Here is a 56,825-nt window from a genome sequence, read left to right on the forward strand (position 1 = left end):
GCAGGAGGCCGATGCGCGAGGGCAGCGACTTCAGGAACCAGATGTGGGCAACGGGCGCAGCGAGCTCGATATGGCCCATGCGCTCGCGCCGGACGCGCGAAAGCGTGACCTCGACCGAGCACTTCTCGCAGATGATGCCCTTGTACTTCATGCGCTTGTACTTGCCGCACAAGCACTCGTAGTCCTTGATCGGCCCGAAGATGCGGGCGCAGAACAGGCCGTCGCGCTCGGGCTTGAAGGTACGGTAGTTGATGGTCTCCGGCTTCTTGATCTCGCCGTAGGACCAGGACAGAATCTTCTCCGGTGACGCGATCGAGATCCGGATCTGGTCGAAGACCTGAGCCGGCGTCGTCGGGTTAAAGAGATTCATAATTTCTTGGTTCATCGTCTTCTCCTCGCGTACCGGTCGCCTCCGGCCGCAAATTCGAAAATCACTTAAGCGGGGCGCCCTGCCCTCAAGGCATCGGGAGGGGCGCCAATGCCCGGCCGCGAAGGCCGGGCATGAAAGGTCGTTACTCGGCCGCTTCCGACGTTGGCGCCGGACCCACCTTGGAATTGTGCAGGTCGACGTTGAGGCCGAGCGAGCGCATTTCCTTGACCAGCACGTTGAACGATTCCGGAATACCGGCCTCGAAGGTGTCGTCGCCACGCACGATCGCCTCGTACACCTTGGTACGGCCCGCGACGTCGTCCGACTTCACGGTCAGCATTTCCTGGAGCGTGTAGGCCGCGCCGTAAGCTTCGAGCGCCCACACCTCCATTTCGCCGAAACGCTGGCCGCCGAACTGCGCCTTGCCGCCCAGCGGCTGCTGGGTGACGAGCGAGTACGGTCCGATCGAACGCGCGTGGATCTTGTCGTCCACGAGATGGTGAAGCTTGAGCATATAGATGTAGCCCACCGTCACCTTGCGATCGAACGCATCGCCAGTGCGGCCGTCGTAGACGGTCGACTGACCCGACGCATCGAGACCCGCGAGCTTCAGCATCTCCTCGATGTCGGTCTCCTTGGCGCCATCGAACACCGGCGTTGCGATCGGCACGCCGCGGCTCAGATTGTGGCCGAGTTCAAGCAGCTCGTTGTCGTTGAGCGTCTTGATGGTCTCGTCCTCGCCGTAGACCTTCTTCAAGGTTTCCTTCAGCGGCTTGATGTCCTGCTTCGACAGGTACGCATCGACCGTCTGGCCGATACGCTTGCCGAGGCCGGCGCAAGCCCAGCCGAGATGCGTCTCGAGGATCTGTCCGACGTTCATGCGCGAGGGCACGCCCAGCGGATTGAGCACGATGTCGGCGTGCGTGCCGTCCTCGAGGAACGGCATGTCCTCGATCGGCACGATCTTCGACACCACGCCCTTGTTGCCGTGGCGGCCGGCCATCTTGTCGCCGGGCTGGATCTTGCGCTTCACCGCGACGAAGACCTTGACCATCTTCATCACGCCAGGCGGCAATTCGTCACCGCGCTGAAGCTTCTCGACCTTGTCGAGGAAGCGCTGCTCGAGCCCCTTCTTCGACTCGTCGTACTGCTTCCGCATGGCCTCGATCTCGGCCATCAGCTTGTCGTTCGGCGAAGCGAACAGCCACCACTGCGACTTCGGATACTCCTCGAGCACCGCACGGGTGATCTTGGTGTCCTTCTTGAAGCCCTTGGGACCGGCAATGCCCTGCCGCCCCTCGAGGAGCTCGGCAAGACGGTTGTAGACGTTGCGGTCCAGGATCGCCTGCTCGTCGTCGCGGTCCTTGGCCAGACGCTCGATCTCTTCCCGCTCGATCGCCAGCGCACGCTCGTCCTTGTCGACGCCGTGGCGGTTGAACACGCGGACTTCCACGATCGTGCCCTGCACGCCCGGAGGAACGCGCAGCGAGGTGTCGCGAACGTCGGAGGCCTTTTCACCGAAGATGGCGCGCAGCAACTTTTCTTCCGGCGTCATCGGGCTTTCGCCCTTCGGCGTGATCTTGCCGACCAGGATGTCGCCGGCGCGAACTTCCGCACCGATGTAGACGATACCGGCTTCATCGAGGTTCTTCAGCGCTTCTTCCGAAACGTTCGGAATGTCGCGGGTGATTTCCTCGGGTCCGAGCTTGGTGTCGCGGGCCATCACCTCGAATTCTTCGATATGAATTGAGGTAAACACGTCTTCCTTCACGATCCGCTCGGAGAGCAGGATCGAGTCTTCGAAGTTGTAGCCGTTCCACGGCATGAAGGCGACGAGCACGTTGCGCCCGAGAGCGAGCTCACCGAGATCGGTCGACGGACCGTCCGCGATGATGTCGCCCTTCTTGACGATGTCGCCGACCTTCACCAGCGGACGCTGATTGATGCAGGTCGACTGGTTCGAGCGCTGGTACTTCATCAGCCGGTAGATATCGACGCCCGACTTGGTCGGATCGAGATCTTCGGTGGCGCGGATGACGACGCGGGTCGCGTCGATCTGGTCGATCACGCCCGAACGGCGCGCCGCGATCGCAGCGCCCGAGTCACGCGCAACCACGCCTTCCATGCCGGTGCCGACGAACGGCGCCTCGGCGCGAACCAGCGGCACCGCCTGGCGCTGCATGTTCGAGCCCATCAGCGCGCGGTTGGCGTCGTCGTTCTCGAGGAACGGGATCAGGGCTGCGGCGACCGAAACGAGCTGCTTCGGCGACACGTCCATGTAGTCGACCTTGTCGGGCGTCATCGGCACGACGTCGCGGGTGCCGCTGGCGCGGCAGACCACGAGATCTTCGGTGAAGCGGCCCTTGGCATCGACCGGCACGTTGGCCTGCGCGACCGAGTAGCGGCCTTCTTCCATCGCCGAGAGGTACACGACCTCGTCGGTAACGCGGCCATCCTTGACCTTTCGATACGGGGTCTCGACGAAGCCGTACTTGTTCACGCGCGCGAAGGTGGCGAGCGAGTTGATCAGACCGATGTTCGGACCTTCCGGCGTCTCGATCGGGCAGATGCGGCCGTAATGCGTCGGATGCACGTCGCGCACCTCGAAGCCGGCGCGCTCGCGGGTCAGACCGCCCGGTCCAAGCGCCGACAGGCGGCGCTTGTGGGTGATCTCGCTGAGCGGATTGGTCTGGTCCATGAACTGCGACAGCTGCGAGGAGCCGAAGAACTCGCGCACGGCGGCAGCCGCCGGCTTGGCGTTGATCAGGTCCTGCGGCATGACCGTGTCGATATCGACCGAGGACATGCGCTCCTTGATCGCGCGCTCCATGCGGAGGAGGCCGATGCGGTACTGGTTCTCCATGAGCTCGCCGACCGAGCGTACACGACGGTTGCCGAGATGGTCGATGTCGTCGATCTCGCCCTTGCCGTCGCGCAGGTCCACCAGCGTCTTGATGACGCACAGGATGTCTTCCTTGCGCAGCGTGCGCTGGGTGTCGGGCGCATCGAGGTCGAGACGCATGTTCATCTTGACGCGGCCGACCGCAGAGAGGTCGTAACGCTCGGCGTCGAAGAACAGCGACTGGAACATCGCCTGCGCCGAATCCAGCGTCGGCGGCTCGCCCGGACGCATCACGCGGTAGATGTCGAACAGCGCGTCTTCACGCGTCATGTTCTTGTCGGCCGAGAGCGTGTTGCGGATATAGGCGCCGACATTGACGTGGTCGATGTCGAGCAGCGGAAGCTCCTTGTAGCCGTGCTCGTTGAGGACCTTCATCGACTTGTCGGTGATTTCCTCACCGGCTTCGGCGTGGATCTCGCCAGTCTTCGGGTTGACGAGGTCCTCGGCGAGGTAGTTGCCGACGAGCTCCTCGTCCGACAAGCGCAGCGCCTTGAGCCCCTTCTCCTGGAGCTGGCGGGCGGCACGAACGGTGAGCTTCTTGCCGGCCTCGAGCACGACCTTGCCGGTATCGGCGTCGATCAGGTCATTGATGGTCGAGTAACCGCGGAAACGGTTGGCGTCGAACGGAACGCGCCAGCCTTCCTTGGTCCGCTTGTAGAGGATCTTCTTGTAGAACGTGGACAGGATCGCCTCGCCGTCGAGGCCGAGGGCGAACATCAGCGACGTCACCGGAATCTTGCGGCGACGGTCGATACGCGCATAGACGATGTCCTTGGCGTCGAACTCGATGTCGAGCCAGGAGCCGCGATACGGGATCACGCGGGCAGCGAACAGCAGCTTGCCCGACGAATGGGTCTTGCCCTTGTCGTGGTCGAAGAACACGCCCGGCGAACGGTGCATCTGCGAAACGATGACGCGCTCGGTGCCGTTCACGATGAAGGTGCCGTTCATCGTCATGAGCGGAATGTCGCCCATGTAGACGTCCTGCTCCTTGATGTCCTTGACGGACTTCGCGCCGGTTTCTTCATCGATATCGAACACGATGAGGCGCAGCGTCACCTTGAGGGGGGCCGCGAAGGTCATGCCGCGCTGGCGGCACTCGTCGACGTCGTACTTGGGCTGCTCGAACTCGTAGCGGACGAACTCCAGCATCGAGGTGCCCGAGAAGTCGGAAATCGGGAACACGGAACGGAACACAGCCTGCAGGCCCTCGTCGAGGCGCCCGCCCGCGGGTTCATCGACCATCAGGAACTGGTCATAGGACGCCTTCTGAACCTCGATGAGGTTCGGCATCTCGGCGACTTCCTTGATGTGTCCGAAAAACTTGCGAACGCGTTTGCGACCGGTGAATGTCTGCTGCGCCATCGTGGCCTCTCATTTTCGTCGCCCGCTCTGGGCGAACCGTCCGGAACGCGGCTGCCGCCGCTCCCCGGGTTGAATTTTTCGAACCCGTTTTGGGGAACCGAAAATCCAGTTTCAGGCCGTCATGTCCTGAATCTGTTATTCAGACCTTCAAAACGCAAAACGACGCGCGGGGCGCATAGGCACGCCCGCCCGTCACAACCATCGTCTTCACGGACTGCAAAAGCCCGAAATAGCCTGCTCTCCCAACGGCTTACAGGGAAATCCGGAATCCCCGCCCACCGCGCTTTCGTGCTGCCGACCCGATATGGGGCGACAATAGTGCAGATTCGAGGGGTAAACCCTCAAATCCCCACACGTTTTCGTGTTTGGCCTGCGTCGGGACGATCCGTCGCACGCCTTTTGCATCAGGCCGCCCTCTTCCGGGGCGGACCAAGGTCCCGGGCCTCAACCCGGAACCCTGCCCGTAAGCGCTGCTTACTTGAGCTCGACCTTGGCGCCAGCCTTCTCGACCTGGGCCTTGATCTTCTCGGCTTCTTCCTTGTTCACGCCTTCCTTCAGCGGCTTCGGAGCACCCTCAACGAGGTCCTTTGCTTCCTTGAGGCCGAGACCGGTGATCGCGCGGACTTCCTTGATGACCTCGATCTTCTTCTCGCCGGCAGAGGCGAGAACGACCGTGAACTCGGTCTTCTCTTCCACCGGAGCGGCGGCAGCGCCACCACCAGCCGGGCCGGCCACGGCGACAGCCGCGGCAGCCGAAACGCCCCACTTCTCTTCGAGGAGCTTCGCGAGTTCGGCAGCTTCGAGCACGGTGAGGCTCGAGAGGTCGTCAACGATCTTCTGCAAGTCAGCCATTGTTCAGTTTCCTTGAGTGTAAGTCTGGTTCGGGTTTGAGTTTTGCGAAGGGCGTCAGGCCGCTTCGCCCTTTGAGGCATGAGCCTGGATGACGCGCGCGAGCTTACCCGCGGGCGCATTGGCGAGCTGAGCGAGCTTGGTCGCCGGGGCCACAAGCAGGCCGACGATCTTGGCGCGCAGTTCATCAAGCGACGGCAGCGAGGCAAGCGCCTTCACGCCGTCGACATTCAGGACGGTCTTTCCCATCGAGCCGCCGATGATGACGAACTTTTCGTTCGCCTTGGCGAATTCGATGGCGACCTTTGGCGCCGCTACCGGATCGTTCGAAGTGGCGATCACGGTCGGTCCCTTCAGCATGGGGCCGATGGCAACGACGTCAGTGCCTTCAAGAGCAATTTTGGCGAGACGGTTCTTCGAGACCTTCACCGAGGCGCCAGCCTGCTTCATCTGCATGCGCAGCTTCTGCATCTGGGCAACGGTCAGGCCGGAATATTGGGCAACGACCGCGACGCTCGTGGTCTTGAAGACCCCATTGAGCTGTTCGACCGCTTCCTTTTTTGCCGCTCGTTCCACAGCAAGCTCTTTCCGGTTGGCGGTCATCGCAAAAGCGGGACCGCCGGGTTGCACCCATCGCCCCACCCAAAACCTGAACCTCAGGGCCAAAACCCTTCGGACACGCGCCGGGCGAGACGACAATTCAAAGCCTGCCCTCCGGGAGCCCAAGGGCCCACGGCGTGTCGAGGTCCGAACCAGACCCGTTCCGCAACCACCTTAAGGTGGAAGGCGAAGTGAAATCCGGTCTTCACCCGTCTATGCAGGCCATGCGATTAAGCCGTTGAGAAATCGAAATTTCCCGCAGGCGCCTGCAGTCTTGGACAGGACAAGGTCAGCCGGCGAACCGCCTGACCTTTGCCCGCATCCCACCGGCCGATGGATTTTCCTTCCTTTTTCGGGCAAATCCTTGCGGACGTCCTGAAAAGGAATGATCTCCTGTCTGTCGGGTTTTCGGAATGCGTGCACGCACGCGCCAGCCAAGGCCGGCACGTCCAGAAGCGGTTCTTTAACCGCTCTCTGCCGGATTGCCAAGAGCAAAATTCACACCAGTTCCAATCCGTTGCTGGTCCTGGATGATCCGGGCCGACAAGGGCCGATTCAGGCCGATTTGACCTGATAAGGCAGCGGCTTGCCCTCGAAATACGCGGTGAGGTTCGCCAGCACGCAGTTCTGCATGGCGACGTGCGATTCGAGGGTATGGCCGCCGATATGCGGCGCAAACACGACGTTCGGTAGCGACGTCAGTGCGTCGGGGGCGTGCGGTTCCTTCTCGAAGACGTCGAGGCCGGCGCCGGCGATGGTCTTGTCGGTCAAGGCCGCGACCAGCGCGTTCTGGTCGATGACCGAGCCCCGCGAAATATTGACGACATAACCGTCCTTGCCGAGATGCCCCAAGATATCGGCGTTGACGACGTGCTGGGTGTCGGCCCCTGCCCGGACCGCGATCATCAGCACGCTGCACCAGTCGGCCAGGGCCTCCAAAGTCGGGAAATATTGATAGGGCAGATCGTACCTGGTGCGGCTGAAATAGCCGACCTCGCTCTCGAAAGCGGCACAGCGCGCGGCGATCTTGCGGCCGATCTCGCCCATGCCATAGACGCCGATGCGGCGGCCGGGCATGCCGGCTTGCGGGCGCATCATCGGCGACTGTTTCGAAGCGGCCCAATCGCCGCTGCGGACATATTGGTCGGCCACCAAAATCCGCCGCGTCGTCGCCAGCATCAGCGTCATCGCGATATCGGCGACCGAGGCTGCATTGGCCCCCGGGCTGTGGCCGACCGCGATGTTGCGCGCTGCTGCGGCTTTCAGGTCGACGCCGTCAAAGCCGGTGCCGTAGCAGACGATCGCACCGAGCTTTGGAAACAGGTCCATCGCCTCGGCACCCAATGGCGAGCCGCCGGCGGTGAGCAACGCGCGGATGCCGCCAAGCTGGTCCGCCGAAAACACCTCGCGCGTCGGCTTGCCGCCGGTGTCGAGCAACTCGAACCGCTCGGCGAAGCGGGCCATCATTGTCTTGGGAAAGCGCGAGTAGACCAGGACCTTGTCAGCCATTGTTCTTGTTTCCGGTGAATGCCGCCCACAAACGACGAGGGGCGGAATCGGTTGCCCGATCCGCCCCTCGCCTCATGCAATTTCCAGACTTAGCCGAGAATGGTGCCCGGCTCGACCTTCACGCCCGGCCCCATCGTCGAGGACACCGCAACGCGCTGGATGTAGGTACCCTTGGAGCCAGCCGGCTTCGCCTTCGCGACTGCGTCAGCGAGAGCCTTGATGTTCTCGACCAGCTTCTCCTCGGAGAACGAGGCCTTGCCGACGCCGGCCTGCAGAATGCCGGCCTTCTCGACGCGGAACTCGACCGAGCCGCCCTTGGCACCCTTCACCGCACCGGTGACGTCCATGGTCACGGTACCGATCTTCGGGTTCGGCATCAGGCCGCGCGGGCCGAGCACCTTACCGAGACGGCCGACCAGCGGCATCATGTCGGGAGTGGCGATGCAGCGGTCGAAATCGATCGCGCCGTTCTGCACCTTCTCGACCAGGTCTTCGGCGCCGACGACGTCGGCACCGGCGGCCTTGGCTTCGTCAGCCTTGGCGCCGCGGGCGAACACGCCGACGCGGAGCGTACGGCCGGTGCCGTTCGGCAGGGTCACGACGCCGCGGACCATCTGGTCGGCGTGACGCGGATCGACGCCGAGATTGATCGCGACCTCGATGGTCTCGTCGAACTTCGCCTTGGCGCGTTCCTTGACCATCTTGATGGCGTCCGCGAGCGGGTAAAGCTTTTCGCGGTCAACACCTTCGCGAGCTTTGTTCAAACGCTTTCCGATTGCCATGACCGCTTACCCCGCAACTTCCAGACCCATCGAACGGGCGGAGCCCTCGACCATCTTCATGGCCGATTCGATGGTGTCGCAATTGAGATCCTTCATCTTCTTCTCGGCGATCTCGCGCACCTGCGCTTTGGTCACCTTGCCGGCCTTGTCACGGCCCGGCGCCTTCGAGCCGGACTGGATCTTGGCGGCCTGCTTGAGGAAGTAGGACATCGGCGGCGTCTTCATCTCGAAGGTGAAGGAACGGTCCGCGTAAATGGTGATGATCACCGGGATCGGGGTGTTCTTCTCTTCCTTCTGGGTCTGGGCGTTGAACGCCTTGCAGAACTCCATGATGTTGAGACCGCGCTGACCAAGCGCGGGACCGATCGGGGGCGAGGGATTCGCCGCACCGGCCGGGACCTGAAGCTTCAGGTATCCGGTCACTTTCTTTGCCATGTATCACTCCTGTTGTGCCGGCTGACGCCGGCGGTTTCAGGTTCGTGGTCTGGGTCGGATGCGGCTGGCAACCGCCCTCTCCCTCCCACGGCCTCTCTTTGCGCGAGACCGAAGTCTCACACGTACCCGGTCAGACCTTCTCGACCTGACCGAATTCCAGTTCCACGGGCGTCGCGCGACCGAAGATCGACACCGCGACCTTCACGCGCGAGCGCGCCTCGTCGATTTCCTCGACCACACCCGAGAACGAGGCGAACGGGCCGTCGGCCACACGCACGTTCTCGCCGATCTCGAACGACACCGACGCCTTCGGCCGTTCCACACCCTCCTGCACCTGGTGCAGAATGCGCATGGCCTCGGATTCCGAGATCGGCATCGGCTTGTTTTCCGCGCCGAGGAAGCCCGTGACCTTCGGCGTGTTCTTGATCAGATGAAACGCCTCGTCGGTGAGCTTCATCTTCACCAGCACATAACCCGGGAAGAACTTGCGCTCGGCGTCGATCTTGCGGCCGCGGCGCACTTCCGTGACCTTTTCGGTCGGAACCAGCACCAGCTCGAACAGCTCCTCGAGCCCGCGCTGCTTGGCCTGCTCGCGGATCGATTCGGCGACCTTCTTCTCGAAGTTCGAATAAGCGTGGACGATATACCAGCGCTTGTCGGACGATTGGGTTGCGGCGGCTGTTGCCATCAGTGAATGCCCAAAAGGAAGGTGATGAGGTAGCGGATGATCTGGTCGGCGGCGAAGAAGAAGATCGAGGCCACGGCGACCATCACGAACACCATAATGGTGGTGATCGTGGTCTCACGACGGGTCGGCCAGGTGACCTTGGCGGTCTCCGAGCGCACTTCCTGCAAGAACTTGAACGGGCTGACTGCCATCGTTTGAGACGCCAATAAAGGATTTCAGGGATCCGAACAGCCGCCTGTGGCCCAGCCCTCTGTCTCGAAGGACGAGCCGGAAAACCGGGCTCTGATGTTCGGGGATTTCAAAGCCGCGCCGGAGATCCGCGTCTAACGGGCCGGCTGCGAGTGCGGGGTATCTACTGCGGATAAGGCCAAAGGTCAAGATCGAGGGAGCTTTCCCGGCCCAATCGACCTTGCCCGGACGACCGGGCAGAGCTCAAGCCAATCAAGGGCTTATCTCTCCCCTACACGACCGCCCCTCAGACGGCGCTGTCGACCATGGAAATGCCCGGCAGCGGCACCACGAACTTTCCGCCTTCGGCGAAATAGCGGGCGTGCTTGGCCCGGATCGGGTCCACATAGCGCCAGGCGAAGACGACGACGAAGGCCGGCTTGCGCTCGTACAGCGCGGCGGGGGGCAGAATCGGAATGTCGTAGCCCGGACCAGCCATCACGCTTCCCTTCTTGGGGTCGTCGTCCACCAGGAAGTCGATCTTGTTCTCGAGGCCGAACTGCGGCAGCAGCGTCGTGGTGCCGACCGAAACGCCGTAGCCGGCGACCAATTGACCTCGCGCATGGGCGGCATCGGCCATCGCAACCAGTTCGTCGCGGATGGCGGCGATTCTCTTGACGTAGGGCGCGTAATAGGCCGGCTGATCGACGCCGAGCCGGTCCTCCTCGGCGATGAAGCGCGCAACGTCCGCCGACGGTTTCTTGGCGCCACCGGCGCGCTGAACCGTCACGCGGATCGAGCCACCCTTGGTCCAGATGTGCTGGACGTCGATCAACTCCATCCCGAGGCGGGCGAAGAAGCGCGTCAGCGGCTTGATGTTAAAATACGACAGATGCTCGTGATAGACGGTGTCGAGCAGGTTCTTCTCGGTAACGTCGACGCCGTATTGCGTCTCGAACACGAACAGCCCGTCCGGTGCGAGCACGTCGCGAACCCCGATCACCAATGGATCGAGATTGTCGACATTGGCGATCATGTTGTTGGCAATCACGACGCTGGCCGCGCCATGGCTCTTCAGGATGCGCTGGCCAATGCTGTCTGTGAAGAAATCGCCGATGGTTTCGATGCCCGCTTCGCTCGCGCGCCGCGCGATGTCGACGGCTGGATCGACGCCCAGCACCCGCATGTCGCGTTCCTTGAAGAAGCCGAGCAGCGATCCGTCGTTGCTCCCGAGCTCGACAACGAGCGAGCCCGGCGGGATCGCAAAGCGCTCGATCACGTCATTGGCGTAGCCCGCGAAATGCTCGCGCAGTCCGAGCGAGAGCGAGGTCGTATAGACATAGTTGCGGTACTGAACCTCGGGATTTCCGACATGGAGAATCTGGAGGTGGCCGCAATCCCGGCAAAGATGCAACGCCATCGGAACCGCCGCGCGGAACACCGGATCGTCGACCCTGGCATTCGGGACCTGGAAGTTTGGCGTTCCGATCGGCATGCCCGCCATCGGGACCACCAGCTCTTGCTTGTCCGAATGACACAGGCGGCAGGTGTGACGGACGTAGAACAGGTTTTTCATCATGGAACCGGAAAACGAGACATACGGGCGATGACGCAATCTCACCCGGGAAGTCAAATCGACGGCAGCAAATCAGACGGTCAGGCCGCCGGGTATTCGACCCGCCCGATGATGAGGTCGATGGCCGCCATCATCCAGAACTGATGCGTGGTCTCGACAATGTTGTAACTGCGGCTGTCCACCCAGAAATTGACGTCGCCGAGTTCGCGCAGGGGATTGTCCGCACTCATGCCCGACAGCGTGATCACCTCGAGCCTCATCGTCCGCGCCTGCTCGACGGCACGCAGGATATTCTTCGATTGCCCCGAGGAACTGATCGCCACAAGGCAATCACCCGCGCGGGCGCTCAACCGCAAGGCGTGTGCGATCCAGTCCTCGAAGCCAAAGTCGTTGGCAAGGCAGGACATCATGCTGGCGTCGCTGAAGCACAAGGCCGGCACGGACGCGTTCTTCGTCAGATCAATCGCCAGGTGCGAAGCGATTCCCGCCGAGCCTCCATTGCCGACGAATATGACCCGGCCCCCCCGCTCTCGCGTACGGAGCCAAGTCGCGCGAGTGGCGGATATGCCGGCAACGACATCGTCGTCGACCGCTGTCGCGCGGTGAAGACGCCCGACGTAGTCGTCGATGAAGGCCTTGTCGTCGACGACGGTCTGATCGTCGAGGACGCCCCTATCGTCGCGCAAGGCCTTGTAACGGGTGTCTGTGGACTCGGCAGGCATGGCAGCGGCTCGACTACATCTTGGCGTCGTGATACCGACTATTGCAGTGGATTGCAAAAGCGTCGCGTTTGTAACAGTAGCGAGTGTAGGTTTGGCACTCACGAGTTGCGATCAACGTTGGCAACGCCCGCAGGGCATCGCACCACGGAAATCCCTATGAGAAGGCGAACCTGCTCTATTGGCAGCTCACCTGCCTGAGCTTCCACGGTCCGGAGACCTGGGCCTGGATCTACGACAAATGCGGCTACCGGGGCGACCATGGGTTCATCTTCTTCGAATGACGGCCTGCGCCGGCCGACCTCGCTCCGCGCACAAAATCCGGAAGTCTATTATTCCGACGATGCCATCGTCACGGCTGACGATGCCACCATCGCCGAGCTGAAGCGCATTGCGGCAGGCAACCCGCGTCTGCGCAGCCGGCTGTGCACCCATCCCGATCCCTCGTCCGGCCTGCACGAGATGCTGATCGTGCATCACCGCGAATCCTATGTCCGGCCCCACAAGCATTTTGGCAAACCGGAATCGTTCCACGTCATCGAAGGCACCGCGCAGGTGGTGATCTTCGAGGATGACGGGCACATTCGCGACGTGCTCGAAATGGCGCCTTACGGCCAGGGCAAGCGCTGTTACTACCGGATGCCCGAACAAGTGTTCCACTCGATCCTGATCACCTCCGAGTGGCTGGTGTTTCACGAAACCACCGCCGGCCCGTTCGAGCCATCCCGCACGGCGTTTCCAGATTGGGCTCCCGATGGCGGCGACGCCGACGCGGTTCAGGATTACGTCGCGAAGATTGGTGCCCTTGCGGCAGACAGGCTGGCGCAAGGATAGATGTCGGCCAAGGATTGGTTGCAAACATCTCATTGCCGGACCCGCCTGATTCGTCGAAAATCGCCTCGTCAGGCCTACCAAATGGCGAGAATAATCAGTGACCGACCATTGCCGCCTCTGCCACTCGACGAACCTGCGTCCGGTTATTGACCTCGGACAGATGCCGATTGCCCACCGGCTGCGGCGCACCAGGGACGAGCAGGACGAGCGTTATCCGTTCGAGGTGCTGGCCTGTGGCGATTGCGGCCTGCCCCAGATCGTCAAGCCGATCGACCCCGACATTCTGTACCGGCAGTTCAACTACAATTTCAGCAGCTGGAAGCCGGAGCCTCATCAGGCCGACGAACTCGATACCATCGCCAAATTCTCGAAGTATCAATCCGTGTTCGAGATTGGATGCAACGACGGCCTGTTCATGGACAGGCTGCGCGACCGCGGCGCGAAGGTTTTGGTCGGCGTGGAGCCCAACCCGGTCTCCGGCAAGATCGCCCGCGAGCGCGGCATCAAGGTCTATGCCGACATGATCAGCCCGGCACTGTGCCACGATGCGGTCGAACAAGCCGGCAAATTCGATCTCGTCGTCTCGCGACAGGTGCTCGAACACATCGTCGATTTCGAGAACTTCTTCGCTTGTGTGAAGATCGCGCTCAGCGACGACGGGTTGCTGTTCATCGACGTGCCTGATTTCGCGCCCGGCTCCACGGCCGGCGACCTTTCAGTCCTCTGGGAGGAGCACGTCAGCTACTTCACCGAGCCGACGCTGCTTGCGCTGCTGGCGCGCCATGGTTTCGAGGCGGTATCGGTCAAGAAATACAATTTCAGTGGCGGCAGTCTCGCCATCGCCGCCCGCCGTGCCGCGGGCGCCGTGACAGCGCCGCCAGCGCCGGCCGGTGTCGGCGAGAAATTCGGTCAGCGCGCGCGGGAGTACGGCGCGCGTCTCCGCCCGATCCTCGCCAAGGCCCGCGCCAACGGCGCCGAGATCGCAATCTACGGAGCCGGCTGCCGCGCCTGCACCTTCGCGAATGCCCACGAACTCGCAGAGTTGGTCGATCTGTCGGTCGACGACCAGAAGGAGCGCCAGGGATTGTTCCTGCCCGGCACCGGGATTCCGATCCGCTCGCCGGAGGACCTCGCCGGTAGATCCGCTCCGCTGGTTTGTCTTCTCGCCGTGAACCAGGAGAACGAAGACAAGGTCAGCAACCGGCTGCGCGAAAGTTTGAAACGTCCGCTCCAGATCGTCTCGATCTTCGCGCCGTCCGACATCTGGGGCGAGCTCGACCGACTCGATGCGAACTCGGGATCGCTGCATAGCTGAGGACAAGCTCTTCAATTATTACGAGCGCCAGAACGTTCTGCCGACGTTCGGCAATTTCAAATCCTCCGCCGAGCTCGAAGCCTATGCCAACCAACGGCGCGAGCTGTTTTCGGACAAGTTAATGCTACCGCCGCGCCTGTTTCGCGATGCCGATGTATTGGAGTTCGGCCCAGATTCTGGCGAGAACGCGCTGGTGTTTGCCGGCTGGGGCGCGAACATGACGCTCGCCGAGCCGAACCGGCATGCGCACGAGAAAATTCAGGCTTACTTCGCGCACTTCAACCAAACGTCACGTCTGCGAGCGCTCGTCTTGTCGGATGTCGAGGGATTCCAAAGTGATCGTCGCTTCGACGTCATCGATGCCGAAGGATTCATCTACACTGTGCAGCCGACTAAAAATTGGCTGGGAGTCTTTCACCGGCTGCTCAATCCGGACGGTTACGCCGTCGTGTCCTACTACGAGCGCTACGGTGGCTTCTTCGAGCTCGCGCTCAAGGCGATCTACTCGGCCGGCAAGGCGCTGACGAGCCGCCCAGCGCTCGAAACCGCGAAGACGCTGTTCGAAGCGAAGTGGGACAGCATTCCACACACTCGCGGCTTCGAATCCTGGGCGATGGACGTGCTCGACAACCCTTTCGTCCGTTACCGCTACTTCCTCGACGCGGCGGCCTTGTGCACGGCCGCGCAGGGTCAGGGATTTGACATCCATTCTGCGTGGCCATCTTACCGCGACAGTCTCGACGTCTACTGGCACAAAAAGGTCCTGACGAGCGACGAGAAGCTGCTCCGCGCGACGCGTCATCTCGATCGCAGCCGCCTGAGCTTCCTAAGTGGACGCAAGCTCTATTTGATTGGCAAGCCCGAAGCGGTGAGCGCGATCTCGACTTCGATCGAAGCGCTGGTTCACGATGTCGATAGAATGATCGACGATCCCTTCGGCGACAGCCTGCCGCGCGTGATCGCGAAGCTCGCGTCGCTATGCGCGACGATCCGAGGCACCGAGATTCTCGTCGACGACCAGCCAGACCTCGGGGCCTTGATTGCGACGCTCGAGAGCTTCCGTCGTATCTTCTGCGCAATCGAGCAGCGGAATATGACAGGGATCACCGCACTCACCCAATCGGACCAAGCGTTCATTAACACCTGGGGACAGCCTGCGCATTTCCTCGTCATCCGGAAGCACGCCGAGGAGATGTAGCACGTGAGGCCAGGCATAGGGATTATCGGGACGGGCATGGTCGGCCAGATGTGCCACCTTGCCAATTTTGCCGCCAATCCCGACTGTCGCGTCGTTGCGATCGCAGATCTCCGGCCTGAGCTCGCCGCCGCAGCGGCACGGAAATTCGGCGTCTCGCGAATATACGGCACACACCACGAGCTGCTCGCGGACCGCGAGGTCTCCGCCGTCGTCGTCGCGACGAAGCGTCGCGCGACCGGCCCGATCGTCCTGGATGCTCTCGACAGCGGCCGGCACGTGTTGTCAGAAAAGCCGATGGCTTACACGACGGTCCAGGCTACGTCCCTGGTCGAAGCCGCGCGGCGACAAGGTCTCATCTACGCGATTGGCTACATGAAGCGTCATGATGCCGGCGTGACGCGCGCGCTGGCTGAGCTCACGCGTCTTCAAACGGATCAGTCTCTCGGACGTATCACCGGCGCACGAGGCTGGTGCTTCGCCGGCAAAACCGGCGGATCGCACGACACTTTTGTGATGACCGGTGAGCCGCGCCCGGACGGGCTCGAGCTCTGGCAGGACGGTCCGGATTGGATGCCGGCAGCGCTACGGTCAGGCTATGACACCTTCCTGAACGTCTTCAGCCACATCATCAATCTGACGCGCTATCTCCTAGGACCCTCGCCGGAAGTCGCGGACGGTAAGGTCGATCCCTCGGGGAGCGCGCGCGTCACGCTCGACTACGGCGGCATCCCTTGCGTGCTGGAACTCGCGAACGGATCCGAGAGGACTTGGGACGAAGGCCTGACGATCGATTTCGAGCGCGGCGCCCTGACCATCGAACTGCCCGCTCCTTTTGCCGAGGAAGAGGCGCAGATCATCCTCGATCAGGATGGTCATCGCACGCAGCTGGCGCGCGGGAGCAGTTGGGCCTTTCGCCGTCAGGCCGATGCATTCGTCTCCGACCTCATCGCACGCCGGACACCTCTTGCCTCCGGCTCGGATTCGATCGCCGACATCGCACTCTCAGAGACGATCTGGAGGCGGAGCGTCTTCGGGTAGCCCCGGGCCATCGAGCGGAAGAATGCCAGCGATCATGGGAGGACGGTCCCCTGCGGCATCAGTGTGCCAGAATTGGGGTTGCCACACACCGCGGCTAGTAGCCTGGTTCAGTAGACTTTTTGCTAAGTCGTTGATTTCGCTGGCAGGAGTGGCAGGGCTCGAACCTGCGACCCCCGGTTTTGGAGACCGGTGCTCTACCAATTGAGCTACACTCCTACGAACCTGCGTCGCCGCGGCTCAGGGGCGCTTTCAAGCACAGGGGACGACCGGATTGCAAGGGAGAAGCGCATTGGGGCCGCTTGTTCACAGCGCAGCTTCTGGGCCACTGTCGCTCCGGAACGACAAGAAACACACCGGGAGCCCCCATGAACGCCCATGCCGCCACGACAGCCGCCTCCGCAGCCCGGACACCGGCCCTGCCGGACGCCCGCCCCGAAACAATCGGCCTGTCGCGGCCCCGCTTGCAGGCGATGTCGGATGCGTTCAAGCGCGAGATCGACAAGGGAACCATCCCCGGCGTGACCGTGCTGGTGGCCCGCCGCGGCCAAATCGGCTGGTTCGAGGCGCTCGGCAAGCAGAGCCCGACGGCGGCGGCGCCGATGGCGCTGGATTCGATCTTCCGGATCTTCTCGATGACCAAGCCGATCGTCTCGGTCGGCATCATGGCGCTGGTCGAGGACGGCCACCTCCTCCTCGGCGATCCCGTCGCCAAATTCATCCCGGAGTTCGACAATCAGAAGGTCGGCGTGGTCAGCGGCGGCGGACTGGAACTGGTTGCGCCGAAGCGTGCGATGACGGTGCAGGACCTGCTCCGCCACACCTCGGGTCTCACTTACGAGCACCAGGGCGACGGCCCGGTGCACAAGCTTTACCAGGAATCCCGCGTCCGCAGCCGCAAGATCACGAATGCCGAGCACGCAGCACTGGTGGCGAGCTTCCCGCTGGTCTGCCATCCCGGTGACGAGTTCAACTACAGCCGCTCCACCGACATCCTCGGCCGCATCATCGAGGTCGTGACAGGCAAATCGCTCGGTGCATTCCTCGCCGAGCGCATCCTCACGCCGCTTCAGATGAGCGAGACCGGCTTCTCGACCTCAGAGGCCAATGCTGGCAGGCTTGCCCAGCCTTTCGAAGCCGATCCCTGGACCGGCGACAAGGTCGCGCTGTTCAATATGCTCGAGCAGCCGGTGATGGAGTCCGGTGGCGGCGGTCTGGTCTCGACCACGATGGACTATGCCCGTTTCGCCCTGATGCTGCGCAATGGCGGCACACTCGATGGCGCCAGGATCATCGGTCGCAAGACGCTGGAGTTGATGGCCTCCGATCATCTCGGACCCGACGTCGTCACCAATGGCACGCTGCTGTCGCCCGGCCATGGCTTCGGTCTCGGCTTTGCGGTCCGCCGCGAGGCCGGCATCGTGCCCTTCCCCGGCAGCGTCGGCCAGTATTTCTGGAGCGGCATTGCCGGCACGTTCTTCTGGATCGATCCGAAGGAAGATCTGTTCACGGTGTTCATGAGCCAGGGCCCGGGGCAGCGCGATTTTACTAGGACGCTGGTGCGGGATCTGGTTTACGCGGCGGTGGATTGAGGCTCAGCTCTCGTGCCCCGGACGCGATGCAACGCTCTTCGCGTTGCTTCGCAGAGCCGGGGCCCGTGTCTCTACGATCTCGATCTTGGCTTTCTGAGTCCCGGCTCTGCGGAGCGGCACTGCGGGCCGCACCGCGTCCGGGACACGAGAGCAACCTCAGCTAATCGTCGCGCCGCCGTCGATCACCATGGTCTGGCCAGTCATGAAGTCACCGGCCTTGGAACCGAGGAATACCGCGGCGCCTGCGATCTCGTCAGGGATGCCGATGCGGAGCAGCGGCGAGCGCGAGGTCGAGGCCTTCAAATTCTCCGGATTGTCCCACAGCGCTTTGGCAAAATCGGTCTTGATCAGGCCGGGCGCGATGCAGTTCACGCGGATGTTGTGCTTGCCGTATTCGCAAGCGAGGTTGCGCGCGAGCTGCATGTCGGCGGCCTTGGAGATCGCGTAGGCGCCGAGGATAGTCGAGCCTTTCAATCCACCGATCGAGGAGACGATGATGACAGAGCCATCCTTGCGCTCGATCATCTGCGGCACGACCATCGAGATCAGCCAGTTGTTGGCGACGATGTTGTTGTCGAGAATCTTGCGGAACTGATCGTCGGAGATGCCGGCGAGCGGACCGTAATACGGGTTCGACGCGGCGTTGCACACCAGCACGTCGATCTTGCCGAAGGCGCGATTGCTCTCGTCGACGAGGTTTTGCAGATTTTCTTTTGATGAGATGTTCGCGGCGATCGCGACCGCGGTGCCCTTGCCGAACTTGTCGTTGATGTCCTTGGCGACCTCCTCACAGACGTCCGCCTTGCGCGAGGAGATCACGACCTTGGCGCCGTGCTCGGCCATACGCTCGGCGATCGCGAGCCCGATGCCGCGCGTCGAGCCGGTGATGACGGCAACTTTACCCTTCATGTCGAACAAGGTCATGTTTCTCTCCCAGATTGATCTTCGTATTCGATGTCATTCCGGGCCGGTCCGCAGGACCGGACCCGGAATCTCGAGATTCCGGGTTTGACGCTTTGCATCGCCCCGGAATGACAGCTTAACTCACGCCAGCTTCTTGACTTCCGGGCCCGCCGGCTGATGCATCTCGGCATGCGCATCGTCGGCGATCCATGGCTGCTGATTCACCATCGGCAGCCGCCAGACCGAGCGCTCAGGGCTTGCGAAATAATCCAGCCGCGTGATCGAGACATTGTCGATGTCGAACGACAGCGCCCGCTCCACCTGGCCATCGAGGGCAAGGCCGATTGCCGCCTTGATGGTGCCGCCATGCGCGACCGCGATCACGTCCTGCCCGGCCACCTCATTGTTGATCCGATCGATGGCCCGGCACGTCCTGACATAGAGATCCATAAAGCTTTCGCCGCCGGGCGCGGGCTCGTTGATGTCGGCGAACCAGTTCGAACCGACGGGACGGCTAGCAACGAACGCCGCGCGGTTCATGCCCTGCCAGCGCCCGAGATTCTGCTCGGCAAGGTCCGCTTCCCATTTCATCGACGCAGGCCGCGGGTAGCCGGCCTCCCAGATCGCTTCGGCCGTTTGATGCGTGCGCATCAGATTGCTCGAATACCAGACCGCCTGGCGGGGCAACACCTTGGCAACGGCATTGAAGACGTAGGTGTCACTGGTGTCGCAGGAAAGATCGCTCTGTCCGTAGATGTTGCCACCGTCGCTGCGCACCGGCGCATGCCGGACCCACCACCACCGCGTCGTGACCACAACAGGCTTGTCGTTGGCTGCCATCGAAACCCTTCCATCCCGTCTGATGTCGCTGTACGTGAGGTGTGAACGTGTCTCAAGACACTTTGCCGTTTGAAATCTTGTTTGAAATTCCGTCGCGCGGCAAGCGTCGCGCGCGAAGCAGAGGGAGAAACGCATGGGCCGCCTGCAAGGCAAATCCGTCATCATCACCGGCGCCGGCAGCGGCATCGGTCGCGCGGCTGCGCTGCTGTTCACCAGGGAAGGCGCCAAGTTGATCGCGGTCGATCGCACCGAGGCGGTGAAGGAAACCGTCGATGAGGTGAAGAAGGCCGGCGGCGTCGCCGAGGCGATGATCGCCGATGCCGGCTCCGAAAAGGACGTCATGGCGGTCATCGACAAGGCCGTGACGACGCATGGCCGGCTCGACGTGATCTGGGCCAATGCCGGCATCTCCGGCGGGCTCGTTCCGCTCGGCGAGCAGACCGTCGAACATTGGCAGGAGGTGCTGCGCGTCAATCTGATCGGACCGTTTCTCGCGGTGAAGCATGCGATGCCGCACATGGTGAAGCAGCAATCCGGCGCGATCGTGCTGACCGCATCGGTTGCCGGCCTCAAGGCCGGCGCCAGCGGACATCCCTACGCCGCGAGCAAGGCTGGCGTGATCAGCCTCGTGCAGACCACGGCGTATTCGCTCACCGGCACCGGCGTGCGCATCAACGCGGTCTGTCCCGGCCTGATCGAAACCGGAATGACCAAGCCGATCTTTGATCGCGCCAAGGAACGCGGCACCCAGGACAAGATCGGTCAGCTCAACCCGCTGAAGCGCCCCGGCCAACCGCACGAGCTCGCCGCGATGGGGTTGTTCCTGGCCAGCGACGAGGCGTCGTATGTGAATGGCCAGGCATTCCCCGTGGACGGCGGCCTGACCGCGTCGATGCCATATACGGGCAAGCCGGTCTGACGACTCTCTCGTATCCCGGACGCGCTGCAGCGTGCAACGCTGCTGCGCAGAGCCGGGACCCAGGAGGCAGCGCACTCGTTGACGCATAGGCCCCAGCTCAGCAGCGCACCGTCGAAGAAACGCAGCGCTGCGTCAGGGGCACGAGACCTGAGTATCGGCGTGCAACTGCCGCATCCTTGTCATTGCGAGCGGAGCGAAGCAATCCAGACTGCCGCCGCGGAAAGAGTCTGGATTGCTTCGCTCCGCTCGCAATGACGGAGCAAGCAGACACACCTTCGCCATCTCGCGGCTCATCCCGCCCGAGCTTTGCCGATCACTTCACCTTCGACTGAAAGAGGGCGCAGGGAAGACCGGGTGCCCGACCGGCACCTGCTGCGAAGAGGCGGATCTAATCCGCCCTACGAGATCGGTTATGCGGCAAGCGCAACGACGAACAACGCGCTCGCGACCACCGACGCCCCTGTCCGCACGTGGTTCCAGAATACCCAGTCCTTCAGATACGCTGTCCACACCACGGCCGCCTCCGGCGCTGATGGCTGCTGCGCGGCCAACGCGTCATTCAGCGGGACGTTGAACACCGCGGTCACCACGAACATGCCGAGGACGTAGAGGCTGCCGCCGGCGATCATGCTGACCGCCCCGGGTTCGCTGATGCGCAACACACCCATCACCACCAAGGCCGCACCCGCCACCGTCGTGCCGAGGAACAGCGGCATGAACAGCGAGCGCACGATGTCGACATTGATGGCGTTCATCGCCGCAATGCCGGCCGCCTGGTCGAGCCGGCCGAGCGAGGTCATGATGAAGGTCGAGAAGGCGAAATAGACGCCCGCCATGACGCCGCAGCCCAGGGCCGAAAACCACAGTAACCCGGTCGTGAAAACCTGCCGCATGCCACGCCTCCGCAAAAGACGATAAACTCTCGTATTTGATAAAAGCGATAAACTCTCTTATTCATCACGTCAAGCGCGGATGGCGGGAATCAGGATGCCGGAACGGAAGATCAGGACGGGCAAGGCGACGCAGCCGGCCGAGCGACGCACGCCGCTGGTGCCAACGCAGGAACGCAGCCGGGAGCGTTTTGATCGCATCCTGACCGCTGCGAGCGAGATATTGACGGAGAAAGGCGGCGATGCGTTCCGGATGAGCGACATCGTCGAACGCACAGGCATCGCCTTCGGTTCGCTCTATCAATACTTTCCTGACAAGAGCGCCGTGATCGGGACGCTCGCCGAGCGCTGCAATGTCATCGGCCGCGAATGCGTTGCGCGCGATCTCGCCGAGATGAAGAAGCTATCCGACCTGCACACGGTGCTGTGCCGCATCACCGACGGTTATTACCAGATGTTCCGCGATTACCCTGTCATGCATCACATCTGGCGGGCGACGCAGGGCGACCGAACGCTTCAGAAGATCGACGAGGAGGACGTTGCCGTCCTCGCTGGCCTGCTCCGCGATGCATTGCATCGCGTCGCGCCGAAACAGCCCTCCGCTGCCCTCACCGGTTTTTCGCAGCTGGCGATGATCCAGATCGCAGCCGCGGTCCGGTACGCGATCTCGCAGCCAGCAGCGGATGCACGCCGGATGCTCGACCTGTTCAAGCGCATGCTGCCGTCGGATCTCTCCGCACTCGCCTGAGATTCGGCGAAACCATCCGGTCGGATTTGCCCCAACCACCACTCCATTGGTATGTTTCGTGCAGGCGCCGACGCCATTCTCCATCTCATGAACGAGACAATGCCCAACCCGATCTTCCCGAGCTCACGCCCCGACCGCATCCGCAACATGCTCGCCGAGCTCGTTGCCTTCGACACCATCAGCGATCGTACCAATTTGCCGCTGATCGCGCATATCGAAAGCTATCTCGGCTTCCTCGGCGTCAAGGGCCAGCGCATCGCTGACGAAACGGGGCAGAAGGCCTCGCTCTGGATCACGATCGGACCGGAGGACAAGCCCGGTCTGGTGTTGTCAGGCCACACCGACGTCGTGCCTGTCGTGGGCCAGGACTGGAGCCACGATCCGTTCAGGCTAGTCGAACGCGACGGTAAGCTCTACGGCCGCGGCACCACCGACATGAAGGGCTTTGTCGCGGTGTGCCTTGCCATGGTGCCGGAAATGCTGGACGCGAAGCTGACGACACCGATTCATCTTGCCATCTCCTACGACGAAGAGATCGGCTGCGTCGGAGTGCGGCCGATGCTTGCCGAGATTGCCAAGAAGACAGTCAAGCCGCTCGGGGCCTTCATCGGCGAGCCGACCGAGATGAAGGTCATCATCGGCCACAAGGGCAAGCACGGCGTGCGCGCGACTTTCCACGGCCTCGCCCGCCACTCCTCGATCGCGCCCGACGGCGTCAACGCGATCGAATATGCCGCCGAGATGATCACCGAGATCCGTCGCCGCGCCATGAAGCTAGCGACGGAGGCCGAACGCAACAGTCTCTACGATGTTCCGCACTCGACGTTGCTGACCAGCATCGTGCATGGCGGCGCGGCGCTGAACATCGTGCCTGATACCTGCACGGTCGATTTCGAATGCCGCGGCATCGGCATCACCGAGTCCAAGGAGGTGACGGATGCGATCGTCGCCTGGGCCAAGGCCGAGCTCGAGCCGGCGATGAAGGCTAGGCACTCCGAATGCGGCATCGATTTCGAGGAGATCCTCGATTACCCCGCGCTCGACACCAAGGCGGACACGGCCATCGTCACGCTGGCCAAGAGCCTTGCCGGACGCAACGACCACGCCAAGGTCGCTTTTGGCACCGAAGCGAGCTTGTTCACCAGCATGGCGGATATCCCCTCCGTGGTGATCGGCCCCGGCTCGATCGCGCAGGCGCACACGCCCGACGAGTTCATCGCGATGGCAGAGCTGGAGAAATGCGCAGGCTTCGTGGAGAAGCTGATCGCCCATTGCGCGAAGAATTGAAACGTGGGGCGCAATCCGCCACATCCCTCGCGTCGTGTAAACGGCGGATTACGCTGCGCTGATCCGCCCAAGGGGCTCGAGCTCAGGGCGAGCGGCGTGCCTCACCGTTCTTGCATGGCCAGTCGCAGGCCGACGGCGCAGTAGATGGTCCCGACCACCTTGCCCTGCCACTTCACTACGGCGGGATGACGGCGCAGCAGATTGCCGAGGCGGCCGGCGCCAAGGGCAAACACGACGGTGCTGAGCAGACCGAGCAGCACGAAGACGGCACCGAGGATCGCCAGCTGAAGCCCGACCGAACCGTGCTCCGGCCGCACGAATTGCGGCAGGAAGGCGAGGAAGAACAGCGCGGTCTTGGGATTGAGCACTTCGGTCAGCACAGCCTGCCGAAAGGCGCGGCCCGCGCCGATCGCGGGCGCGCCGCCATTTAGCTCGATCGGCGCCTTGTCAAGCATGGCGCGAATGCCGAGATAGATCAGGAACGCCGCGCCCGCATATTTGACGACGCTGAACAGCAGCGCGGATGTCGCGATGATGGCCGACAGGCCCACGATCGCCATGCCCGTGTGGATCAAGTCACCGGCCGCAATCCCGGCCCCCGTCGCGACGCCCACCCTCGTTCCCGAGCTGACGGCCCTCGCCATGGTCAGCAACGTCGCCGGGCCCGGAATGAACACAAAACCAAGGACGATGAAGACGTAGGTGATGAGAGTGGCGTGATCGATCATAATTGCGGCTCCGAAGGCGGATCAGTTCAGCAGGCTGAGCGACGGTGAGTAGTCCACCGGCACAAGAAGGCGGTCCTCGATCTGACCTACCATCAGTCCGTGCTCCGCATGGGTGACGCGCTTGATCTCGGTCCACTCGGTGTCGGCCATGAAGGCTGCCCATGCAGAGGTCTTGGCCGCCTCGTCGGGCCATTCCAGGAGATAAGCGAATTCGGTCCGGTCGCCGAATTTCGTCTCCCACATCGCCACGATCCGGAAGCCATATTTCGTGCGCATGATGCGCGCGGCGTGGTCGCGGAAGCGGGCGTGAAAGGCAGCCTTGTTCTTTTCGAAGATCTCGTAGATGCGCAGTTGCTGGATCATGACCGTCTCCTTGCGAAAGGAGATAGGGTCGAATAGCACGCTGTCAAATGACAACCGAGACTTGCCACGCCGTCATTGCGAGCGTGTGGCGAGACCGCCGTACCCCAACAAAAGGGCACGGCCACCTGCCGCGCCTTCGTTGTCCCTACACCGCGCCCGCCTTCTGCGCGTACTCCCACGACGCCTTCGACAGCGGCACGGTGCGCTTGGCTGACTCCAGCGCCTTGGCATTCGCGGCGGTGCCGTCGCGGACGCGGCCGGCGATGCCTTGGGTGATGCCGGCAAGGCGGAATAGATTGTAGGCGAAATACCAGTTTAGATCCGGCACCGTCATTTTGGTGACGTTGCAATAGATCTGCGCAGCCTCGTCCACGCTCGGGATGTTGAGCGCCTTGAGGTCGGCGCCCTCGAGACCCGGCATGATCCACTGCATCAACAGATAGGTGAAGTCGGCCATGGGATCGCCGAGCGTCGACAGCTCCCAATCGAGCACGGCCTGGACGCGCGGTTCCGTGGCGTGGAAAATCATGTTGTCGAGGCGATAGTCGCCGTGGACGATCGAGACGCGCGCCTGCTCCGGCACGGTTTTGGGCAACCATTCGGCGACCTTCTCGAACTCCGGAATGTGTTGGGTCTCGGACGCGCGATACTGCTTGGTCCAGCGGTCGATCTGGCGCGCGAAATAATTGCCGGGCTTGCCGAAATCGCCAAGGCCAATCGCGACGGGGTCGTACATATGCAGCTTCGCCAGCGTCTCGATCTTGCTGGTGAAGATTTTTCGTCGCGCGTCGTTGTCCTGGCTCGGCAGCGTCGGATCCCAGAACACCCGGCCGTCTTCCATCGACATGATATAGAAGGCCGAGCCGATGACTCCGTCGTCCTGGCAGAGCGCATAGGCGTGCGCGACTGGAAAACCCTGTTTTCCAAGGGCCGCGATGACGCGATATTCGCGATCGACCGCATGCGCCGACGGCAGCAATTTGCCGAACGGCTTGCGGCGCATCACGTAGGAGCGTTTCGGCGTGTCGAGACGGTAGGTCGGGTTGGACTGGCCGCCCTTGAACTGGAGCACGACCAGTGGGCCCTCATAGCCTTCGACGTTGTCGCGCATCCAGCCTTCGAGCCTGAGCTCGTCGATGCGATGACGCTCCTCGACCGGCTTGGTGCCCGAGAACTCCTCGTCTTTCCTGACGCCGTCAGCCACGGTGACGCTCCCTCTTTTCATTGTCGTCATTCCGGGGCTCGCGCAGCGAGAACCCGGAATCTCGAGATTCCGGGTTCGATGCTTACGCATCGCCCCGGAATGACGGTGTGGGGAGCACGCAGCCCTCCCCGATTTTAGTGCTTCGGAGAGTTGGCATACTTCCGAACCTCGAGCCGTGCAATGGCACGATTGTGGACCTCGTCCGGACCGTCGGCGAGACGCAGCGTGCGGATGTGGGCGTAGTCCTTGGCGAGACCGGCGTCATCGGAGACGCCCGCGCCGCCAAACGCCTGGATCGCTTCATCGATGATCTTCAGCGCCATGTTGGGGGCTGCGACCTTGATCATGGCGATCTCGGCCTGCGCGGTCTTGTTGCCGACCTTGTCCATCATGTCCGCGGCCTTGAGGCACAAAAGACGCGTCATCTCGATATTGGTGCGGGCTTCGCCGATGCGCTGCTCCCACACCGAGTGCTCGACGATCTTCTTGCCGAAGGCGGTGCGCGAGGAGAGCCGTTTCACCATCTTCTCCAGCGCTTCCTCGGCCTTGCCGATGGTGCGCATGCAGTGGTGAATACGGCCGGGACCAAGGCGGCCCTGCGCGATCTCGAAGCCGCGGCCTTCGCCGAGCAGGATGTTCTCCTTCGGTACGCGTACGTTCTCGAGCAGCACCTGGGCGTGGCCATGGGGCGCGTCGTCGAAGCCGAACACTGGCAGCATCTTCTCGACCTTGATGCCTGGCGTGTCGAGCGGAACCAGGATCTGCGACTGCTGCTGATGCTTGGCCGCGTTGAAGTCGGTCTTGCCCATCAGGATCGCGATCTTACAGCGGGGGTCGCCGACGCCCGACGACCACCATTTGCGGCCGTTGATGACGTAGTGATCGCCGTCCCTCTTGATGCTGGTCTCGATGTTGGTCGCATCCGACGAGGCCACCGCCGGTTCCGTCATCAGGAAGGCCGAGCGGATCTCGCCGTCCATCAGCGGACGCAGCCATTTGCGCTTCTGCTCCTTGGAGCCGTAGCGGATGAACACTTCCATGTTGCCGGTGTCGGGCGCGGAGCAATTGAACACTTCAGAGGCCCAGGTGATGCGGCCCATCTCTTCCGACAGCAGCGCATATTCGAGATTGGTCAATCCCGCGCCGCGGAATTCGTCGTCCTCATGCTCGCTCGGCGGCATGAACATGTTCCAGAGGCCCTCGGCCTTCGCCTTCTTCTTGAGGTCCTCGAGGACAGGGATGACCTTCCAGCGGTCGCCGCTCTTGTCCTGCTGATCATAAATCGGCACCGCCGGACGCACGTGCTTGGCCATGAAGGATTGCACGCGCTCGAGCCATTCCTTTTGCTTGGGCGAAATATCGAAGTCCATGGGACGCTCCTCGGTCTCGCTTTGAAAGTCTGTTTTGCGCCGGACTGTCCTCCCGCCATGCGCGGCCCGCAAGCGCCATTCCGGCGGCTCGCAGATAGCTGGTGGAACCCGGACCGCTTTGATGCGGCGCAAGTCCATCATGCGGATTGACTTTTTCCGGCCTTCAAACGATAGTTTCATACAACTGTTTGAAATGCAACTCCCTCAGGGGGAGCGTCCATGCCGAGCGATCATACGAGGTCCGCCATTCTCGCCGCCGCCGAACGGCTCTATGCCGATCGCGGTTTTGGCGACGTGACGCTGCGCGACATCGTCGCCGAAGCCAACGTCAACCTTGCGGCGGTGAACTATCATTTCGGCTCGAAGGACGAGCTGATCGCGGAATTATTTGTCACCCGCTCGATCGCGACCAACCGCGAGCGCTTGCGCGAGCTGAAGGCGGCCGAGGAAGCAGGCGGCGGCCGCGCGCCGATCGAGGTGATCCTGCGCGCGCTGGTCCGGCCGACCTTGCGCGGCTGCCTGGGGCCGGAGAACCAGCGCTCCACTGCGGCGCGCTTCATGATCCGCGCCTCGATCGAGTCAGTGCCGCCGATCCGCCGCATCAAGAACCGCGAGATCGACCATTTGCGGAAATTTGCCGGCGCGATGCGGCGGTCCCTGCCCGACCGCAGCGAGGTCGATATCTATTGGGGCCTCAATTTCGCGCTGGCCATGGCGCACCACACCATCCGCGAGAGCGAACGCCTGATCAAGCTGTCCGATGGACTATGCGATCTCGACGATGTCGAGGACGTGGTGCAGCGCGTCGTCAGCGTCGCGACGATGGCGCTGACGGCGGGACGGAGCGAGGCGAAGGCGCCGACAAGAGTGGCGGCGCGCTAGTCCCTCACATCATCGCGATGCAGTCGATCTCGACGTCGAACGGGCCGAACCATTCCGGGGTCACGACGAAGATCCGCGCCGGTGGGTCGACCGGAAAATAGCGCGCATAAATGGCGTTGAACGTGGCGAAATGTTTGGTGGAAGTGCAGTAGACGTTGCACTTCATGACATTGTCGAGCGAGGCGCCGGCCGTCTGAAGGCACAGCTTCATCTGCTCCATGATGATCTCACTCTGCCGCTCGATTCCCATCCCTCCGATCTCGCCCGTTTCCGGGTGAAACGGCGGCAGGCCGGCGACGAAGATCATGTTGCCGGCGCGCGTGACCGGCGACGTCGGCGCCCTCACGCGATCGAGAAAGGACGAAATCGGTTCGACGCGGAGCGCTTCGCGTTTCATGGGCCACCTTCGGTTCAAGCGAGACTGATTGCTGACTACACTATTCTGTAGCCAGCATGTTTCGCTGAATCTCGAAGTGTGGTGTGAACGCCTCGGCGGGACTACGCCCGCTGCGGCATCTCATCGGCCTCTTCCTTGGCGAGCAGCAGCAGCATCTCGATGCCCATGTCGCCTTCCTGCGGCGAGCGGATGAACTTGATCTCTTCGGCACTTTGCCGCAGCGCGGCAATGATCGCGACCGCCTGGTTGGCCGTCGCTGCTTCAGTCGCCAGAATTGCCTTCTGGTTCTTCGCCTGGAACCCGATCGTATAGGACATGCACTTGTCTCCCCGAACTCAGTGGAGAGATCGAATCTGAGTCGGGGCCGGAGCGAAAGCCTGGGCGAGTACGGACCGGGTTTATCTGGGGATTGCGCGCAAGCCTCACGTAAGGCCGCACCCTCGTCATGCTCCGGTCACCAATTGATGCGCTGCGAACAGATTCCGGCATGGCGTGTCTCCTCCAGCCGGAGTCATCGGCTGGAGGCATTGCGCGATGCTGCCGGACGGACGAAGTGCCCTACCAGCTCACCTTGAACGATCCGATGCCGGCATAGCTCTGCCCCGCCCGCGAGAATTCGCCGGTGACCCGTCCAGACAGTTCCGACCAGCGGTTGAGCGCCAGGCGCGAGCCAAGCTCGACCCGTCCGGAATCGGAGGCCGCGCGCGCGCCTTCGACCGTGAAGAACGGCGCCGGCATGCTGACCAGCGTCGCCGTGACGTCGCGGGTCGGGTTGAACTCATGCACCCAGGCTGCATTGGCAAAGGGCGACCAGATCATGTCATTGCCGAGATCGACGCGGCCGTCGAACTTTGCGCCGAGGAAGCTCGGCAACGAGGACACGCGGTGGGCGGCATAGCTCAGGCCCAATACGCCGGGCGCCGCTCCCGCGCTGCTGGTTTCGGTATAGGCCACCTGCCACAGCTGAGCTGCCTGGATCGCCGCGAAGGGTGTCACCGTCAGCGCACCGTACTGGAAGGCGCGGCCGATTTCGAACCGGCCGCCGAGCTGATCGCTGCCGAATGATCCCTTGGCGATTTCATCCGCACCGATGCCGGTGATGGTCCGCGTGGTCGAATTGCCGAAATGGCTGTAGGCGATCTGCGCCGACAAATAGGTCGCACCGAAGCGCTGCATCGCATAGGCGCCGACATGCCCGCCGTCGAGCCGGCCGCTGGTCGCACGATCGTTCACCGAGAAGCTGGCGCTGGAGCCGCCGACGGCGAGACCGACCAACAGGTCCGGACTGAGCAGATGGTCAAGACCGACGGAGCCGCCGCCGACGCGGTCGCTATAGGCGGCAGTGCCGATCGTCGCATTGCCCGACAACGATTGCGCCGCGCCGAAACCAGAGGCCCAGACGTTCCACAGCGGCTGCACCATCGCCGGCGCCTTCAACGCGGCGAAGGCCGACATGGGGCCGCTCGAGCGTTCCACGGCATAGCCGAGCGCACCGCCGTTCGGAACGCTGCCGCGATTGCCGGTGCGCCACGCATTCATCTGGCCATCCATGGTCTGGCCGAACTGCGTACCCGCGGCGAAGGCGGAATTCTCCATGCCGCTGGTGCCCTCGCCGGAGAGCTGGTCGAGAACCCGCACCGAACCCGCCTGCAACAGGTTCGAATAGAATGTCGCGGCGGTGCCGGTGAGCGCGGTGGAATAGCCGGCCTCCAGCGCATTGCCGACCGCGCGCTGGTTGGCGGTCTCACCCGCCACGCCGCCGAAAGCAATGCGTGTCAGCGTCAGGTCGACTGAGGTGGGATTGTAGATCGCGGTCGTGTTGAAGAAGGCCGACGACGCGGTGACATTGGAAAACTGCCCGACGATGGCTCCGGACGTCTCCACAACGTCCTTGTAGGTGGTCGACGATTGATAGAGCCCGAACTGCAACACCGCCCGCATCGTACCGCCGAGATTGGCGATGTTGGCACCAAGGCCGTCTCGATTTCCGGCATTGTCGACGCGCAAGGACAACGTGCCTCGCGCCGACTGGGTGAAGACACCACTGACGCCGAGATCGCCGACGAAAAGCGGTGTTGCCGGATCGGTGATAGTGATCAGGCCATTGTTGATCAGCGCGTTGGTGTTTCCGAAGCCGACGAACAGCATCTGACCGTCGATCATCCCGTTGTTGGTAACGGTGGTCCCGCCCGTTCCGAAGGTTCCCAGCGAGAAGCTGCCGGATCCGCTGCCTCTGATCGTGCCATTGTTGACGATGGTGGCGTTGTCTCCGCTCATCCACACCCCCGCGCCATTGGCCGCGCTGATGGTCCCGTTGTTGGTGATGGTGTTGCCGTCGCCCCAGAACATGACGCCGGCGCCGCCCTGACCGAGCGCCGTGATCGTGCCGTTATTTGTCAGGTTGTTGTTGGTGAGCATCCAGATGCCAACAGCGCCGCTGTTCGTCTTACTGCCGACTGCAATGACACCGGAATTGTTGACGGCGTTGCCGTTGCCGTTGACGAACATTCCATATGCTGCACCTGCAAGGCTGATCGTGCCGGAATTGGTCACGGTGTTTCCATTGCCAAGCACGTTGATGCCGTCGCTGAATGAGGCCGTCGAGCTGATCGCGCCGGCATTGGTGACGTTATTGTTGTCGATCACCTGGATGGCAGCGCTGTTGTTCCCGACGGCGATGCTGCCGTTGTTCGAGACGGTGTTGCTATTGTTGAGAGAGATCGCAGACACGCCTGCGCCGACCGAGATCGAGGCGTCCGGCTGAACCGTCAGCACCAGGTTGTTCTCCGTGCCGGTGCCGAAAGGTGTCGTGGTCGCGCCGCTGCAGGTCACGGTGTTACCGGCCTGCACGCAAGCCGCGCTCGCCGGCGCTATCGACAGCGCGATGGTCCCGGCCGCCGACAGCACCAGCGGCACGGCACGTTTCAGCGAGCACGCAATGCAAAGGCGCTCTGCCATCGTCGGCTGGGGCGCAGCGTGTTTCAATTTCATTAATCAATCCCTGGTCTTGCGAGTCGAAGCTGACATCGCCGACAAATTGACCAGAGGCGGAATGCTGTCTTGGGCGGTCCGATACAGCGGCACGGTTCATACGGTACAATTGCTGGTTTTCAGACAGTGTGGCGGTTGCGCACCACCGGTGGTGCCGCCCCGGATCGACGCCACGTCCTCTCTAGTCAAATCCGACCAGGATGAAGAACGCTGAGAGAATGCCACCGATCACGGCGCAAATGGCCGCAAGAACGAGCGGTGCCGACGAGCCTTCTCGCCTTTCCGGCTCAAGCACCGCGGTGCCCGGCCGTTCCGGATCGTAATGGACAGTGACGGCTTGTCCCTGATGGTAACGGCCCGCGGCTTTTTCTGCGACGTCGCGCCGACCATAGATCGCAGTCATTCCCCAGTGCGCTTCGGTACCGACGAAGTCGCGCTTGTCGACCTCGTAAGCATATCGCAAGTCGACCTGGTAGCGGTGGATCATCTTCGGCGCGACAACCGACTTGTCATCGCTCTTTTCCGCGATGGCCTCTTCGATCACGTTTGAGGCGATGACGATGCCGGCTGCACTCGGCCAGCCCATGCTGGCGCGGGCGCGTTGCCGGGCGCGAAAGAATGCGACGACGCCCGAGATCGCGCCGAGCAGCGCAAGGATCGGCAGTGGGAACAGGAACAGCGGAACACCCCTGCTGGTATAGAGCACGTGTCCGGCGACCGAATGCGCGATCAGAACGGCTGCAGCTAGGCCAAATACGATCGTGACGGCGACCAAGGCCGTGATATTGCGCGGCTCGGTCGGCTCCAACAGGACGTGCTGCGGATTTTCGGGATCGACATAAACGTCGACGCGGGCTCCGACCGGATATCTTCCGACCAATTTGCCGGCAAGCACACGAGTCATCATCGGCTCGCCACCGATCGCGACCCGGTCGCTCTCCAAGTCCCGCCCGCCGACGCGATAGCGATAGCGGATGATCGGAGTGGCGTCGTTCAGGTCATCCGAGACATGCTGGGGCGGCTGATCGACCCTGGAGACGGTGATCACGCCCTCGACCTTGTGCCAGTTGCGCGCCGCCTGCATCAGGCGGCGCATGCGAACCAGGTTGAACAGCAGTGAGCCAAGAATCAGCAGGCAAACGCCGGCGGCAATTTGTGTCCAAAGCAATTGATGGGCATCAAGCATCTGGTTTCCCGCGTATTCCCGCAAGTTGGCCTGCTGAAGCTCGCCTGTCTTGGACTGATCGATACATCGGAGCGCGCCTCTGCGGCACCTGCACGATGTTTGGGCACCCCCCGCTGCCCGCCAGGACGCCCTCCGTCAAACTACGTGGTCTGCGAACTTGCCGCCTTGTTGCAACGTCCAATACGTGACGAGAAGCGATCGGCGGGGACGATGCCGGATTCCGGGACGTATCAACGGGCAAGCATTTCAACGGACGATTTTCCGGACGCCAGGCGCCTTGAGATGTGGCGCGAGGTCTATGGGCGCGGCATCGCCAATGTCGATATCGAGCCGCTCGGTGATGCACCCTTCCGTGCCGGCGTGACGTTCGACCTGCTGCCCAATGTCGGTCTCGCCGCCGGCTGGCGGACACCGGCGCATTACCGCATGACGAAGGAGCTCGCCGCACGCGGCCGCGACGTCATTGTCGTCAGCCTGCCGCGCTCGGGCTCGGCCTCGGTGACCCAGTTCGGCAAGGAGCTGCTCGACGGAATCGACAGCGCCGCCGTGATCGCGCCGCAGGAGGCGGTCACGGCGTCGATGTTGACGGAGGGCAGCTTCATCACACTCGCATTGTCGCTTCCGGCCATCGCGCGATTGGCGCCGCATTATTCCTGCGCATTCGGCCGGCCGATCCCCGGCAACAATGCTGCACTGCGTCTTCTCACCCGCTATGTCGACATCGTGCAGCGCGGCGATGACCTGATCGACGGCGCAATCGCACAGAGCGTGTCCGACCACCTGATCGACCTCACCGCACTCGCGATCGGAACGCTCGGCGACTACGCCGAGGTGGCGCGGCAGCGTGGCGCCGCCGCCGCGCGGCTGACGGCCATCAAGGCCGACATCCTGCGGGCGCTGTCACGCAGCGATTTATCGGCCGAGCTGATCGCGGTCCGTCACGGCATCTCGCCGCGCTATGTGCGCAAGCTGTTCGAACAGGCCGGCTCGTCGTTCTCGATCTTCGTGCTAGCCGAGCGTCTGACCAAGGCGCGAGGTATGCTGACCGATCCGCGCCATCGCCACCTCACCATAGCGCAGATCGCGCACGAGGCCGGTTTTGGCGATCTCTCTTATTTCAACCGGAGCTTTCGCCGGCGGTTCGGCGGCTCACCGTCGGAGATCCGTGAGGTCGCAAGGCTGGCGTGGCCGGACTCGGGAGCGATGCGATTGCGGTGAATCGTCGGGGGATCCGGCTCGGCGTGGAGATGTACCGTTCAGGCCGCAAGCCGCGTTCCACATAGTCCAAGTCAAGCGAGTCCCGACACACTACGATACCGACATTGCCGAAACGAAACGCGATTCCTGCGCGAAACCAATCCGGATGTTGGGATCAATCGCGCGACCTCTCGCGGAGACCACGTGACCGATATTCACACATTCTCGACCGATGCTTTCGCCGCCGGCGACAAGATCCCCGCCTGGCGCGAGGTCTTCGGCCGCTCGGTCGTCAAGATGGAGATGGAGCCGGCACGCGGCGAGCCGTTCCGCAGCAAGGCGAGAATCGACTGCCTGCCCGGCTTGACGATCGCCTCGATCGCGAGCTCCGCCAACCGGGTGATGCGGACCCCGCAGCTGGTTGTCGACGGCAGCGACGACTTGGTCTTTGCGCTGATGACCAAAGGCGAAGCCGTGATCAGCCAGCGCCAGCGCGAGGTGGTGTTCCGCGCCGGTGAAGCGGTGCTGTGGTCCAACGCATCGACCGGGGTTTGCGAATACCGACAACCGATCGATTTCGTGGCGCTGGTGGTTCCCCGTGCGCAAGTCGCCATTGGCGATATCGATCGGTCGCTGATGCAATTGCTGCCGGATCATCTGGGATCGATGAGGCTGCTGTCGCGCTATCTCTCCATCCTCGGCAACGGCCAGCTCGACGGCATGACGCCGGAGTTGCGGTCGCTCTGCGCGATCCACCTGCGCGACCTCGTTGCATTGGCCGTCGGCGCAACGCGCGAGGCGGCGCAAATGGCCAGGTTCCGCGGCGTCCGCGCCGCACGCCTCGCGGCGCTCAAGGCGGACATTGTCGCGAATATCACCCAGCGCAATCTCTCCGCCGATACGCTCGCGGCGCGCCACGACATCTCATCGATCTATGTTCGCAAACTGTTCGAGCGGGACGGCACGAGCCTCAGTCAATATGTGCTGGAACAGCGTCTTGATCGCGCTTTCCGGCTGCTCGCCAATCCCCAGCCACTCGATCTGTCGATCGGCGCCATCGCCTTCGAATGCGGCTTCGGCGATTTGTCCTACTTCAACCGCAGCTTCCGCCAGCGCTACGGCGCGACGCCGTCCGACATCCGCGCCGGACGGCGAAGCAGCGACGCCACGCCGCAATCATCGACGGAGGCGTGACGGCTCCTGCAGAACAGGTTGCATTTCATTACGGTCGAAGATCCGCGCCGGCCGCCGCAGAAGATCACAAAATCCCCTGCGCCTTCAGCGCCTCGACCTTGGCCTCGTCGTAGCCGATGGTCGCCAGCACATCCTTGGTGTCGGCCCCGAGCAGCGGCGGAGCGCGGTAGTCCGTGATTGGAGTCCCCGAGAGGGTGAGCGCATTGCGGATCAGCGAGAGATTCGGCTCGAAGGGATGTTCGACGTTGACCCGCATGCCGCGCGACTGGACGTGCGGATCGGAAAACACCTGCTCGAAATTATTGATCGGGCCTGACGGCACGCCAGCCTCCTCCAGCTTGTCCAGCCAGTAGGCCACCGGCTGCTTCAGGAACAGGCCGGCAAAGATCGCCATGATCTCCTTGCCGTGCACGACGCGGTCGTTGTTCTTGATGAAGCGTGGATCGCTGGCGAGCTCCGGCTGGCCGAGCACGGCGCAGGTCTTCCGGAACTGACTGTCATTGCCGACCACCAGCATCAGCTCGCCGTCGGTGCAGCGGAACACGCCGGCCGGCATGCCGCCGTTACCCCAGGTGCCGCGGCGCGGCGGCGTCTTGCCGTTGACGAGGAATATCTGCAGCCAGTGCGAGAGCGAGGCGATGACGGTGTCGAACAGGCAGACATCGATGTGTTGTCCCTGCCCGCCATTGACGTCGCGATGATAGAGCGCCGAGAGAATGCCGATCGAGGTATTCATGCCGGTCATGTAATCGACGATCGACGGGCCCACCTTCATCGGGCCCTCGCCGGGCTCGCCGTCGATATGGCCAGTGACGCTCATCAGACCGCCCATGGCCTGGAGGATCGCATCATATCCGGCACGCGGCGCGTAAGGACCGGTCTGGCCGAAACCGGTCACCGAGCAATAGATAATTTTTGGGTTGATCGCCTTGATCGTCTCGTAGTCGAGGCCGTAGCGCTTGAGATCGCCGACCTTGTAGTTCTCCATGAAGACGTCGACGTCCTTGGCGAGTTCGCGGATGATCGACTGCCCCTCGGGCTTGGCGATGTTGATGGTGACCGACTTCTTGTTGCGGTTGGCGCAAAGATAGAACGAATTGTTATTGTTGGCCTTGCCTTCAGGATCGGTCAGGTAAGGCGGGCCGAAGGCGCGCGCGTCGTCGCCGGTGCCGGGCCGCTCGATCTTGATCACCTCGGCGCCGAGATCGCCCAGCATCTGGGCCGACAAGGGCCCGGCGAGCACACGCGTGAGGTCAAGGATCTTGATGCCTGAGAGCGGCAGGGCCGACATGTCGATTTCCTCCGGGAACTGGATGTTGGCGCGGCGGCTGGAGGCCGTGACTGCGCTCCCTGCGGATACACTATTTTGGTGCCCCGAGCACTGCACTGGCGGCATACGGCCATCCCTGTCCCGGCGGCGGACGCAGTCCCGCAGCGACGAATTCCACGCTGCGAATAACGCCTCAGGCCGCGGCCGCCGCAGCCAGTCGCGGACGACGCCGTCCGAGCAGGACCAGGATCAGCACCGTCGCGCAAGAAAAGACCAGGGTGAGACCAAGTGCGCCGCGGCTGCCGAACTGGGTGAGCAAGCCAGCGAGCAGCGGCGGCGAGATCGCGGAGGCCAGATTGAGCGGCAATGCGATCATCGACATCGCCTTGGCGAACTCGGCCTGGTCGTAGAAGACGAGCGGAATCGTCGCTCGCGCCACCGCCATTGCGCCGCTGCCGGCGCCATAGAGCAGGATGAAGGTCGCCACCGCCCAGGTCGCGCCCTCGCTCAGCATCAGCAGCACCATGGCAACGGGCAGCGCCGTGCCGGCGACGAGCCCGGTGGTGATGCCGTCCCATCGCCCGCCGCCGAGCAAGTCGAGGCCGCGGGCGCTGACCTGGATCACACCGAGCATCGAGCCGAAGGCAAGCGCCTGCGCGGGAGCAAGGCCCTCCGCCCGCAACAGCTCGATCAGGATGGCACCGATGCCGAAATTGACGAAGGCGTTCATCGTGATCACGCCCACCACGAGACCGAACGTGCTCTTGGGAATCGCAGGCGACGGCGCCGCCTTGACGATCTCACCACGATCGCCTGTCGCGATTTTCCGCCGCGGCGCGACAAACGCAAGAAGCGGAAGGTTGATGGCAAGCATCATCGCCGCGTAGACGAGACAGGTGCCGCGCCAACCGAGCCAATCGCTGAGGAACGAGGTGGTCGGCCAGAATATGCTGCTGGAAAGACCCGTCACCATCATCAGCCCGCCGATAGCGTTCTTGGCGCCACGCCCCGCGACCTCGTTCAGCATGATATAGGCCCCGGTCGACAGCGTGGCGCTACCGCCCATGCCGAGGATCACCCAGCCGGCGAAATAGAGCATCGGTTCGCGCGCGAAGCACAAAACGACATAGCCCGGCACGGAGACAACAGTGCCGACCATCATCACTTTGCGCGCGCCGTGCCGCGCAAAGACCTTGGCGAGCCAGGGCGCGCACAGGCCCATGGTGACGTAGAGCACCGAGCTACCTGCAAACACCGCCGGCAGACTCATGCCGAGATCGGCCCCGAGGTCGCGGCCGACGACGGCCGGAAGGCCGATCGTACCCCATGCAATGAGTTGGGTGATCGCAAGCACCAGCAGGAGCCCGAGGAGCCTGCTGTCAGATTTCAAGAACCGCATTCCAGTCGTCGCCTGCCCGGCAGGCGCCGATCACGCCTGTGAGCCCTGTCTTACCCGGAGACTCAGTTCACAGGAATGTTGGTTCCGAATAGCAGAACGCAGCCGGAAGCATGTCAGGAGAAAGACCGCAGCCTTACCCCGCGATCCCGAGCAGGGATCGCGCCTCGGCCGCAGTCGCCACACGCCGGCCGTGGCGTTTGATAGCCTCACATGCGATGCCCACGAGCTCCGCATTGCTGGCGGCGAGGCGCGTCTTGTCGACCCTGATATTGTCCTCGAGCCCGGTACGAACCGCGTCGGCCCCGCGCGACAGGGCCCAGTCCATCACCTCGGCCTGATGGCGTCCGATCCCGGCCGCGGTCCAGGTCGCCTTCGGGATCAGGCGCCTCAGCTCAGCCAGTAGAATGTCGAGCACATGTTCGTCGGCAGGCATCGCGTTCTTGACGCCCATGACGAATTGCACATGCGGACGCGCATCCATCAGCCCAGCCTCGATCAGGCGTCGCGCCCCATGCAGATGCGACAGGTCGAAGATCTCGATTTCCGGACGAACGCCATTTGCCTTCATGCCGGTGGCGAGAGTCTCGACCAGGGCGGCGCTGTTCTCGTAGACGATGGTCGGAAAGTTCACCGACCCCGTGGACAGCGAGGCCATGTCCGGCTTCAGATAGAGCGAAGATCCACGGGCCGAGGGATCCCGGCCGCGCCCACCGGTCGAGAACTGCACGATCATCCCAGGACAATGCTTCCGGATGCCTTCCTGCACCAGAGCGAACCGCTCCGGGTCGGAGGACGGCGTCTCGTCGTCATTGCGAACGTGGATATGTGCCAATGTGGCACCGGCCTCGAAGGCCTCGTGCGTCGACTCGACCTGCTCGGCTGGCAGGATCGGCACCGCGGGATTGTCCTTCTTGCGCGGAACAGAACCTGTGATTGCAACGGCAACAACAGCGGGATTCATCGAGCAACCTCATCATAGCAGCGCTCACGCGCACAAAACTTCGATAGTCAGCTTATACAGTAAAGCCATGCCGCCGCGAACATCATCGATCGCTGCGGCATGGCCTTTCGCCGTCAGGTCCGGGCTGCGACAGCGCTGTGCGCTGCGGCTGCACGCTGCCGATCATAGTCGGCCCGCGCGATCGGAACGGCTGCGGGATTGCCGAGATCGTCGATATGGATGCGATAGGTTTCCCGGGCCGTGACGGCTGCCAGCGCCGCGATAACAGTGATGCCGAAGGCGATCGCCCCCACTGTCGTCGGGATGTTGGCTGAGCCGGGAGGCGCCACCGTCGCGAACAGGGCCGGAAGCAGCGCGGTGATGGTGGTGCCGATGTTCTGCGAGATCGCCATCGCCGACACGCGGGTGCGGGTCGGAAACAACTCCGGATAAAAGCTCGGGAAGATCGCGTTGTAGCCCTGATAGACCACACCCCACATCAACAACGATAGCACGATGGCCAGCGGCACGCTTCTGATGCTGATGGCATAGAGATAGAAGATAGCGAGCAAGCCGGAGAGCAGCGCGCCGACGACGATGGGGGGCTTGCGGCCGACCTTGTCGGAGAGATTGCCGACGAAGGGAATGACGAATATGGCCAGCATGTTTCCGAGGACCGGGATCCAAAGATAGACGTCCTTGGCAAAGCCGATGCCGTAGGCCGGCTGCACCGCGTAGGCGGCACCGAAGATGGTCGCAACCACGGGAATGACGTTCATCAGCGCCATGCAGATCACCCTGAGCATGTCGGGCCAATTCAGCTTGATGGCCTGGACGATGGGCGACCGCGGCGTTTCTCCCCGCCGGTCCTCGCGGGCAAAGGCAGGGGTTTCGTCGACTTCGCGGCGGATGATGTAGCCTGCGACGATGACGAAGAAACTGAGCAGGAAGGGGATACGCCAGCCCCAGCTGTTGAAGGCGTCGGTCGGCATATAGGCCGCCAGCGGCAGGAAGACGGCTGCCGCCAGAATCTGTCCGGCTTGCACGCCCTGAAGGGCAAAGCTCGCGAAGAAACCGCGGCGACCGAACGGCGAGTGCTCCAGGATCATCGAGCTCGCGCCGGAGATTTCACCGGCAACGGCAAATCCCTGGATCAGGCGAAGGATGACCAGCAGGATCGGCGCGAGGATACCGACCTGCTGATAGGTCGGCAGGATGCCCACCGCCATGGTCGAGATGCCCATCAGGAACATGCAGACGATCAGAACTGTCTTGCGCCCGTGGGTGTCGCCCCAATGCCCGAGCACGAAGGCGCCGATCGGGCGGGCCACATAGCCTACACCATAGGTCGCCAGCGAGGCGACGATGGCGACGGTCGGATTTTCAGACGGAAAGAAGATCTGCGGGAAGATCAGCGACGCGGCGGTCGCGTAGATGAAGAAGTCATAATATTCGAGAGCCGACCCGATCCAGCCACTCGCAGCGGCCTTCCTCGACTGGCTCAGTTGATGGATTGCGGTCATCCTGGGAGTCCTCCACATTGGTTGCTGGCGTCCCGTGGGCGGGCTTCTTGGAAGAAACTGGGCAGCATTTTCCGCGCGCTGTGCGGACGCTCCGCACGCGTTTGTCACTGCCGATGCGTATTTGATTGGCGCGACAATAGGCTTTCGCCGGGCTAACACAATTACCCAGTTATGCGATAAACCTAACACGATGTTATCCGGGCTCGGGCGACCCGGGCGGCGGCATTCACTCCGGCGGATTGAAGGTCCGTACGAAATACACCGGCTCGCTGTTCTTCTTCAGGCGATAGAGCTGCGCCGGCCGGTTCGGTCCGCGCCGCATCTTCGCGACCGGCTCGATCATGTCGGCCGACAGGATCCTTGTGCGGAAGGCGCTCTTCTCGAGTGGACGGTCGAGCACGATCTCGTAGACGCGCTGCAGGTCGGGCAGCGTGAATTCCGCGGGCATCAGATAGGCGGGCAGCGAGGTGTATTCCACCTTGTTGCGCAGGCGCTGGATCGCGCTGGCCAGGATCTCGCCGTGATCGAAGGCGAGCTTCTCCCTGAGCTTGCCGTCTCGAATTGGAAGCCAGCGCGCATCGGACGTCAGCGTGCTCGCGTCGGCCAGGATCAGTGCGAAATAGGCGTGGGTTGCCGACCAGCCACGCGGATCGCGCGAGGCACTTCCCCAGCTTCCAAGCTGCTCCAGATAAGGGCTGGTGACCCCCGTCTTCTCCTTCAGCTTGCGCGCCGCACAGGCGGCGAGGTCGCGATCCCTGGCGATGTCGACGAAGCCGCCCGGCAGCGCCAGGCTGAGCGGAAACGGTTCGCCCTCACCGGCCGGACGCTGCACCAGCAGCACCTGAAGCTTGTCATCGAGAATCGAAAAGATCACGACGTCGACCGTGGTCAGGGGCCGCGGGAAATCCAATTGCCCTGATTTTACAGCCCCTTGGGCCCGAACCTCGCCCGCCATCAGCGGCCTCCCCTGTTTCGGCCTTGACAGTAGCATAGTTAGTTGTACAGTCCAACTTACTTAGTTGCTCAGACCAACTTATAGCCGCAGGAGGCAAGCCATGTTCGGCATCCGATTCGTCAAGGCCCAACCCACCACCTATCTGATGAAGTACCGCGCCGGCGCTGTTGTCGCCGAGGGCACCGGCCTCTCCGCGTTCTATTACGCGCCGGTGACCACACTCGTCGCCGTGCCTGTCGGCAGCCGCGACGCCTCCTTCATCTTCCAACAGATCGCGCGCGACTTTCAGACCCTCACCGTGCAAGGCCACGTCACCTACCGCGTCAGCGAGCCGAAGAAGGCGGCCTCGATGCTCAACTTCACGCTCAAGCCCGACGGCAAGACCTATGAGAGCGACGATCCCGAGAAGCTGCCGGAACGCATTCTCGGCACGGTCGAGGTGCTGGCGCAGCAGGCGATCAAGGAGCTGACGCTGAAGGACGCGCTGCAAGCCTCCGACCGCATCGCCGACTTCATCGCGGGCGGTCTGCGGGGACGCGCCGACATCGACGCCCTTGGCCTGGAAATCCTGGGCGTGTCGATCCGCGGCATCAAGCCGACGCCCGACACTGCGAAGGCGCTCGAGGCGCAGGCGCGCGAAGCGATCTTGAAGACCGCGGACGAAGCGATCTTCGCAAGGCGCAATTTCGCGGTCGAGCAGGAGCGCGCCATTCGCGAGAGCGAGCTCGACACCGAGATCGCGGTCGAGCAGAAGAAGCGCTCCATCCGCGAGACCCAGATGGACGCCGAGGCGAGCGTTGCCGCCAAGCGCAACGAGCTGCGCGAGGCCGGCATGGCCGCCGACATCGTGCTGGAAGGCAAGCGCAAGGATTTCGTCGGGCTCAACGCCGAGAACACCCGCACGCTGGCCGACGCCGAGGCCTATCGCGTCGGCGCGCTGATGAAGATTTTCGAGGGCGTCGACACTCGCGTGATCCAGGCGCTCGCAGCCGCAGGCATGCAGCCGGGCCAGCTGATCGCGCAGGCCTTCTCCGGCATCGCCGAGAAGGCCGAGAAGATCGGCCAGCTCAACGTCTCGCCCGATCTGCTCAGCCAGTTGATCGAGAAGCCGAAGCCGGAGGCCGCCAATGCCCGCCGCCAATGACCGCAAGATCGTGCTGGTGACCCGCAAGACCAGACTGCAAGACCTGGTTGCGCGTTACCTGACGGCGGCGCAGGCGCGCTTCTATGTCGAGCATCTCGGCGCCGACTTCAGCGACTACGAGCGTGAGCACGAGATCTATCATGCGCAGCGGCATGCGACGGTTCAGGTGCTGGAGCAATGGGGACGCTATCAGGTAATCGAGCGCACTTTCCTGCCGAACTTCATCTTCGCCCCAAACGACATCGTCGTCGCGCTCGGCCAGGACGGCGTCGTCGCCAACACGATGAAATATCTCGACGACCATCCGTTGATCGGGCTCAACCCGGATCCCGCGCGTTACGACGGCATTCTCCTGCCGTTCGCGCCGCGCGACCTCGCAAAGCTGCTGCCGGACGTCGCCGCCGACAAGCGCGACAGCCAGGCCGTGACGATGGCGGAAGCGAGGCTCAGCGATGGCCAGGTGCTGCATGCTGTGAACGATCTCTTCATCGGCGCCCGCACGCATGTCTCGGCGATCTACGAGATCGCGGCCGGCGGAACGACAGAGCGGCAATCCTCGAGCGGGCTGATCGTCTCGACGGGGCTGGGATCGACCGCCTGGTTCAAGAGTATCGTCACCGGCTCGCTTGCAATCGCCGGCAGCTTTGGCCAGCCGCCCGCGCTGGCGGGCTACGAGGCCCTGCCTTGGGACGCCCCCGAGCTGCGCTTCGCCGTCCGCGAGCCCTTCCCAAGCCGGCACTCGCAGACAAGTCTCGTCTGCGGTCGGCTGGCATCCGAGGAACAGCTGTGCATACGTTCTCTGATGGCAGAGAACGGCGTGATCTTCAGCGACGGCGTCGAAGCCGATCGCCTCGACTTTAACGCGGGCGCCGAAGCCACGATCGGGATCGCAAAGCGACGCGGCCGGCTGATCGTGTGAGGAAGCTAGATCCCGAGCGCGTTCTCGCCCGCTTCGCGGCCGGGCACGGTGACATGGACTTCGTGGCCCTCGCGTAGCGCCAGTGACGCTGCGGCGACCGCAGACTCGAACGCGGCTTCCTTGGTCGCGTATCTGCTCTTGATGTTGCCGTCGTGAAGCACGCCCCACTCGTCCTGGACCGGTACGATCGCATATTGGGCAAGGCCCATCATCCCTCTCCTCTCGCTGCGCAGCTTGCCTATCGTTGCGTGACCTGCGGATGCGCCGCCGTCACCCGCCATACCGTGTTGCCGCTGTCGTCGGCGACCAGCAGCGCGCCTGATTTGTCGATGGCGACGCCGACGGGGCGGCCGCGCGCCTGGTTGTCGCTGGTGAGAAAGCCCGTGACGACGTCCTGTGCCGGCCCGCTCGGCTTGCCGTCCGTGAATGGCACGTAGACAACCTTGTAGCCATTCAGCACCTGCCGGTTCCAGCTGCCGTGCTCGCCGACAAAAGCGCCATTGCGATAGGCATCCGGCAGGCTGCTGCCGCTGGAGAACGCAAGCCCGAGCGGGGCGACATGCGAGCTCAGCGCGTAATCCGGCACGATGGCCTTTTCCACGAGATCCGGCCGCTGCGGCTTGACGCGGGGATCGACGTGCTGGCCGTAATAGCTGTAGGGCCAGCCGTAGAAGGCGCCGTCCTTCACCGAGGTCATGTAATCGGGCACGAGATCAGGCCCGAGCTCGTCGCGCTCGTTCACCACCGTCCACAGCGCGTGGGTCTGTGGCTCGAAGCTGAGGCCGTTCGGATTTCGCAGGCCGCTGGCAAAGATCCGCCAGCGGCCACTGGCGCGATCGACCTCGAGGATGTCGGCGCGATTGTGCTCGGCCTCCATGCCGTTCTCGGTAATGTTGCTGTTGGAGCCGACCCCGACATAGAGCTTTGAACCGTCAGGACTCGCGACCAGGCTCTTGGTCCAGTGGTGATCGATCGGGCCGCCCGGCAACGGCGTCAGCACCGTGCCGGGCGCGGTGATCTTGGTGTCGCCTTCGGCATAGGGATATTTCACGATCGCGTCGGTGTTGGCGACATAGAGGTCGTTGCCGACCAGCGCGACGCCGAACGGCGAATTGAGGTGGTCGAGGAAGACGCTCTGCGTATCCGGCATGCCGTCGCCATTGCTGTCTCGCAGCAGCGTGATGCGATTGCTGGGTCCGGTGTCGCCGCCTGAGGTCGCCCAGGATTCGATGTAGCCCATCACGATCTCCTTGGGCCGCTTGATCGCGGCAGCCTTCGGTGCCTTGGATTCCACCACCAGCACGTCGCCATTGGGGAGAACATAGAGCGAGCGCGGATGCTGCAGGCCGGTGGCGAACGCCTTGGCCTGCAAACCCTGCGCAACCGCAGGCGTCTCGTCCTTCTTCCAGCCGATGATGCGGGCGATATGCATCGGCGGCAGCAGATATTGCTGGATATCGGGGAGCACAGGATTGGCGCCGATCTGCGCCTTGGGATCGCCGCTGCCGTCATCGCAACCAGCGAGAAGGCCGAGTAGCGCGCACAACAGCACGGGCGTAAGCACAGATTTCATCGCGCAACTCCTACACCGTGGCGGTACACCATGGCCCATCCGAGCCAGCCGGTGACGGGCAGGATCAGCACGGTGAGCACCGAGAGAACGAGCCCCCACGGCCACACCGAGGTCCAGGCGTCACGCGTGTGGATCAGCAGATTGATGATGGCGAGGATCATCGCCACGACATTGCCGATCAGGTGCGGCCAGGCGGGCGTCTGCGCGCGCACCAGGCGATTGCCGAGGAAATCCGTCAGTCCGGCGATGCCGGCCAGCACACCGAAGATGACACCGGCGAGCAACAGCCAGGCGGAGAAATCCGCCCACATGATCTCGGCAGAGACGAGATAGGCGATGTCGGTCAGCAGCGCGCCGATGAAGCACGCGATCGGGATCGGTACCAGCATCGGATGAATGGGATGGCCGGCGATTTGCGCTGTCGAGCGCACGCGCACGATGTCTTGCACGGTAGGTCTCGCATGTCGCCCTGCCCATGCGGCCAACTCGTGCTTGCGATGATGGTTCCTAAGGCTGCGCCGGAACCAGCAGGGTCGCCTGATACGCCTCGTAGGCGCGCTTCAAGCCGTCGTGAAGCGAGGTCGTCGCGCGCCAGCCGAGCTTGTCGAGCCTGCTGACATCGAGCAGCTTGCGCGGCGTGCCGTCGGGGCGCGAGGTGTCGACACTGATCTCGCCGTGATAGCCGACGATCCCGGCGACGACGCGCGCGAACTCGGCGATGGCGATGTCCTCGCCGGTGCCGATGTTGATGAGGTCGCTGCCTGAATAGGTCTTCATCAGATGCACGCAGGCATCCGCCATATCGTCGACGTAGAGGAACTCGCGTCGCGGCGTCCCCGTGCCCCAGACGACGACGCTCTTGGCGCCAGACAGTTTCGCCTCGTGGAAGCGCCGGATCAGGGCGGCGACGACATGGCTCAACTCAGGATGATAATTATCGCCGGGGCCGTAAAGATTGGTCGGCATCACGCTGAAGAAGTCGCTACCGTACTGGCTGCGATAGGCCTCAGCCATCTTGATGCCCGCAATCTTGGCGATCGCATATGGCTCGTTGGTCGGCTCCAGCGGACCGGTGAGCACGGCATCCTCATGCAGCGGCTGCGGTGCCAGTTTCGGATAGATGCAGGACGAGCCCAGGAACATCAGCTTCTCGGCGCCGTTTTGATGCGCCGCCTCGATCACATTGGCGGCGATCGCGATGTTGTCGTAAATGAATTCGGCCCGCAGCGTGTTGTTGGCGACAATGCCGCCGACCGTGGCCGCGGCGAGGAAAACCACCTGCGGCCGAACGCGCGCGAACCAATCGAATACGGCGGCCTGGTTGCAGAGATCGACCTCGCGCCGGTCCACGGTGACGAGATTCACATCCTCCCGCGCCAGCCGGCGCACGATCGCGCTGCCGACCATACCGCGATGGCCGGCGACGTAGACGCTTTTGCCCTTCAGCTCAAACGGTACGCTTGCCATGGACGACATCCCGTTTGGCATCAGTCAGATCGCTCGCCATCATCTCCTCGACGAGCTGCGCAGAGGTGCGCTTGTGCTTCCAGCCGAGCCTTGCTGGAATCGCCGACGAAAACCTGCCCTTCTTTGACATATCAGTCGCTGGGGTCAACCTCACAGACACGCCCCGGGCTGGTTTCCCGGGGCGTCCTGCTCGAATTGGCCAATGGCAACAATAATTGCGCGATGTTACTGCGAGCGGTCCGAGGTCCAGCCCTTGTAATCCTTGATATTATCGCGGGTCACGAGCTTCGAGGGCAGCAGCTCGACGGTCGAGGCCGGCTTCTGCCCGTTGAGGATGCCGACGCCGATCTGCACCGCTCGCCGCGCCATGAAGAACGGGTCTTGCGATGCCGACGCCTGGATCTGAGGCGACCCGGCATCCTTGAGCGAGGCTTCGATGTCAGGCGCGCCGTCGACCGCGGTGATGATGATGCCGCTGCGGTTTTGCTGTTTCGCCGCGAGGTCGGTGCCGATCGCTTGCGGGTCGTTGATGGCGAAGATGGCGTCGATCTTGGAGAAGCGGGTCAGATATCCTTGCGCAACGGTGAGGCCGCCTTCGCGCGAACCCTTGCCGTCCTGGTCGCTCGACAGCACCTTGATGCCGGCATTTTTGCCGAAGACGTTCTTGCAGCCGGTGACGCGGTCGATCACCGCGGAGACCTGCGGTCCGTTCTCGATGATGACGTCGCCCTTGCCGCCCAGCTTGTCGACGATGTACTGGCACGAGATCTCGCCGGCCTGGACGTTGTTGGTCGTCACCGTAGCATCGGCGCCTTCGGCCGCGGTATCGACTGCGACCACGACGATGCCCGCGGCCTGCGCCTTCTTGATCGCCGGCCCGATCGCCTTGGGATCGCCGGGGTTGAGCAGAATCAGGTCGACGCCGGCCGCGATGAAATTGTCGATCTGTGTGACCTGCTTGCCGAGATCATATTCGAAGCCGACAGTGGTGATCTTCACGTTGGGATTGGTCTTCTTGGCCTCGAACTCGGCGCCCTTCGATAGCGCGACGAAGAACGGGTTGCCCATCGAGCCCAGCGAGACCCCAATCGACTTGAGCTCCTTGGCAGAGGCCGGTGCGGTGGTCAGCGCAAGCGCCATCGCGGCGCCGGCGAGCATGGTCATCTTCAACATTGTCTTCCTCCCTGGTCTGTCTTCAAACACGGTACGGCAGACCAGTTGCCGCAACCGAATTTCACACCGCGCGCTCGGGTGCGCGCAGAACCGTTCAAGTTCTAGCGGAGCCTTGCAACCGATAGCGATCCAGCGCCACGGCGCCGATGATCACCAACCCCTTGATCACATATTGCCAGATGTCTGAGACACCTGTGAGAATCAGGCCGTTCGAGAGCACAGCGATGATCAGCGCGCCGACCAGTGTCCCCCAGATCGAGCCGATGCCACCGACGAAGGACGTGCCGCCGAGAATCACCGCGGTGATCGCGTCGAGCTCGTAGCTCTGTCCGAGTTGCAAGCCGTTTGCCGCATAGAGCCGCGCCGCCTGCATGCCGCCGCCAAGGCCGGCCAGCATGCCCGACACGCCATATACGAAGATCAGGACGCCCCAGACTTTGATGCCGGCAAGCCGTGCGGCGCTCTCGTTGCCGCCGACCGCATAGATGTGCACGCCCAGCACGGTCCGGCGCAGCACCACCCACGAAACGAAAATGACGAGCAGCGCAATGACCGACAGCCAGGGAATCGAGGCCACGCCGGGGATCAGCGTGAGCGAGCCGTTGCCGATAAAGGCATAGGGTATCGACGGATTGAATACCGTGGTGTCGGCGCCGAGCAGACGCGCCAGTCCGCGCACGGCAGTGAGCGACCCCAGCGTGACGATGAAGGGCGGCAGCCGCAACAGCGCGATCAGCGCGCCATTGACGATGCCGAAGCCAAGACCGGTGAGCACGGCGACCGGCAGCCAAAGCGCGCCCAAGTCAGGCAGTTTGGAAATCGTCAAGCCAGCCATCGCGGAGGCCGCCAGGATCGAGCCGACCGAGAGATCGATGCCGCCGGTAAGGATGACGAAGGTCATGCCCGCGGCGAGCACGGTATTGACGGCAGCCTGCTGCAGCACGATGCCGAGATTCTGTCCGGTGAAGAAACGTCCGTCCGACAGATAATGAAAGCCGGCGCAAAGCAACAGCAACACCGGCAACATGCCGGCGGCGCGGATGAGGAGCCTGATGCGTTGGCGTTTCGTCGCCTCGGCGGCGGCGGTGCCGTTTACCGGTGCGGCCTTCGCCTGCGTGGATCCGTTATCAGGCATCGAGATGCTCCGTCCCCGTAGCGAGGGCCATGATGTCTTCCTGAGTCAAAGGCGCCGTCTCGGTTCGCCTGACTTCGCCTGCGATATGCCCCGACCGCATCACCAGGACGCGGTCGCAGATACCGATGATTTCAGGCAGATCGGACGAAATGACGAGGATTGCGGTGCCGGCCTTGGCGAGATTGTCGATGATGGAATAGATCTCCGACTTGGCGCCGACGTCAACGCCGCGCGTCGGCTCATCGAGGATCAGCACCTTTGGCGCAATGGCAAGCAGCCGCGACAAGAGAACCTTTTGCTGGTTGCCGCCGGACAGGCCTCCTGCGGGCACGCCGGCATTGGCGGCGCGGATACTGAGTCCCGCAAACGCCCGGTCGGCGCGCTCACGCGCCTTGTCGCGATCCAGCAGCCAGCCCAGCTTGGCATCGCGTCCGATCACGGCGAGATTGATGTTGTCCAGGCACGACATGTCGAGGAACAGGCCAAGCGCCTTCCGGTCTTCAGTCAGGTAGGCGATGCCGGCCTCGAGCGCCTCGCCGGGCGTGCGGATTTCGATTGGCTGGCCCTCGAGGTCGAGACGGCCTGAAATCTTGGGCGCTGCGCCAACGATGAGATGCGCAAGCTCGGTACGGCCGGCGCCGATCAGTCCGGCAAGCCCCACCACCTCGCCCGCATGAACGGTGAGCGAGCAGCCCTTGACGCGCAGCCCGTCCGCCATGTCGGTTGCCGTGAGCACGGGATGCCCCTTCCCGGCCTCGGGATCGTGATCCTTCTTGTAGAAGGAGGAGACGTCGCGTCCGACCATCATGCGGACGATGGCATCGGCACGGATATCCTTTTTGTCCAGCGAGCCGACCAGCCGGCCATCGCGCAGCACGGTGACGCGATCGCCGAGCGCATAGACCTCGTCCATGCGGTGCGAGATATAGATGATGGCGAGGCCCTCGGCGCGAAGTTGCCGGATCAGAGCAAACAGCCGCTCGCTCTCGCCGGCCGACAGCGCCGTGGTCGGCTCGTCCATGATCAGGATCTTCGATCGCGCGTGCAGCGCACGCGCGATCTCGACGAGTTGGCGCTGCCCCATGGAGAGATGCGCCACCAACGTCGATGGCAGGAAGTCCGCGCCCAGCCGCTCCAGAATCGGCCCGACGCCCTCACGCATGGCGCCACGCGCCAACAAACCTGAACGAGATATCTCGCGGCCGAGATAAATATTCTCCGCGACGCTCAGATTGGGGGCCAAAGATAGTTCCTGATAAATGATCGAGATGCCCGCGGCCCTGCCGCCGAGCGGGCCTTCGATCCGCGCCGGCTTGCCCTCAATGCTGATCTCGCTGCCTGGATCTGGCCGGTAGGCCCCCGACAGGATTTTCATCAGGGTCGACTTGCCGGCGCCGTTCTCGCCCATCAAGGCGTGAACCTCGCCGGCATAGACCGTCAGGTCGACCGCACGCAGCGCCTTGATGCCGAAGAAAGATTTTGAGACCCCTCGCATCTCGAGGATCGGTTCGTTCATCGTGCCTCCCGGCGCACAATGCGTTTCCTGTCCGCGTTTCGTTTCGAGCGCGGTTCACCCATTAAACAAAAGGCCATCGCACAGAGCAACAGCGAACAGGGAGAAATGTGCAACCAAAGCAATTCTAGTTGCGTGGCCGATACAGTTGGCGCCAGGCCGGAAGCCGCTCGGCATAGGCCGCCGCCAGCGCGCGATCGGGCTCGAAAGTCTCGACGCGTTGCGGTGGCGTGCAGACGGCTTCGATTGCCTCGCCGGTGACAGCAAGCCGCCCCAATCTCGCCGCACCAAAAGCCGCGCCGGTTTCGCCGTCGGCAAAGCGATGAATGGGAACGTTCAAAACGTTTGATAGCACCGACAGCCAGAACCGCGACCGCGAACCACCGCCGATGACATCGGCTTCCGTCACCGCAATGCCGGCATCGCCAAGCGCGTCCCGGCAATCGGCCAGCGCGAAGGCAACCCCCTCCAGTACGGCCTGCACGATCGCCGTGCGGTCGGTGCCGTGGCTCAACCCATCGAGCATGCCGCGCACGACGGGATCATCGTGCGGCGTCCGCTCGCCCGCAAGATATGGCAGGAAGCTCACGGGAGACGGCGCCTGCGCTCGCGCCCCCAGCGGCGCCAGCAGCTCGCTTTCAGGAACACCGAACAGGCGCGCGGCCCAGGCCAGACACGATGCCGCCGAGAGGATCGCGCCGGCCTGAATCCACATGCCTGGGATTGCGTGGCAGAAGGTATGGACCACCCGTTCCGGGTTCGCAGCAATATGGTCCGATGGCGCCAGCAAGGCGCCTGAGGTTCCCAGCGAGATAAATGCAGTTCCGGGCCTGATCGCGCCGATGCCGACGGCGCCCGCCGGATTGTCGCCGGCGCCGCCCGCGATCATCGGACACCTCGCCATGCCCCAACGCTGCGCGAGCTCGCGGCGCAATGTGGCCGCCGGCGCGCACCCCTCAACCAGACGCGGCATGTGTGCGCGTGACAGGCCGGTCGCGGCCAGGGCCGCATCGGACCAGTCTCGGCGAGCCGCGTCCAGCCATAGCGATCCCGACGCATCAGAGACGTCCTCGATTGCCTCGGCCGATAGAACGAGGCGCAGATAGGCTTTCGGCAGCAGGACGCGGGTCGTCGCCGCAAAAATCTCGGGCTCGTGCTTTGCGATCCAGAGCAGTTTTGGCGCCGCAAAGCCCGGCATCGCCTTGTTGCCCGTTATCGCGCGCAAGGCGGGCCAGCGCTGCTCCAGGATGCGACACTCAGCGGCGGAGCGACCGTCGTTCCAGAGGATGCAAGGCCGCAGCGGCGTATCGTTCGCGTCAAGCAGCGTGGGGCCATGCATTTGGCCGGACAGCCCGATCCCTTCGACCCTCGCCAGCTCTTGTCCATGCGAGGCCTTCAAGGCGTCCAGCGTGGCAAAGGTCGCCTCAATCCACTGCGCCGGATCCTGCTCGAAATAACCCGGTTGCGGGGAGGCGCTCGTCAGCGCCCTGCTCTCGCTCGCGATCACACGCTGGGCGGCGTCCACCAGAACGGTCTTGACAGCCGAGGTGCCGAGATCGATGCCCAGATACATGATGGATGTGGTTCCCGAGCTGTTGCGAGTCCTGAGGACAGGATGCGCAAGAATGATCGTATCCAACAAGCGCGCAATTCCGAACAATGACTTATCACATCGGATCGCAGGTTTTTGCTCGCAGATGTTGCATCGACGCAGCAGTTGAAGGTTGCCAGTTTTGGTTGACTGGACCACAGTGACTGCAACTCAGCGCCGTCTGCTGCGTTTGCACTTGCAGCGCTCGACCTTCTTGCCGCGCCGGAGCAGCCATGCAGCGATCCAGGGCCGTCCTTGTTACAGGTCTCCTCTATGCCCTGATCGGTCTGGTGCTCGCGGGGGGCGGCCTCTGGCTCGCCGCGCTGGGCGGATCCATCTTCTATATCGTTCTCGGTATCGGCATTCTCGCGACGGCTGCGTTGTTGCTGGCGCAGCGCCATCAGGCGCTCTGGCTGTTTACGATCGTGCTGGTCGGCACGGTGGCGTGGGCCATCTCCGAGGTTCAGTTCGACTGGTGGCCGCTCGCATCGCGCGGCGACATCGTCTTCCCCATGGCGCTCTGGCTGCTGACGCCAGTGATCGTCCGCGGGGTCCTCCGAGACCAGCCGGTGTCTTACCTCGGAGCGACACTGCCGCTCTGGATCGGCGTAGCTGCCTCTTCCGTTGTCCTCATCATCGCACTGATGTCCAGCTATCACGACGTCAACGGCACGATCGCCGAGCAAGCGTCTGCCGTGCCGCAAGGCGAAGCCGATCCTCAACCGGATGGCGATTGGCGGGCGTATGGACGCACGCAATTCGGACAGCGCTACTCACCGCTGAAGCAGATCACGCCCGACAATGTCGGCAAGCTCCAGGTCGCCTGGACCTTCCGCACCGGCGACGTGCCGACACCGGAGGATTCCGGCGAGACCACCTTCGAAGTCACGCCGATCAAGGTGCGCGACACGCTTTATCTTTGCTCGCAGCACCAGGTGCTGTTCGCGCTCGACGCAAGCACCGGCAAGGAACGCTGGCGATACGACCCCAAGCTGGTGTTCAACAAGACATTCCAGCACATGACCTGCCGCGGGGTCTCATACCACGAAACCGCGACAGGTGCGGTCGACAGCAGCGGCGCTCCCGCGCCCGCCGACTGCCCTCGCCGGATCTTCCTTCCGGTCAATGACGGCCGCATGATCGCGCTCGACGCCGACAGCGGCAAGCTGTGCGAGGGTTTTGGCGATCACGGCAGCCTCGACCTCCAGCAAGGCATGGGGATCAAGACGGCGGGCTTCTTCGAGCCGACGTCGCCGCCTGTCGTCAGCGACAAGATAATGGTCGTCGCCGCCGCGGTGATCGACAATTATGCGGTCGACGTACCCTCGGGTGTCATCCGCGGCTTCGACGTCTACACCGGCAAGCTGGTTTGGGCCTGGGACTCAGGCGCGGCGGATGAAAATGAGCTGCCGTCGCAGACGCGTCACTACACCAACGGCTCGCCCAATTCGTGGATCACGGCCTCGTTCGATCCGAAATTGAACCTCGTCTACATCCCCACCGGCAATAACGGGCCCGACATCTGGGGAGGCAATCGCAATGCGCTGGTCGAGCGCTATTCCAGCTCGATCGTCGCGCTCGACGTCAACACCGGCAAGCGCGTCTGGTCATACCAGACGGTGCATCACGACCTCTGGGACATGGACGTTCCGTCACAACCGAGCCTGGTCGACGTGACCACGGCCAAGGGCGTCGTGCCCGCGATCATCCAGCCGACCAAGGTCGGCAACATCTTCGTGCTCGATCGACGGACTGGTGAGCTGATCGTGCCGGCGCCGGAGCGGCCGGTACCGCAAGGGGCGGCGCCCGGCGATCGCACCGCGCCGACGCAGCCCTTCTCCGAGCTGACATTCCGCCCCGAGGCGACGCTGACCGGCGCAGACATGTGGGGCGGCACGATCTTCGACCAGCTCTTGTGCCGGATCAAGTTCCGGCGGCTGCGTTACGAAGGCACGTTCACGCCGCCCTCGTTGCAGGGCACGCTGGTCTTCCCGGGCAATCTCGGCATGTTCGAATGGGGCGGCATCGCGGTCGATCCGGTGAGACAGATCGCCATCGCCAATCCGATGTCGTTGCCGTTCGTCTCGAAGCTCATTCCCCGTGGTCCCGGCAATCCACCGGCGCCGACAGCGGAGAAGCCCGTCGGCAGCGAGGTCGGTACGCAGCCGATGTATGGCACGCCGTTCGGGGTGGATATCCAGAGCTTCCTCTCGCCGCTCTCCGTGCCGTGCTACCGGCCGCCATGGGGCTTGATGGCCGCGATCGATCTGAAGACGATGAAGATCGTCTGGCAGCATCCCAACGGCACGATCCGAGACACCACCCCGCTGCCGCTGCCGTTCAGGTTGGGCGTGCCGATGCTGGGCGGGCCGATCACGACCGCCGGCGGGGTCGCGTTCTACACCGGGACCTACGAGTACACGATCCGGGCCTACGACGTGCGCAACGGCAAGGTGCTCTGGGAGGATCGCTTGCCGGCCGGCGCCCAATCGACACCGATGAGCTACGAGGCGGGCGGCAAGCAATATGTCGTCACCGCGGCCGGTGGTCACGGCTCGTTCGGTACCAAGCGCGGCGATTATATCATCGCTTACGCGTTGAAGGATTGAACGCTGGCGCCTGGGGGTGCAGAGTCTTCAGGTGACGCCGATTTTGGCGATCGCATCACCCCATCATGGTGATCTCGGCCATCGGTGGACGAACAACCGGCCTTCGTAGTCGTGGGCAAACTTGAGCAGCTGGCCATCATGATCGCGGCCTGCAATCACTTGCAGTCCGACAGGAAGCGCGCTCTCCTCGACGATACAGGGAAGGGATATTGCAGGCAGGCCGAGCGCATTCGCGATAGCCGTAAACACGGCATGGCCACGCGGCCCAACCGGCTGGCCGTCGATGACGGCGGGATGGGATTCGGTGGCCGACCACGGCATCGCCGCGGCGGACGGTGTGATCAGGAAGTCGTACTGCGCGAACAACGCGTCGAAAGACCGGCGTAAGGCCGCGACTTGATCGAGTGCATTGAGATAGTCGCGAGCTGACAAGCGGCGGCCGGCCGCCTCCATCTCGGCTATGGCGGAACCAACCTGACCCTGCCAACCGGGATGCCGTTCCAACAGCCAGGCGACGCCGGTCTGGCTGATCACGGGCCACACTTCATCGATCGGATCGGCCAGCGTGAACGGCGCGAGGGTCTCGACGTCGAGGCCGAGCGACCGCGCCTGGGCGATCGTACGTTCGATCACGTCGCGAATGATGGGATCGACGGGCGCTCTGCCAAATGTCGGCACATAGGCGATGCGCGGCCGGCGGGATCGGCTCGGCCATGAGGCGCGACCACGCAGGTGTCGCAATCACCTCCATGGCAGCGAGGACATCATCGACGCTGCGCGCGATCGGGCCGATAACCTCGAACTCACCCAGGATCGCCGGAAAACCTTTGCCGCGCGCCACGGTGTCGCGTGAGGGTTTGAAGCCGACGAGGCCGGTATGAGCGGCCGGGCGCCGGATCGAGCCGCCGCCATCGGTGGCGAGCGCGAGCGTGCACATGCCGCTGGCGACCGCTGCCACTGCACCGCCGCTCGACCCACCTGGTGTCAGAGCCGGATCCCAGGGATTGCCGGTGGCGATCAATTTTGGCGAGCTTTTGTTCACCAAATCCCTGGCCGTGCCGAGCTGGTTGTAGAGGCCGTCGACGTCCTTCATTGCTGAAACGGCGGCCTTCACGTCAGCCGGAGTGCCGCTTTTTGCTAGTTCGGCAATGGCTGTTTCCCAGCTGATGGATGGCTCCGTCATCAGCTTGTTTTCATTGATGAGGCGCTGATAAATGTCCGTGAAGCCGGCGGAGAGTTGTTTCCCCGCGTCGGAATTAAGCACTTCATTGTACTTGACGCAGTCTAGCATTTTTGAATTGGCGTCCCAAGCAACGAGGGAGGCGACTCGCCCTATGGCGATATCAGCCAATTGCGCGGCGGTTCGATAGCTTTTGGAAATAGGATACGGGCAAATTCCTGCTTGTCGCCGATCATCGCAAGATCAAGCTTTGCGGCATCGCTCGCGGAGTTGAAATCGAAACTACCGCCGACGTTCTTCTAAACTATCCCCAAAATCTCGTTGTAGAAATCATCGCCAAGAACGTTTGCTTCTGTGAACCTGTTCGATATGGCCTAAAGATACTTAGTAACAGCGGTCGAGTCATCGAGATCGTAAGTCACCCCTGATATACAAACTTTCGATAATCCGAACGGTTGAAGGCGAGCGTCGCCTCTCCATTCGGCAGCAACCTCTGACCCAGTTGCAAGTTTTTCAGATAATAGTCGAGAGCGATGACCTTTTGCTGTATCTCAAGGATCTTGGCTTGGTCTCCGTCCCTGAAAGCTGCGCTGAATTCCGTCTCCAGAGAGTTCAATATCTGAAGCGGCCCAGAGCCAGTGTTGCTGTAGAGCAGCGCATCGAATGCGAGCACATCCTGCCCCGCATGAACCGCCGTTCGTTCGCGGCGGCCGTTCCCTTGGTTTCGCCGAGTAGCGCGAAATTCCACGGCCAGGAGCCATCGGCCGCTCCCAAACCAGGAAAAAGCAGTTTTAACCAACTGCCTTCGCCGTTCACAAAATCCCTGCCGAACATATGGGCGGCCTGGAAGCCCGCTTTACTGGCTGTTGTGCCTTCGCGCGGCAGGGCGAAGGCGGGGCTTTGGCCTATTGTGCCGGTCTGGATCGGAACAGCCATGTCCATTCTCGCTCGATCAGCCGATGAAGGCGTTCAGATCTCTTCGAAGTAGGTCGCTTCATGAAACGACTGGATATTCGCGTCTGTCAACGCGTTACGGAGCGCTTCGGTAATCAGGGCACCGTTTGTTGGCATGTTTGGATCGACCCACATGTGGGTGTTGCCCAAGCGAGATTTGTCGAAGGCAAAGGTCTCGCCCTCTTTGGGTTGCCACAGGCCTCCGCCGGAACGGAGCGGGGTCCAAGTCGCGGTCGTCTTCTCTCGGATCACCGCGTCGAGCAAAACCGTTGTGAAAAAGAAAAAGAACTGCCCGGCCGGTGAACCATCCGCCCACGAGCACTCGGCCGGAAAATATTGAACTTCTTTCTGGAAACCCTCCACGAGATCGATGAAGCGGCGGCTGACCAGATACATGTGTTGCTGACCATCGAAATCGACGAGCCTTCGCTTGCGCCCTGTGAA

General features: G+C 63.0%; 53 protein-coding genes, 1 tRNA gene and 2 pseudogenes (1 of these 56 running past the window's edge). 15 read left to right on the forward strand and 41 right to left on the reverse strand.

Going from position 1 to position 56,825, the window contains the following annotated elements; genetic code table 11:
- The 11 genes from Q0687_RS31310 to Q0687_RS31360 form a co-directional block, all read right to left on the reverse strand.
- Positions 1-385, reverse strand: a 385-nt coding sequence (locus Q0687_RS31310; RefSeq protein WP_298885477.1) for a hypothetical protein, incomplete at its 3' end; no start/stop codon positions are given.
- 127 nt (positions 386-512) lie between these two features.
- Complete coding sequence (gene rpoB, locus Q0687_RS31315) at positions 513-4,637, reverse strand: DNA-directed RNA polymerase subunit beta (protein ID WP_298885479.1); 4,125 nt, start codon at positions 4,635-4,637, stop codon at positions 513-515.
- A gap of 474 nt (positions 4,638-5,111) precedes the next feature.
- Positions 5,112-5,489: a 50S ribosomal protein L7/L12 gene (rplL, locus tag Q0687_RS31320; RefSeq protein WP_298885480.1), complete on the reverse strand. Its 378-nt coding sequence runs from the start codon at positions 5,487-5,489 to the stop codon at positions 5,112-5,114.
- A 54-nt stretch (positions 5,490-5,543) separates the two neighbouring features.
- On the reverse strand, positions 5,544-6,062 hold the full coding sequence (gene rplJ / locus Q0687_RS31325) for a 50S ribosomal protein L10 (RefSeq protein ID WP_298885482.1): 519 nt from the start codon (positions 6,060-6,062) through the stop codon (positions 5,544-5,546).
- A 579-nt stretch (positions 6,063-6,641) separates the two neighbouring features.
- A complete protein-coding gene (locus tag Q0687_RS31330) occupies positions 6,642-7,595 on the reverse strand; it encodes a 2-hydroxyacid dehydrogenase (protein ID WP_298885484.1) in 954 nt (317 codons plus the stop codon).
- An 89-nt stretch (positions 7,596-7,684) separates the two neighbouring features.
- Positions 7,685-8,377: a 50S ribosomal protein L1 gene (rplA, locus tag Q0687_RS31335; RefSeq protein ID WP_128951210.1), complete on the reverse strand. Its 693-nt coding sequence runs from the start codon at positions 8,375-8,377 to the stop codon at positions 7,685-7,687.
- A gap of 6 nt (positions 8,378-8,383) precedes the next feature.
- Positions 8,384-8,812 carry a 50S ribosomal protein L11 gene (rplK, locus tag Q0687_RS31340; RefSeq protein WP_011088164.1) on the reverse strand — a complete coding sequence of 143 codons (429 nt, stop codon included), beginning with the start codon at positions 8,810-8,812 and terminating at the stop codon, positions 8,384-8,386.
- Positions 8,813-8,942: 130 nt separating this feature from the next.
- Positions 8,943-9,500, reverse strand: a complete 558-nt coding sequence (gene nusG / locus Q0687_RS31345; protein ID WP_015685389.1) for a transcription termination/antitermination protein NusG — start codon at positions 9,498-9,500, stop codon at positions 8,943-8,945.
- On the reverse strand, positions 9,500-9,691 hold the full coding sequence (secE, locus tag Q0687_RS31350; protein WP_007611620.1) for a preprotein translocase subunit SecE: 192 nt from the start codon (positions 9,689-9,691) through the stop codon (positions 9,500-9,502). Before secE ends, nusG begins: the two co-directional genes overlap by 1 nt.
- A 284-nt stretch (positions 9,692-9,975) precedes the next feature.
- Positions 9,976-11,247, reverse strand: a complete 1,272-nt coding sequence (locus Q0687_RS31355) for a class I SAM-dependent methyltransferase (RefSeq protein ID WP_298885502.1) — start codon at positions 11,245-11,247, stop codon at positions 9,976-9,978.
- 77 nt (positions 11,248-11,324) lie between these two features.
- Positions 11,325-11,966, reverse strand: a complete 642-nt coding sequence (locus Q0687_RS31360) for an SIS domain-containing protein (protein ID WP_298885504.1) — start codon at positions 11,964-11,966, stop codon at positions 11,325-11,327.
- A 158-nt stretch (positions 11,967-12,124) separates the two neighbouring features.
- Here Q0687_RS31360 and Q0687_RS35910 point away from each other — a divergent pair.
- The 5 genes and pseudogenes from Q0687_RS35910 to Q0687_RS31380 all read left to right on the forward strand — a co-directional run.
- Positions 12,125-12,247: pseudogene (locus Q0687_RS35910) on the forward strand (SAM-dependent methyltransferase); the annotation flags it as partial.
- Positions 12,225-12,797 carry a WbuC family cupin fold metalloprotein gene (locus Q0687_RS31365; RefSeq protein WP_298885506.1) on the forward strand — a complete coding sequence of 191 codons (573 nt, stop codon included), beginning with the start codon at positions 12,225-12,227 and terminating at the stop codon, positions 12,795-12,797. The pseudogene Q0687_RS35910 and the gene Q0687_RS31365, both read left to right, overlap by 23 nt.
- A gap of 97 nt (positions 12,798-12,894) precedes the next feature.
- Positions 12,895-14,112: a class I SAM-dependent methyltransferase gene (locus Q0687_RS31370; RefSeq protein ID WP_298885508.1), complete on the forward strand. Its 1,218-nt coding sequence runs from the start codon at positions 12,895-12,897 to the stop codon at positions 14,110-14,112.
- On the forward strand, positions 14,084-15,310 hold the full coding sequence (locus Q0687_RS31375; protein WP_298885509.1) for a class I SAM-dependent methyltransferase: 1,227 nt from the start codon (positions 14,084-14,086) through the stop codon (positions 15,308-15,310). Before Q0687_RS31370 ends, Q0687_RS31375 begins: the two co-directional genes overlap by 29 nt.
- Positions 15,311-15,313: 3 nt before the next feature.
- Entirely contained in the window at positions 15,314-16,348 is a 1,035-nt protein-coding gene (locus Q0687_RS31380; protein WP_298885510.1) for a Gfo/Idh/MocA family oxidoreductase, read from the forward strand.
- Between the two features lie 140 nt (positions 16,349-16,488).
- Here the strand turns inward: Q0687_RS31380 and Q0687_RS31385 are convergent.
- Positions 16,489-16,564: transfer RNA gene (locus Q0687_RS31385), tRNA-Trp, on the reverse strand.
- Positions 16,565-16,713: 149 nt separating this feature from the next.
- Between Q0687_RS31385 and Q0687_RS31390 the strand changes: the two genes are divergently transcribed.
- Positions 16,714-17,937 (forward strand): serine hydrolase domain-containing protein, encoded by a 1,224-nt coding sequence (locus Q0687_RS31390; protein WP_298885512.1) that lies wholly within the window; start codon positions 16,714-16,716, stop codon positions 17,935-17,937.
- A gap of 156 nt (positions 17,938-18,093) precedes the next feature.
- On the opposite strand, the gene Q0687_RS31395 is transcribed toward Q0687_RS31390, so the two are convergent.
- Positions 18,094-18,861: an SDR family oxidoreductase gene (locus Q0687_RS31395; RefSeq protein ID WP_298885514.1), complete on the reverse strand. Its 768-nt coding sequence runs from the start codon at positions 18,859-18,861 to the stop codon at positions 18,094-18,096.
- Positions 18,862-18,981: 120 nt separating this feature from the next.
- Positions 18,982-19,680 carry a histidine phosphatase family protein gene (locus tag Q0687_RS31400; protein ID WP_298885517.1) on the reverse strand — a complete coding sequence of 233 codons (699 nt, stop codon included), beginning with the start codon at positions 19,678-19,680 and terminating at the stop codon, positions 18,982-18,984.
- 133 nt (positions 19,681-19,813) lie between these two features.
- Between Q0687_RS31400 and Q0687_RS31405 the strand changes: the two genes are divergently transcribed.
- Positions 19,814-20,599, forward strand: a complete 786-nt coding sequence (locus tag Q0687_RS31405; RefSeq protein WP_298885519.1) for an SDR family oxidoreductase — start codon at positions 19,814-19,816, stop codon at positions 20,597-20,599.
- A 410-nt stretch (positions 20,600-21,009) separates the two neighbouring features.
- On the opposite strand, the gene Q0687_RS31410 is transcribed toward Q0687_RS31405, so the two are convergent.
- On the reverse strand, positions 21,010-21,492 hold the full coding sequence (locus Q0687_RS31410) for an anthrone oxygenase family protein (RefSeq protein ID WP_298885521.1): 483 nt from the start codon (positions 21,490-21,492) through the stop codon (positions 21,010-21,012).
- A 94-nt stretch (positions 21,493-21,586) separates the two neighbouring features.
- Between Q0687_RS31410 and Q0687_RS31415 the strand changes: the two genes are divergently transcribed.
- Both Q0687_RS31415 and argE read left to right on the forward strand, forming a co-directional pair.
- Positions 21,587-22,237 carry a TetR/AcrR family transcriptional regulator gene (locus Q0687_RS31415; RefSeq protein ID WP_298885523.1) on the forward strand — a complete coding sequence of 217 codons (651 nt, stop codon included), beginning with the start codon at positions 21,587-21,589 and terminating at the stop codon, positions 22,235-22,237.
- A 99-nt stretch (positions 22,238-22,336) separates the two neighbouring features.
- Positions 22,337-23,524 (forward strand): acetylornithine deacetylase, encoded by a 1,188-nt coding sequence (gene argE / locus Q0687_RS31420; protein ID WP_298885525.1) that lies wholly within the window; start codon positions 22,337-22,339, stop codon positions 23,522-23,524.
- Between the two features lie 101 nt (positions 23,525-23,625).
- On the opposite strand, the gene Q0687_RS31425 is transcribed toward argE, so the two are convergent.
- The 4 genes from Q0687_RS31425 to Q0687_RS31440 form a co-directional block, all read right to left on the reverse strand.
- The gene (locus Q0687_RS31425) at positions 23,626-24,252 is read right to left on the reverse strand and encodes a LysE family translocator (protein WP_298885527.1); all 627 of its coding nucleotides are present in this window, start codon (positions 24,250-24,252) and stop codon (positions 23,626-23,628) included.
- A 21-nt stretch (positions 24,253-24,273) separates the two neighbouring features.
- On the reverse strand, positions 24,274-24,615 hold the full coding sequence (locus tag Q0687_RS31430) for an NIPSNAP family protein (protein WP_298885529.1): 342 nt from the start codon (positions 24,613-24,615) through the stop codon (positions 24,274-24,276).
- A gap of 145 nt (positions 24,616-24,760) precedes the next feature.
- The gene (locus tag Q0687_RS31435; protein ID WP_298885675.1) at positions 24,761-25,819 is read right to left on the reverse strand and encodes a phosphotransferase family protein; all 1,059 of its coding nucleotides are present in this window, start codon (positions 25,817-25,819) and stop codon (positions 24,761-24,763) included.
- A gap of 134 nt (positions 25,820-25,953) precedes the next feature.
- Positions 25,954-27,189 carry an acyl-CoA dehydrogenase family protein gene (locus tag Q0687_RS31440; protein WP_298885531.1) on the reverse strand — a complete coding sequence of 412 codons (1,236 nt, stop codon included), beginning with the start codon at positions 27,187-27,189 and terminating at the stop codon, positions 25,954-25,956.
- A 219-nt stretch (positions 27,190-27,408) separates the two neighbouring features.
- Here Q0687_RS31440 and Q0687_RS31445 point away from each other — a divergent pair, with 219 nt between their 5' ends.
- Positions 27,409-28,071: a TetR/AcrR family transcriptional regulator gene (locus Q0687_RS31445; protein ID WP_298885533.1), complete on the forward strand. Its 663-nt coding sequence runs from the start codon at positions 27,409-27,411 to the stop codon at positions 28,069-28,071.
- Between the two features lie 4 nt (positions 28,072-28,075).
- On the opposite strand, the gene Q0687_RS31450 is transcribed toward Q0687_RS31445, so the two are convergent.
- From Q0687_RS31450 to Q0687_RS31465, 4 genes are all read right to left on the reverse strand, one after another.
- The gene (locus Q0687_RS31450; protein ID WP_298885535.1) at positions 28,076-28,468 is read right to left on the reverse strand and encodes a RidA family protein; all 393 of its coding nucleotides are present in this window, start codon (positions 28,466-28,468) and stop codon (positions 28,076-28,078) included.
- A gap of 101 nt (positions 28,469-28,569) precedes the next feature.
- Entirely contained in the window at positions 28,570-28,785 is a 216-nt protein-coding gene (locus Q0687_RS31455) for a hypothetical protein (protein WP_298885537.1), read from the reverse strand.
- Between the two features lie 241 nt (positions 28,786-29,026).
- A complete protein-coding gene (locus Q0687_RS31460) occupies positions 29,027-31,459 on the reverse strand; it encodes an autotransporter domain-containing protein (RefSeq protein WP_298885539.1) in 2,433 nt (810 codons plus the stop codon).
- Between the two features lie 181 nt (positions 31,460-31,640).
- Positions 31,641-32,645 carry a DUF3592 domain-containing protein gene (locus Q0687_RS31465; RefSeq protein ID WP_298885541.1) on the reverse strand — a complete coding sequence of 335 codons (1,005 nt, stop codon included), beginning with the start codon at positions 32,643-32,645 and terminating at the stop codon, positions 31,641-31,643.
- A 282-nt stretch (positions 32,646-32,927) separates the two neighbouring features.
- Here Q0687_RS31465 and Q0687_RS31470 point away from each other — a divergent pair, with 282 nt between their 5' ends.
- On the forward strand, positions 32,928-33,863 hold the full coding sequence (locus tag Q0687_RS31470; RefSeq protein ID WP_298885543.1) for an AraC family transcriptional regulator: 936 nt from the start codon (positions 32,928-32,930) through the stop codon (positions 33,861-33,863).
- Positions 33,864-34,046: 183 nt separating this feature from the next.
- The gene (locus Q0687_RS31475) at positions 34,047-35,036 is read left to right on the forward strand and encodes a helix-turn-helix domain-containing protein (protein WP_298885545.1); all 990 of its coding nucleotides are present in this window, start codon (positions 34,047-34,049) and stop codon (positions 35,034-35,036) included.
- A 64-nt stretch (positions 35,037-35,100) separates the two neighbouring features.
- Here Q0687_RS31475 and Q0687_RS31480 read toward each other — a convergent pair whose 3' ends face one another.
- The 5 genes from Q0687_RS31480 to Q0687_RS31500 form a co-directional block, all read right to left on the reverse strand.
- A complete protein-coding gene (locus tag Q0687_RS31480) occupies positions 35,101-36,327 on the reverse strand; it encodes a CaiB/BaiF CoA-transferase family protein (RefSeq protein WP_298885547.1) in 1,227 nt (408 codons plus the stop codon).
- A 172-nt stretch (positions 36,328-36,499) separates the two neighbouring features.
- Entirely contained in the window at positions 36,500-37,705 is a 1,206-nt protein-coding gene (locus Q0687_RS31485; protein ID WP_298885549.1) for an MFS transporter, read from the reverse strand.
- 133 nt (positions 37,706-37,838) lie between these two features.
- A complete protein-coding gene (locus Q0687_RS31490; protein ID WP_298885551.1) occupies positions 37,839-38,666 on the reverse strand; it encodes a 3-keto-5-aminohexanoate cleavage protein in 828 nt (275 codons plus the stop codon).
- Positions 38,667-38,779: 113 nt separating this feature from the next.
- Positions 38,780-40,168 carry an MFS transporter gene (locus tag Q0687_RS31495; protein ID WP_298885553.1) on the reverse strand — a complete coding sequence of 463 codons (1,389 nt, stop codon included), beginning with the start codon at positions 40,166-40,168 and terminating at the stop codon, positions 38,780-38,782.
- 226 nt (positions 40,169-40,394) lie between these two features.
- A complete protein-coding gene (locus Q0687_RS31500; protein WP_298885555.1) occupies positions 40,395-41,123 on the reverse strand; it encodes an NUDIX domain-containing protein in 729 nt (242 codons plus the stop codon).
- A 100-nt stretch (positions 41,124-41,223) separates the two neighbouring features.
- Between Q0687_RS31500 and Q0687_RS31505 the strand changes: the two genes are divergently transcribed.
- A complete protein-coding gene (locus Q0687_RS31505) occupies positions 41,224-42,267 on the forward strand; it encodes an SPFH domain-containing protein (RefSeq protein WP_298885557.1) in 1,044 nt (347 codons plus the stop codon).
- A complete protein-coding gene (locus Q0687_RS31510) occupies positions 42,251-43,186 on the forward strand; it encodes a sugar kinase (protein WP_298885559.1) in 936 nt (311 codons plus the stop codon). Before Q0687_RS31505 ends, Q0687_RS31510 begins: the two co-directional genes overlap by 17 nt.
- 5 nt (positions 43,187-43,191) lie before the next feature.
- Here the strand turns inward: Q0687_RS31510 and Q0687_RS31515 are convergent, their stop codons facing one another.
- The 9 genes from Q0687_RS31515 to xylB all read right to left on the reverse strand — a co-directional run bounded on the left by Q0687_RS31515 (position 43,192) and on the right by xylB (position 51,620).
- On the reverse strand, positions 43,192-43,395 hold the full coding sequence (locus tag Q0687_RS31515) for a hypothetical protein (RefSeq protein ID WP_298885677.1): 204 nt from the start codon (positions 43,393-43,395) through the stop codon (positions 43,192-43,194).
- Positions 43,396-43,424: 29 nt separating this feature from the next.
- The gene (locus Q0687_RS31520) at positions 43,425-44,759 is read right to left on the reverse strand and encodes a sorbosone dehydrogenase family protein (RefSeq protein WP_298885561.1); all 1,335 of its coding nucleotides are present in this window, start codon (positions 44,757-44,759) and stop codon (positions 43,425-43,427) included.
- Positions 44,756-45,208 (reverse strand): DUF2231 domain-containing protein, encoded by a 453-nt coding sequence (locus Q0687_RS31525; RefSeq protein ID WP_298885563.1) that lies wholly within the window; start codon positions 45,206-45,208, stop codon positions 44,756-44,758. The genes Q0687_RS31520 and Q0687_RS31525 overlap by 4 nt, the downstream gene beginning before the upstream one ends.
- 58 nt (positions 45,209-45,266) lie before the next feature.
- Positions 45,267-46,235, reverse strand: coding sequence for a GDP-L-fucose synthase (locus Q0687_RS31530; RefSeq protein WP_298885679.1), 969 nt, complete (start codon positions 46,233-46,235; stop codon positions 45,267-45,269).
- Positions 46,207-46,356, reverse strand: coding sequence for a hypothetical protein (locus Q0687_RS31535; RefSeq protein WP_363324028.1), 150 nt, complete (start codon positions 46,354-46,356; stop codon positions 46,207-46,209). Before Q0687_RS31535 ends, Q0687_RS31530 begins: the two co-directional genes overlap by 29 nt.
- 95 nt (positions 46,357-46,451) lie before the next feature.
- Positions 46,452-47,399 (reverse strand): ABC transporter substrate-binding protein, encoded by a 948-nt coding sequence (locus tag Q0687_RS31540; RefSeq protein WP_298885565.1) that lies wholly within the window; start codon positions 47,397-47,399, stop codon positions 46,452-46,454.
- Between the two features lie 94 nt (positions 47,400-47,493).
- Positions 47,494-48,534: a ribose ABC transporter permease gene (locus tag Q0687_RS31545; protein WP_298885567.1), complete on the reverse strand. Its 1,041-nt coding sequence runs from the start codon at positions 48,532-48,534 to the stop codon at positions 47,494-47,496.
- A complete protein-coding gene (locus Q0687_RS31550; RefSeq protein WP_298885569.1) occupies positions 48,527-50,050 on the reverse strand; it encodes a sugar ABC transporter ATP-binding protein in 1,524 nt (507 codons plus the stop codon). Before Q0687_RS31550 ends, Q0687_RS31545 begins: the two co-directional genes overlap by 8 nt.
- Positions 50,051-50,174: 124 nt before the next feature.
- Complete coding sequence (gene xylB / locus Q0687_RS31555) at positions 50,175-51,620, reverse strand: xylulokinase (protein WP_298885571.1); 1,446 nt, start codon at positions 51,618-51,620, stop codon at positions 50,175-50,177.
- A 251-nt stretch (positions 51,621-51,871) separates the two neighbouring features.
- On the opposite strand from xylB, the gene Q0687_RS31560 reads away from it, so the two are divergent.
- Positions 51,872-54,247 carry a glucose/quinate/shikimate family membrane-bound PQQ-dependent dehydrogenase gene (locus tag Q0687_RS31560; protein WP_298885572.1) on the forward strand — a complete coding sequence of 792 codons (2,376 nt, stop codon included), beginning with the start codon at positions 51,872-51,874 and terminating at the stop codon, positions 54,245-54,247.
- Between the two features lie 63 nt (positions 54,248-54,310).
- Here Q0687_RS31560 and Q0687_RS31565 read toward each other — a convergent pair whose 3' ends face one another.
- From Q0687_RS31565 to Q0687_RS31580, 4 genes and pseudogenes are all read right to left on the reverse strand, one after another.
- On the reverse strand, positions 54,311-54,925 hold the full coding sequence (locus Q0687_RS31565; protein WP_298885578.1) for an amidase family protein: 615 nt from the start codon (positions 54,923-54,925) through the stop codon (positions 54,311-54,313).
- Between the two features lie 55 nt (positions 54,926-54,980).
- Positions 54,981-55,538, reverse strand: a pseudogene (locus tag Q0687_RS35915) (amidase family protein); the annotation flags it as partial.
- A 501-nt stretch (positions 55,539-56,039) separates the two neighbouring features.
- A complete protein-coding gene (locus tag Q0687_RS31575) occupies positions 56,040-56,363 on the reverse strand; it encodes a hypothetical protein (protein ID WP_298885582.1) in 324 nt (107 codons plus the stop codon).
- Between the two features lie 33 nt (positions 56,364-56,396).
- Positions 56,397-56,825, reverse strand: the 3' portion of a protein-coding gene (locus Q0687_RS31580) for a DUF1629 domain-containing protein (protein WP_298885584.1). It continues 201 nt past the right edge of the window; 429 of the gene's 630 nt are visible here — the last part of the coding sequence; its start codon lies off the right edge, out of view; its stop codon occupies positions 56,397-56,399.

The organism is uncultured Bradyrhizobium sp., assembly GCF_936928535.1.
GTDB lineage: Bacteria > Pseudomonadota > Alphaproteobacteria > Rhizobiales > Xanthobacteraceae > Bradyrhizobium.

Bases quoted from the DNA above. Each gene is read 5' to 3' on its own strand.
- rpoB (WP_298885479.1), bottom strand. From the start codon at position 4,637: ATGGCGCAGCAGACATTCACCGGTCGCAAACGCGTTCGCAAGTTTTTC.
- rplL (WP_298885480.1), bottom strand. From the start codon at position 5,489: ATGGCTGACTTGCAGAAGATCGTTGACGACCTCTCGAGCCTCACCGTG.
- Q0687_RS31330 (WP_298885484.1), bottom strand. From the start codon at position 7,595: ATGGCTGACAAGGTCCTGGTCTACTCGCGCTTTCCCAAGACAATGATG.
- rplA (WP_128951210.1), bottom strand. From the start codon at position 8,377: ATGGCAATCGGAAAGCGTTTGAACAAAGCTCGCGAAGGTGTTGACCGC.
- rplK (WP_011088164.1), bottom strand. From the start codon at position 8,812: ATGGCAAAGAAAGTGACCGGATACCTGAAGCTTCAGGTCCCGGCCGGT.
- nusG (WP_015685389.1), bottom strand. From the start codon at position 9,500: ATGGCAACAGCCGCCGCAACCCAATCGTCCGACAAGCGCTGGTATATC.
- secE (WP_007611620.1), bottom strand. From the start codon at position 9,691: ATGGCAGTCAGCCCGTTCAAGTTCTTGCAGGAAGTGCGCTCGGAGACC.
- Q0687_RS31355 (WP_298885502.1), bottom strand. From the start codon at position 11,247: ATGATGAAAAACCTGTTCTACGTCCGTCACACCTGCCGCCTGTGTCAT.
- Q0687_RS31360 (WP_298885504.1), bottom strand. From the start codon at position 11,966: ATGCCTGCCGAGTCCACAGACACCCGTTACAAGGCCTTGCGCGACGAT.
- Q0687_RS31365 (WP_298885506.1), top strand. From the start codon at position 12,225: ATGGGTTCATCTTCTTCGAATGACGGCCTGCGCCGGCCGACCTCGCTC.
- Q0687_RS31375 (WP_298885509.1), top strand. From the start codon at position 14,084: ATGCGAACTCGGGATCGCTGCATAGCTGAGGACAAGCTCTTCAATTAT.
- Q0687_RS31390 (WP_298885512.1), top strand. From the start codon at position 16,714: ATGAACGCCCATGCCGCCACGACAGCCGCCTCCGCAGCCCGGACACCG.
- Q0687_RS31395 (WP_298885514.1), bottom strand. From the start codon at position 18,861: ATGACCTTGTTCGACATGAAGGGTAAAGTTGCCGTCATCACCGGCTCG.
- Q0687_RS31400 (WP_298885517.1), bottom strand. From the start codon at position 19,680: ATGGCAGCCAACGACAAGCCTGTTGTGGTCACGACGCGGTGGTGGTGG.
- Q0687_RS31405 (WP_298885519.1), top strand. From the start codon at position 19,814: ATGGGCCGCCTGCAAGGCAAATCCGTCATCATCACCGGCGCCGGCAGC.
- Q0687_RS31410 (WP_298885521.1), bottom strand. From the start codon at position 21,492: ATGCGGCAGGTTTTCACGACCGGGTTACTGTGGTTTTCGGCCCTGGGC.
- Q0687_RS31415 (WP_298885523.1), top strand. From the start codon at position 21,587: ATGCCGGAACGGAAGATCAGGACGGGCAAGGCGACGCAGCCGGCCGAG.
- argE (WP_298885525.1), top strand. From the start codon at position 22,337: ATGCCCAACCCGATCTTCCCGAGCTCACGCCCCGACCGCATCCGCAAC.
- Q0687_RS31425 (WP_298885527.1), bottom strand. From the start codon at position 24,252: ATGATCGATCACGCCACTCTCATCACCTACGTCTTCATCGTCCTTGGT.
- Q0687_RS31430 (WP_298885529.1), bottom strand. From the start codon at position 24,615: ATGATCCAGCAACTGCGCATCTACGAGATCTTCGAAAAGAACAAGGCT.
- Q0687_RS31440 (WP_298885531.1), bottom strand. From the start codon at position 27,189: ATGGACTTCGATATTTCGCCCAAGCAAAAGGAATGGCTCGAGCGCGTG.
- Q0687_RS31445 (WP_298885533.1), top strand. From the start codon at position 27,409: ATGCCGAGCGATCATACGAGGTCCGCCATTCTCGCCGCCGCCGAACGG.
- Q0687_RS31450 (WP_298885535.1), bottom strand. From the start codon at position 28,468: ATGAAACGCGAAGCGCTCCGCGTCGAACCGATTTCGTCCTTTCTCGAT.
- Q0687_RS31455 (WP_298885537.1), bottom strand. From the start codon at position 28,785: ATGTCCTATACGATCGGGTTCCAGGCGAAGAACCAGAAGGCAATTCTG.
- Q0687_RS31460 (WP_298885539.1), bottom strand. From the start codon at position 31,459: ATGAAATTGAAACACGCTGCGCCCCAGCCGACGATGGCAGAGCGCCTT.
- Q0687_RS31465 (WP_298885541.1), bottom strand. From the start codon at position 32,645: ATGCTTGATGCCCATCAATTGCTTTGGACACAAATTGCCGCCGGCGTT.
- Q0687_RS31470 (WP_298885543.1), top strand. From the start codon at position 32,928: ATGTGGCGCGAGGTCTATGGGCGCGGCATCGCCAATGTCGATATCGAG.
- Q0687_RS31480 (WP_298885547.1), bottom strand. From the start codon at position 36,327: ATGTCGGCCCTGCCGCTCTCAGGCATCAAGATCCTTGACCTCACGCGT.
- Q0687_RS31485 (WP_298885549.1), bottom strand. From the start codon at position 37,705: ATGCGGTTCTTGAAATCTGACAGCAGGCTCCTCGGGCTCCTGCTGGTG.
- Q0687_RS31490 (WP_298885551.1), bottom strand. From the start codon at position 38,666: ATGAATCCCGCTGTTGTTGCCGTTGCAATCACAGGTTCTGTTCCGCGC.
- Q0687_RS31495 (WP_298885553.1), bottom strand. From the start codon at position 40,168: ATGACCGCAATCCATCAACTGAGCCAGTCGAGGAAGGCCGCTGCGAGT.
- Q0687_RS31500 (WP_298885555.1), bottom strand. From the start codon at position 41,123: ATGGCGGGCGAGGTTCGGGCCCAAGGGGCTGTAAAATCAGGGCAATTG.
- Q0687_RS31505 (WP_298885557.1), top strand. From the start codon at position 41,224: ATGTTCGGCATCCGATTCGTCAAGGCCCAACCCACCACCTATCTGATG.
- Q0687_RS31510 (WP_298885559.1), top strand. From the start codon at position 42,251: ATGCCCGCCGCCAATGACCGCAAGATCGTGCTGGTGACCCGCAAGACC.
- Q0687_RS31515 (WP_298885677.1), bottom strand. From the start codon at position 43,395: ATGGGCCTTGCCCAATATGCGATCGTACCGGTCCAGGACGAGTGGGGC.
- Q0687_RS31520 (WP_298885561.1), bottom strand. From the start codon at position 44,759: ATGAAATCTGTGCTTACGCCCGTGCTGTTGTGCGCGCTACTCGGCCTT.
- Q0687_RS31530 (WP_298885679.1), bottom strand. From the start codon at position 46,235: ATGTCGTCCATGGCAAGCGTACCGTTTGAGCTGAAGGGCAAAAGCGTC.
- Q0687_RS31535 (WP_363324028.1), bottom strand. From the start codon at position 46,356: ATGTCAAAGAAGGGCAGGTTTTCGTCGGCGATTCCAGCAAGGCTCGGC.
- Q0687_RS31540 (WP_298885565.1), bottom strand. From the start codon at position 47,399: ATGTTGAAGATGACCATGCTCGCCGGCGCCGCGATGGCGCTTGCGCTG.
- Q0687_RS31545 (WP_298885567.1), bottom strand. From the start codon at position 48,534: ATGCCTGATAACGGATCCACGCAGGCGAAGGCCGCACCGGTAAACGGC.
- Q0687_RS31550 (WP_298885569.1), bottom strand. From the start codon at position 50,050: ATGAACGAACCGATCCTCGAGATGCGAGGGGTCTCAAAATCTTTCTTC.
- xylB (WP_298885571.1), bottom strand. From the start codon at position 51,620: ATGTATCTGGGCATCGATCTCGGCACCTCGGCTGTCAAGACCGTTCTG.
- Q0687_RS31560 (WP_298885572.1), top strand. From the start codon at position 51,872: ATGCAGCGATCCAGGGCCGTCCTTGTTACAGGTCTCCTCTATGCCCTG.
- Q0687_RS31575 (WP_298885582.1), bottom strand. From the start codon at position 56,363: ATGGCTGTTCCGATCCAGACCGGCACAATAGGCCAAAGCCCCGCCTTC.